53 protein-coding genes and 1 pseudogene (1 of these 54 running past the window's edge) are annotated in these 56966 nt (G+C 66.1%); 27 read left to right on the top strand and 27 right to left on the bottom strand.

Going from position 1 to position 56966, the window contains the following annotated elements; all coding sequences use genetic code 11:
- On the bottom strand, positions 1-395 hold the 5' portion of the coding sequence (locus tag ACWDTI_RS24925) for a hypothetical protein (protein ID WP_449740814.1). Its footprint begins 262 nt before the window's first position; 395 of the gene's 657 nt are visible here — the first part of the coding sequence; it begins with the start codon at positions 393-395; the stop codon falls past the left edge of the window.
- Between the two features lie 42 nt (positions 396-437).
- On the opposite strand from ACWDTI_RS24925, the gene ACWDTI_RS24920 reads away from it, so the two are divergent.
- On the top strand, positions 438-1397 hold the full coding sequence (locus ACWDTI_RS24920; protein ID WP_449740813.1) for a glycerophosphodiester phosphodiesterase: 960 nt from the start codon (positions 438-440) through the stop codon (positions 1395-1397).
- Positions 1398-1418: 21 nt separating this feature from the next.
- On the opposite strand, the gene purL is transcribed toward ACWDTI_RS24920, so the two are convergent.
- Positions 1419-3707, bottom strand: coding sequence for a phosphoribosylformylglycinamidine synthase subunit PurL (gene purL / locus ACWDTI_RS24915; protein WP_449740812.1), 2289 nt, complete (start codon positions 3705-3707; stop codon positions 1419-1421).
- A gap of 112 nt (positions 3708-3819) precedes the next feature.
- Here purL and ACWDTI_RS24910 point away from each other — a divergent pair, with 112 nt between their 5' ends.
- A complete protein-coding gene (locus tag ACWDTI_RS24910; protein ID WP_449740836.1) occupies positions 3820-3933 on the top strand; it encodes a type IV toxin-antitoxin system AbiEi family antitoxin domain-containing protein in 114 nt (37 codons plus the stop codon).
- A gap of 18 nt (positions 3934-3951) precedes the next feature.
- Entirely contained in the window at positions 3952-4815 is an 864-nt protein-coding gene (locus tag ACWDTI_RS24905) for an endonuclease domain-containing protein (RefSeq protein ID WP_449740811.1), read from the top strand.
- Here the strand turns inward: ACWDTI_RS24905 and ACWDTI_RS24900 are convergent.
- The 3 genes from ACWDTI_RS24900 to cysD are packed head-to-tail and all read right to left on the bottom strand — an operon-like array spanning position 4740 to position 8303.
- Positions 4740-5501: a 3'(2'),5'-bisphosphate nucleotidase CysQ gene (locus ACWDTI_RS24900; protein ID WP_449740835.1), complete on the bottom strand. Its 762-nt coding sequence runs from the start codon at positions 5499-5501 to the stop codon at positions 4740-4742. The genes ACWDTI_RS24905 and ACWDTI_RS24900 overlap by 76 nt on opposite strands.
- A 25-nt stretch (positions 5502-5526) precedes the next feature.
- The gene (gene cysC, locus ACWDTI_RS24895) at positions 5527-7365 is read right to left on the bottom strand and encodes an adenylyl-sulfate kinase (protein WP_449740810.1); all 1839 of its coding nucleotides are present in this window, start codon (positions 7363-7365) and stop codon (positions 5527-5529) included.
- A complete protein-coding gene (gene cysD / locus ACWDTI_RS24890) occupies positions 7365-8303 on the bottom strand; it encodes a sulfate adenylyltransferase subunit CysD (protein ID WP_449740809.1) in 939 nt (312 codons plus the stop codon). The genes cysC and cysD overlap by 1 nt, the downstream gene beginning before the upstream one ends.
- 125 nt (positions 8304-8428) lie before the next feature.
- Between cysD and ACWDTI_RS24885 the strand changes: the two genes are divergently transcribed.
- From ACWDTI_RS24885 to ACWDTI_RS24860, 6 genes are all read left to right on the top strand, one after another.
- Positions 8429-9292, top strand: coding sequence for a helix-turn-helix domain-containing protein (locus tag ACWDTI_RS24885; protein WP_449740808.1), 864 nt, complete (start codon positions 8429-8431; stop codon positions 9290-9292).
- A gap of 170 nt (positions 9293-9462) precedes the next feature.
- Positions 9463-9954, top strand: coding sequence for a hypothetical protein (locus ACWDTI_RS24880; RefSeq protein ID WP_449740807.1), 492 nt, complete (start codon positions 9463-9465; stop codon positions 9952-9954).
- A 71-nt stretch (positions 9955-10025) separates the two neighbouring features.
- Positions 10026-10979 (top strand): enoyl-CoA hydratase, encoded by a 954-nt coding sequence (locus ACWDTI_RS24875; protein ID WP_449740806.1) that lies wholly within the window; start codon positions 10026-10028, stop codon positions 10977-10979.
- 1 nt (position 10980) lies between these two features.
- Positions 10981-12147 (top strand): acyl-CoA dehydrogenase family protein, encoded by a 1167-nt coding sequence (locus ACWDTI_RS24870; protein WP_449740805.1) that lies wholly within the window; start codon positions 10981-10983, stop codon positions 12145-12147.
- A gap of 4 nt (positions 12148-12151) precedes the next feature.
- Complete coding sequence (locus ACWDTI_RS24865; protein WP_449740804.1) at positions 12152-13117, top strand: acyl-CoA dehydrogenase family protein; 966 nt, start codon at positions 12152-12154, stop codon at positions 13115-13117.
- Positions 13118-13125: 8 nt separating this feature from the next.
- The gene (locus tag ACWDTI_RS24860; protein ID WP_449740834.1) at positions 13126-14223 is read left to right on the top strand and encodes an acyl-CoA dehydrogenase family protein; all 1098 of its coding nucleotides are present in this window, start codon (positions 13126-13128) and stop codon (positions 14221-14223) included.
- Positions 14224-14435: 212 nt separating this feature from the next.
- Here the strand turns inward: ACWDTI_RS24860 and ACWDTI_RS24855 are convergent, their stop codons facing one another.
- Entirely contained in the window at positions 14436-15056 is a 621-nt protein-coding gene (locus ACWDTI_RS24855) for a TMEM175 family protein (protein ID WP_449740803.1), read from the bottom strand.
- A 70-nt stretch (positions 15057-15126) separates the two neighbouring features.
- Here ACWDTI_RS24855 and ACWDTI_RS24850 point away from each other — a divergent pair, with 70 nt between their 5' ends.
- Positions 15127-16605, top strand: a complete 1479-nt coding sequence (locus tag ACWDTI_RS24850) for a wax ester/triacylglycerol synthase domain-containing protein (RefSeq protein WP_449740802.1) — start codon at positions 15127-15129, stop codon at positions 16603-16605.
- Here the strand turns inward: ACWDTI_RS24850 and ACWDTI_RS24845 are convergent.
- From ACWDTI_RS24845 to hsaA, 6 genes are all read right to left on the bottom strand, one after another.
- A complete protein-coding gene (locus tag ACWDTI_RS24845) occupies positions 16560-17705 on the bottom strand; it encodes a sulfotransferase family protein (protein ID WP_449740801.1) in 1146 nt (381 codons plus the stop codon). The genes ACWDTI_RS24850 and ACWDTI_RS24845 overlap by 46 nt on opposite strands.
- Positions 17698-18480, bottom strand: a complete 783-nt coding sequence (locus ACWDTI_RS24840) for an SDR family oxidoreductase (protein ID WP_449740800.1) — start codon at positions 18478-18480, stop codon at positions 17698-17700. Before ACWDTI_RS24840 ends, ACWDTI_RS24845 begins: the two co-directional genes overlap by 8 nt.
- Entirely contained in the window at positions 18477-19688 is a 1212-nt protein-coding gene (locus ACWDTI_RS24835) for a hypothetical protein (RefSeq protein WP_449740799.1), read from the bottom strand. The genes ACWDTI_RS24840 and ACWDTI_RS24835 overlap by 4 nt, the downstream gene beginning before the upstream one ends.
- A 70-nt stretch (positions 19689-19758) precedes the next feature.
- Positions 19759-20331, bottom strand: coding sequence for a 3-hydroxy-9,10-secoandrosta-1,3,5(10)-triene-9,17-dione monooxygenase reductase subunit (gene hsaB / locus ACWDTI_RS24830; RefSeq protein ID WP_449740798.1), 573 nt, complete (start codon positions 20329-20331; stop codon positions 19759-19761).
- Between the two features lies 1 nt (position 20332).
- Entirely contained in the window at positions 20333-21244 is a 912-nt protein-coding gene (hsaC, locus tag ACWDTI_RS24825) for an iron-dependent extradiol dioxygenase HsaC (protein ID WP_449740797.1), read from the bottom strand.
- A gap of 51 nt (positions 21245-21295) precedes the next feature.
- Complete coding sequence (gene hsaA / locus ACWDTI_RS24820; protein WP_449740796.1) at positions 21296-22513, bottom strand: 3-hydroxy-9,10-secoandrosta-1,3,5(10)-triene-9,17-dione monooxygenase oxygenase subunit; 1218 nt, start codon at positions 22511-22513, stop codon at positions 21296-21298.
- 236 nt (positions 22514-22749) lie between these two features.
- Here hsaA and ACWDTI_RS24815 point away from each other — a divergent pair, with 236 nt between their 5' ends.
- The 3 genes from ACWDTI_RS24815 (at position 22750) to ACWDTI_RS24805 (ending at position 25061) form a co-directional block, all read left to right on the top strand.
- On the top strand, positions 22750-23964 hold the full coding sequence (locus ACWDTI_RS24815) for a Rieske 2Fe-2S domain-containing protein (RefSeq protein ID WP_449740795.1): 1215 nt from the start codon (positions 22750-22752) through the stop codon (positions 23962-23964).
- A 5-nt stretch (positions 23965-23969) separates the two neighbouring features.
- Positions 23970-24428 (top strand): hypothetical protein, encoded by a 459-nt coding sequence (locus ACWDTI_RS24810; RefSeq protein ID WP_449740794.1) that lies wholly within the window; start codon positions 23970-23972, stop codon positions 24426-24428.
- 93 nt (positions 24429-24521) lie between these two features.
- Positions 24522-25061, top strand: a complete 540-nt coding sequence (locus tag ACWDTI_RS24805; protein WP_449740793.1) for a C40 family peptidase — start codon at positions 24522-24524, stop codon at positions 25059-25061.
- A 162-nt stretch (positions 25062-25223) separates the two neighbouring features.
- On the opposite strand, the gene ACWDTI_RS24800 is transcribed toward ACWDTI_RS24805, so the two are convergent.
- A complete protein-coding gene (locus ACWDTI_RS24800; protein ID WP_449740792.1) occupies positions 25224-25733 on the bottom strand; it encodes a hypothetical protein in 510 nt (169 codons plus the stop codon).
- On the bottom strand, positions 25730-26341 hold the full coding sequence (locus ACWDTI_RS24795) for a TIGR03086 family metal-binding protein (protein WP_449740791.1): 612 nt from the start codon (positions 26339-26341) through the stop codon (positions 25730-25732). Before ACWDTI_RS24795 ends, ACWDTI_RS24800 begins: the two co-directional genes overlap by 4 nt.
- A gap of 369 nt (positions 26342-26710) precedes the next feature.
- Here ACWDTI_RS24795 and ACWDTI_RS24790 point away from each other — a divergent pair, with 369 nt between their 5' ends.
- Positions 26711-27505, top strand: a complete 795-nt coding sequence (locus ACWDTI_RS24790; RefSeq protein ID WP_449740790.1) for a VOC family protein — start codon at positions 26711-26713, stop codon at positions 27503-27505.
- 123 nt (positions 27506-27628) lie between these two features.
- On the opposite strand, the gene ACWDTI_RS24785 is transcribed toward ACWDTI_RS24790, so the two are convergent.
- Positions 27629-27997, bottom strand: a complete 369-nt coding sequence (locus ACWDTI_RS24785) for a hypothetical protein (RefSeq protein ID WP_449740789.1) — start codon at positions 27995-27997, stop codon at positions 27629-27631.
- 199 nt (positions 27998-28196) lie between these two features.
- Between ACWDTI_RS24785 and ACWDTI_RS24780 the strand changes: the two genes are divergently transcribed.
- The gene (locus ACWDTI_RS24780) at positions 28197-30533 is read left to right on the top strand and encodes a transketolase-like TK C-terminal-containing protein (protein ID WP_449740788.1); all 2337 of its coding nucleotides are present in this window, start codon (positions 28197-28199) and stop codon (positions 30531-30533) included.
- 24 nt (positions 30534-30557) lie between these two features.
- Here the strand turns inward: ACWDTI_RS24780 and ACWDTI_RS24775 are convergent, their stop codons facing one another.
- Positions 30558-32162: a PucR family transcriptional regulator gene (locus ACWDTI_RS24775; protein ID WP_449740787.1), complete on the bottom strand. Its 1605-nt coding sequence runs from the start codon at positions 32160-32162 to the stop codon at positions 30558-30560.
- Positions 32163-32313: 151 nt separating this feature from the next.
- Here ACWDTI_RS24775 and ACWDTI_RS24770 point away from each other — a divergent pair, with 151 nt between their 5' ends.
- From ACWDTI_RS24770 to ACWDTI_RS24760, 3 genes are all read left to right on the top strand, one after another.
- Positions 32314-33837, top strand: a complete 1524-nt coding sequence (locus ACWDTI_RS24770) for a CoA-acylating methylmalonate-semialdehyde dehydrogenase (protein ID WP_449740786.1) — start codon at positions 32314-32316, stop codon at positions 33835-33837.
- A 327-nt stretch (positions 33838-34164) separates the two neighbouring features.
- A complete protein-coding gene (locus ACWDTI_RS24765; protein ID WP_449740785.1) occupies positions 34165-35535 on the top strand; it encodes an aminotransferase class III-fold pyridoxal phosphate-dependent enzyme in 1371 nt (456 codons plus the stop codon).
- 79 nt (positions 35536-35614) lie between these two features.
- Positions 35615-38881 (top strand): NAD-glutamate dehydrogenase domain-containing protein, encoded by a 3267-nt coding sequence (locus tag ACWDTI_RS24760; protein ID WP_449740784.1) that lies wholly within the window; start codon positions 35615-35617, stop codon positions 38879-38881.
- Between the two features lie 3 nt (positions 38882-38884).
- Here the strand turns inward: ACWDTI_RS24760 and ACWDTI_RS24755 are convergent, their stop codons facing one another.
- Positions 38885-39814, bottom strand: a complete 930-nt coding sequence (locus ACWDTI_RS24755) for a LysR family transcriptional regulator (RefSeq protein WP_449740783.1) — start codon at positions 39812-39814, stop codon at positions 38885-38887.
- A 90-nt stretch (positions 39815-39904) separates the two neighbouring features.
- Here ACWDTI_RS24755 and ACWDTI_RS24750 point away from each other — a divergent pair, with 90 nt between their 5' ends.
- Entirely contained in the window at positions 39905-40819 is a 915-nt protein-coding gene (locus ACWDTI_RS24750; RefSeq protein ID WP_449740782.1) for an EamA family transporter, read from the top strand.
- Between the two features lie 139 nt (positions 40820-40958).
- Here ACWDTI_RS24750 and dmpG read toward each other — a convergent pair whose 3' ends face one another.
- The 4 genes from dmpG to ACWDTI_RS24730 all read right to left on the bottom strand — a co-directional run bounded on the left by dmpG (position 40959) and on the right by ACWDTI_RS24730 (position 45199).
- Positions 40959-42026 (bottom strand): 4-hydroxy-2-oxovalerate aldolase, encoded by a 1068-nt coding sequence (dmpG, locus tag ACWDTI_RS24745; RefSeq protein ID WP_449740781.1) that lies wholly within the window; start codon positions 42024-42026, stop codon positions 40959-40961.
- On the bottom strand, positions 42023-42928 hold the full coding sequence (locus ACWDTI_RS24740) for an acetaldehyde dehydrogenase (acetylating) (protein ID WP_449740780.1): 906 nt from the start codon (positions 42926-42928) through the stop codon (positions 42023-42025). Before ACWDTI_RS24740 ends, dmpG begins: the two co-directional genes overlap by 4 nt.
- Positions 42929-43184: 256 nt before the next feature.
- Positions 43185-43973 (bottom strand): 2-keto-4-pentenoate hydratase, encoded by a 789-nt coding sequence (locus ACWDTI_RS24735; protein ID WP_449740779.1) that lies wholly within the window; start codon positions 43971-43973, stop codon positions 43185-43187.
- A 158-nt stretch (positions 43974-44131) separates the two neighbouring features.
- Entirely contained in the window at positions 44132-45199 is a 1068-nt protein-coding gene (locus ACWDTI_RS24730) for an enoyl-CoA hydratase/isomerase family protein (protein WP_449740778.1), read from the bottom strand.
- A gap of 43 nt (positions 45200-45242) precedes the next feature.
- Between ACWDTI_RS24730 and ACWDTI_RS24725 the strand changes: the two genes are divergently transcribed.
- From ACWDTI_RS24725 to ACWDTI_RS24715, 3 genes are all read left to right on the top strand, one after another.
- On the top strand, positions 45243-46439 hold the full coding sequence (locus ACWDTI_RS24725) for a CoA transferase (RefSeq protein WP_449740777.1): 1197 nt from the start codon (positions 45243-45245) through the stop codon (positions 46437-46439).
- Positions 46436-47827, top strand: coding sequence for an amidohydrolase family protein (locus ACWDTI_RS24720; RefSeq protein ID WP_449740776.1), 1392 nt, complete (start codon positions 46436-46438; stop codon positions 47825-47827). Before ACWDTI_RS24725 ends, ACWDTI_RS24720 begins: the two co-directional genes overlap by 4 nt.
- A 109-nt stretch (positions 47828-47936) precedes the next feature.
- The gene (locus tag ACWDTI_RS24715) at positions 47937-48182 is read left to right on the top strand and encodes a hypothetical protein (protein ID WP_449740775.1); all 246 of its coding nucleotides are present in this window, start codon (positions 47937-47939) and stop codon (positions 48180-48182) included.
- A 168-nt stretch (positions 48183-48350) separates the two neighbouring features.
- Here ACWDTI_RS24715 and ACWDTI_RS24710 read toward each other — a convergent pair whose 3' ends face one another.
- From ACWDTI_RS24710 to ACWDTI_RS24695, 4 genes are all read right to left on the bottom strand, one after another.
- Positions 48351-48548 (bottom strand): type II toxin-antitoxin system VapB family antitoxin, encoded by a 198-nt coding sequence (locus ACWDTI_RS24710; RefSeq protein ID WP_449740774.1) that lies wholly within the window; start codon positions 48546-48548, stop codon positions 48351-48353.
- A 106-nt stretch (positions 48549-48654) separates the two neighbouring features.
- Entirely contained in the window at positions 48655-49047 is a 393-nt protein-coding gene (locus ACWDTI_RS24705) for a type II toxin-antitoxin system VapC family toxin (RefSeq protein ID WP_449740773.1), read from the bottom strand.
- Complete coding sequence (locus tag ACWDTI_RS24700) at positions 49044-49289, bottom strand: antitoxin (protein ID WP_449740772.1); 246 nt, start codon at positions 49287-49289, stop codon at positions 49044-49046. Before ACWDTI_RS24700 ends, ACWDTI_RS24705 begins: the two co-directional genes overlap by 4 nt.
- Positions 49290-49620: 331 nt before the next feature.
- Positions 49621-50514, bottom strand: coding sequence for a helix-turn-helix transcriptional regulator (locus ACWDTI_RS24695; protein WP_449740771.1), 894 nt, complete (start codon positions 50512-50514; stop codon positions 49621-49623).
- Positions 50515-50616: 102 nt separating this feature from the next.
- Here ACWDTI_RS24695 and ACWDTI_RS24690 point away from each other — a divergent pair, with 102 nt between their 5' ends.
- From ACWDTI_RS24690 to ACWDTI_RS24670, 5 genes are all read left to right on the top strand, one after another.
- Entirely contained in the window at positions 50617-52107 is a 1491-nt protein-coding gene (locus ACWDTI_RS24690) for an MFS transporter (protein ID WP_449740770.1), read from the top strand.
- Between the two features lie 30 nt (positions 52108-52137).
- Positions 52138-53172, top strand: coding sequence for a zinc-binding dehydrogenase (locus ACWDTI_RS24685; protein ID WP_449740769.1), 1035 nt, complete (start codon positions 52138-52140; stop codon positions 53170-53172).
- Between the two features lie 118 nt (positions 53173-53290).
- Positions 53291-54316 (top strand): aldo/keto reductase, encoded by a 1026-nt coding sequence (locus tag ACWDTI_RS24680; RefSeq protein WP_449740768.1) that lies wholly within the window; start codon positions 53291-53293, stop codon positions 54314-54316.
- 40 nt (positions 54317-54356) lie between these two features.
- Positions 54357-55214 carry an LLM class F420-dependent oxidoreductase gene (locus ACWDTI_RS24675; RefSeq protein ID WP_449740767.1) on the top strand — a complete coding sequence of 286 codons (858 nt, stop codon included), beginning with the start codon at positions 54357-54359 and terminating at the stop codon, positions 55212-55214.
- 46 nt (positions 55215-55260) lie between these two features.
- Complete coding sequence (locus ACWDTI_RS24670; protein WP_449740766.1) at positions 55261-55632, top strand: DUF2255 family protein; 372 nt, start codon at positions 55261-55263, stop codon at positions 55630-55632.
- 42 nt (positions 55633-55674) lie between these two features.
- On the opposite strand, the pseudogene ACWDTI_RS24665 reads toward ACWDTI_RS24670, so the two are convergent.
- A pseudogene (locus ACWDTI_RS24665) lies at positions 55675-55934 on the bottom strand (HigA family addiction module antitoxin).
- A 156-nt stretch (positions 55935-56090) separates the two neighbouring features.
- Positions 56091-56867, bottom strand: coding sequence for a GntR family transcriptional regulator (locus ACWDTI_RS24660; RefSeq protein WP_449740765.1), 777 nt, complete (start codon positions 56865-56867; stop codon positions 56091-56093).
- Positions 56868-56966: the final 99 nt, after the last annotated feature.

Raw genomic sequence — 56966 nt, 5'->3', positions numbered from 1 at the left:
ATGCGGTACTGCGCGGTGGGAATGCTCAGCAGTAGCGTCGTCGCGCCGACCGCGATCACCACCCAGACCAGGGGCGAGCCGAAGTCCACGTCGACACCCGCGTCGATCAGAGTCGACGGCAACATGCCGAGCGACCACGCGAAGGCCGCTGCCACAGCGGTCGCCCCGACCCACCGGCCGACGGGCACCGCGACGTCGGTGCCGTGCAGCGCCTCGGCCTGGCCGAGTCCCAGTAGCGCTCCCTCGCCGGCGCCGAAGATCGCGACGAACACCCACGTCATCCACGGCATGAATTCCAGAGCCGAGGCGATGGCCATGCCGAGGACCGGTATGCCGAACCCGACCGCCTCGGCAACCGTCACCATCCCGACCCAGCGCACCATCGAGTAGCGCATCGGACACCTCCACGTCACCGGGCCCGCGTAACCTCACCCGCGATGCCGCACGAACCCGCACCCATGTCGTCGTCCTCCACGCTGCCACCCGTGGCCGTTCGTCACGAGGGCCACAAGACCCTCATCAAGTGGCATCGAGCGCGCCGGCGCGCCGGCGATCCACCGTTCACCGCGTCGCGCATCGTCGAAGGGATGCGGGCCGGCGCGAGCGTGGAGATCGATCTGAACATCCACGGCGATCGCGGATTCGCCGTGCTGCACGACCGCGTGATCGACCACGCCACCACCGGTTCCGGCGAGATCTCACAGCTGGGCGCCGATCAACTGCGTTCGCTGTTCCTGCGGGCCGACGACGGGTCGGTCCTCGATGAGCGGGTTCTGTTGCTCGACGACCTCTCAGCCCTGCTCGACGCGGCGGGGATCCACCCGCAGTCGTTGCTGCAGTTGGATTTCAAAGAGACCGCCCACGAACTGGACCCGGCAGCGATCACGCTGTTCGCCGAGGCCGTTGCCCCGATCGCGCGTCACACCATCCTGTCATGCGGCGACGCCGAGGCGGTACGTCTGCTCACCACACCGGTGCCCGGTATCCGGATCGGCTACGACCCGTGTCACGGCGGAGCGGTCGATCGGGTGCTGCGGTCCGGCGATTTCGACCACTTCGTCGAGCGGGCCATCGGGGCATCACCAAATGCCGAGATGGTCTACCTTGAGCGCCGGTTGATCCTCGAGGCGGATCGACGCGGGTTCGACATGGTCGGCGCCTTCCACCTGCACGGCCGCACCATCGACGCGTACACGGTCTACACCGCCGACGAACCGTCGCTGCGCGAGGTGGGCCGGCTTCTGGAACTGCGCGTCGACCAGATCACCACCGACGATCCCGAAGCGCTCGTCGCCGCGTTCGCATCCGGTGGTTGCGCAGCGACGACGAACGAGTCCTATCCGGTGGTTGAGCAGCGACGAGGAACGAGGAGCGTGTCGAAACCACCAACCCAATGACCAGGGAGGTTCGACTCCTTCTCAGCCGAACAGCCCCGGCAGCGTCCCCTCGTGGACCGCACGCACCTCGTCGAGGGTGACCTCGAACTGATCCTGCACACTCACCGACTCACTGCCCTGGTCGACCACGCCGATCCGCGCCCACGGCATGCCGCGCGCATCGAGCATGGAGACGAACCGGGACTCCTCGGTCCGCGGCACCGCGACCAGCGCCCGTCCACTCGACTCGGAGAACAGCCACACGAACGGATCCGCATCCTCGGGAAGCAGTATGCGACAACCGGTTTCACCTGCCAATGCCGATTCGACGACGGCCTGCCACAGTCCGCCCTCGGACAGGTCGTGGGCCGCCGAGACGAGGCCGTCCCGCGATGCGGCGACCATGATCTCGCCGAGCAGCCGCTCCCGTTCGAGGTCGACGCGCGGCGGCACGCCACCGAGATGATCGTGGGTGACCTGCGCCCAGATCGATCCGTCGAACTCGTCGAGGGTGGCGCCGACCAGGATCAGGGTCTCGCCGGGTTCGGTGCCGAAGCCCGTCGGCGTGCGACGGCGTACGTCGTCGATCACGCCGAGGACCCCCACCACCGGTGTCGGCAGGATGGCCGTCGATCCGGTCTGGTTGTAGAAGCTGACGTTGCCGCCGGTCACCGGGATGCCCAGCTGTGCGCATCCGTCGGCGAGGCCGCGCACGGCCTGCTGGAACTGCCACATCACCGCGGGGTCTTCCGGTGATCCGAAGTTGAGGCAGTTGGTGACGGCCTTCGGGGTCGCCCCGGACACCGCGACGTTGCGGTAGGCCTCGGCGAGGGCGAGCTGCGCACCCCGGTATGGGTCGAGGAAGGTGTAGCGGCCCGACGCGTCGGTCGCCAGCGCAATGCCGCGACCGGATTCCTCGTCGATGCGGACCATGCCGGAGTCGGCGTGCTCGGCGAGCACGGTGTTGCCGCGCACGTAGCGGTCGTACTGCTCGGTGATGAACTTGCGACTGCACAGTGCGGGCGAGGCGATCATGGTCAGCGCCGTCTCGCGCAGTTGCTCGGACGTCGCCGGCCGAGCCAGCGGCGCGCTGGTCGACTCGATGACCCCGTCCTGCCATTCGGGCCGGGCGACCGGACGTTCGTAGACCGGCCCGTCATGTGCGACGGTCCGCGGCGGGACGTCGACGACGGTCTCGCCGTGCCACGTGATCACCAGATGGTCACCGTCGGTGACCTCACCGATCACCGTGGCCAGGACATCCCACTTCTTGCACACCGCGAGGAACGCGTCGACGTTGTCGGGGGTGACCACCGCGCACATGCGTTCCTGCGATTCGCTGGAGAGCACCTCGGCCGCGGTCATCCCGACCGCCCGCATCGGCACCTTCTCCAGGTCGATGTGCATGCCGCCGTCACCGGCCGCCGCCAGCTCCGAGGTCGCGCAGGAGAGCCCGGCTCCGCCGAGATCCTGGATGCCGACGACGAGGCCGGCGTGATAGAGCTCCAGGCAGCACTCGATGAGCACCTTCTCGGTGAACGGGTCACCGACCTGCACGCTCGGCAACTTCTTCCGGCTGGGGCCGCTGTTCTCCCCGTCGTCGTCAAAGGTCTCCGACGCGAGCACCGAGACACCACCGATGCCGTCGAGGCCGGTGCGGGCGCCGAACAGGATGATCTTGTTGCCGGCCCCCGACGCGAACGCCAGGTGCAGGTCCTCGGTGCGCAGCACCCCGGCGCATAGCGCGTTGACCAGCGGATTTCCCGCGTAGCTGGCGTCGAATACCGTCTCGCCACCGACGTTGGGCAGGCCGAGCGAGTTGCCGTAGCCGCCCACGCCGCGCACCACACCGTCGAGCACACGACGGGTGTCGGGTGCGTCGGCCGGTCCGAACCGCAGCTGATCCATCACCGCGATCGGGCGGGCGCCCATCGCCATGATGTCGCGGACGATGCCGCCGACGCCGGTCGCCGCACCCTGGTACGGCTCGACGTAACTGGGGTGGTTGTGCGATTCGACCTTGAACGTGACCGCCCAGCCGTCACCGATGTCGACCACTCCGGCGTTCTCGCCGATACCGGCCAGCATGCTCGCCCGCATCTCCTCGGTGGTCGTCTCACCGAAGTACCGCAGGTGCACCTTCGACGACTTGTAGCTGCAGTGCTCGGACCACATCACCGAGTACATGGCGAGTTCCGCATCGGTAGGACGACGGCCCAGGATCTCGCGGATCCGGGCGTACTCGTCGTCCTTGAGACCGAGCTCGCGGAAGGGTTGGGGTTGATCGGGGCTGCCGGCTGCTGCTGAAACGGTATCCACCTGCGCACTCACTCTCGACAGTGTAGTGGGGCGTGATCTGGTTGTGCGGTTGCCCGGATTCCGGGTAACAGCGCAACGCGATCTCGAAGGGAAACCGATACTCGGTCCGGTGCGTCAAATCCTTATGACGCTTCGAGAAGTGATCATCCGAAACGACGGGGTCGTCACCGCGGCGCAGGCCCTCGCCTGTGGTCTCAGCAGGTCCGCCATCGATCGTCGTGTCGCATCCGGCGAGTGACTTCGCGTGGCGCGTGGGGTGTTTCTGATCTCCACGTATCTGCGTTCGCCGACGGCGATGGCACGTATCGCGGTCCATTCCGTAGGCCGTGAAGCCGTGCTCGGTGGCGTCGCCGCCGCGTGGTGGCACGATCTCCTGCCGACTCCACCACGCAGGCACCTCGTCATGGCCGCCGCACGCGGACGGCACACCGGAAAGTCGTCGACGACGGTGGTCCGACATCGCACACTCGACGTGATCGACATCGTCGAGCATCGCCAATTGAAGGTCACCGCAAAGCCTCTCACGGTTCTCGATGCGAGTACCCAGGTCGGCATCAGCGTGATCGACTCCGCACTCCTGACCCGAGCAGTCACCCTCGACACGTTGTCGGCCGCCCACCAGCGCTACCCGAAGCGTCACGGAGCACCGCAGGTGGCGCGCTATCTCACGCTTCTCGGCAACGGTGCGCGGTCGGAGGCCGAGCGACTCGCCGTGACAATCTTCCGGAATGCGGGCCTGACGGGATGGATCGCCAATCATCCAGCGTGCGGCTACGTCATCGACTTCGCCTTCGTCGCGCAGATGGTCGCTGTCGAGATCGACGGCTTCGCGCACCATCGCGACGCCGCGGCCTTTCAGCACGATCGAACGCGCCGCAATGGGCTCATCGCGGCGGGTTGGACCATCCTCAACTTCACCTGGTCAGACCTGATCGATCGCCCCGACCAAGTGATCTCCATCGTTTGCGCCGAACTCCGACGACGCGCCTGCCGATCGGGTTGCTGCGTTACCCGGATACCGGGCAACAGTGCAACGTCATCGCCTCAGACGTACCGAGAGGTCACCCCGATCACCGCGTCGCGCAACTCCGGCCGGCAGATCACCAGATCCGGCATGTAGGTGTCGTCGCGGTTGTAGACGAGCGCCGAGCCGTCGATGCGTCCGCACCACAGGCCCTTCGACTGCGCCACGGCGACCGGCGCCGCGGAGTCCCACTCGTACTGTCCACCGGCGTGCACGTAGGCGTCGGCCTCACCCCGGACCACGGCCATGGCCTTGGCGCCGGCCGATCCCATCTGCAGCACCTCGCCCCCGATGGCGTCGGCGACGGCCTGCGAAAACTGTGGCGGCCGTGAGGCACTGACCACCACCCGCGGGACATCGGATTTCGGTGTCGCGGCCAACCCGTCGACCGGCGTCACCGCCGCGGCGTCGTCCACATAGGTGATGCCGAGCGCCGGCAGCGCCACCGCACCGGCGATCAACCCGTCATCGGCAGACCACAAGGCCACGTGCACAGCCCAATCCGCGTGTCCCTCGGTGCCGTACTCGCGGGTGCCGTCGACCGGATCGACGATCCAGACTCGTGCCGCCGCCAACCGCGACTTGTCGTCGGCGGACTCCTCGGACAGCACAGCATCGTTCGGCCGAAGCTCGGCAAGTCGCGCCAGGATCAGGTCGTTGGAGCGCAGATCCCCCGCCTTGCCGAGTTCCTTACCCACCAGCCCGCTGGTGGCGCGCACATCGAGTAGCAATTCCCCTGCGGCGGTGGCCAGTTCCCCGGCCAGCGCCCGGTCGGCGGCCACGCTGTCGTCAGACACGCAACTTCTCCTAGAGTCCCAGGTTGCGGATGACCGACTCGGCCACCTCGATCGGCGATCCATCCGACGGCGACACCACGATCTCAGCGTCGCTCGGTGGCTCGTACGGCGAGTCTATGCCGGTGAATTGACTGATCTCTCCTCGGCGCGCCTTGGCGTACAGCCCCTTGGGGTCGCGCTCCTCACAGAGCTCCAGCGGTGTGTCGAGATAGATCTCGTAGAACGGAAGGCCTTGCTCCTCATGGATTTCCCGCGCGCGTTGCCGCTCGGAGGCGAACGGGCTGATCAGCGACACGATCGCGACGGCCCCGGCGTCGGCGAACAGCGCCGCCACCTCGCTGGTGCGCCGGATGTTCTCGCGTCGGTCGTCGTCGCCGAAGCCGAGGTCGCTGTTGAGTCCGTGGCGCAGGTTGTCGCCGTCCATCAGGTACGCCGGCCGCCCCTCGGCAACGAGTCGACGCTCGAGCTCGGTGGCCAGCGACGACTTCCCGGAGCCGGACAGGCCGGTCAACCAGACGGTCGCTCCTCGGTGGGTGCGTTGCTCGCGGCTGACCTTGGTGGTCTGCCAGACGACGTGGCTGTCGTTGCTCACCGGCGCGGTGATCATGCCGGCACCGACCGTCTTGTTGGTGGCCTCGTCGATCAGGATGAAACTGCCGGTCTCCCGGTTCTTTCGGTACGCGTCGAACATCAACGCCGACTGGGTGTGCAGGGACACCCGGGCGATCTCGTTGAGCGCCAACGTCGTCGCGTCTTCGTCTCGATGCAGGGTGTTGATGTCCAGGCGATAGTTGAGCCCGCTCACCTGGACACGGGAAGCCCTTGTCCCGCACATGATCTGGTAGCGATTGCCGACACGGAGCTCGGTGTCGTCGGAGAACCAGCACACCATGGCGTCGATGTCCCGGGCGACGAACGGCCGGTTGTTGGGGCGGGCGAACATGTCACCACGGACGATGTCGATCTCGTCGGAGAGTTCGATGGACACGGCCATCGACGCGAACGCCTCGTCGACCTTGGTTCCGCCCGGCCCCCAGATCTCGGCGATGGTTGTGCTGAATCCGCCTGGCAAGACGACGATCTCGTCTCCACGCGAGAACACGCCACCCGCGACGGTGCCGGCGTAGGCGCGATGGTCGTAGCCGTCACTTCGCTGCGGCCGGATGACATACTGCACCGGCATCCGCGCGTCGATGAGGTTGCGGTCCGACGCGATGTACACGTTCTCGAGATGGCTCAACAGCGGACGGCCCTCGTACCACGGCATCGCGGCGGATTGGTCGACGACGTTGTCGCCCTGCAACGCCGACAACGGGATGAAGGTGAGGTCGGTGACGTTGAGTTTGGCGGCGAACGCCACGAAGTCGTCGCAGATCTCGTCGAACCGCTCCTGCGACCAGTCGACCAGATCCATCTTGTTGACACAGATCGTGAGGTGCGGGATACCGAGCAGCGACGACAGGAACGCATGTCGCCGAGTCTGTTCCAGCACACCCTTACGGGCGTCGATGAGGACGATGGCCAGGTCGGCGGTCGACGCGCCGGTGACCATGTTGCGGGTGTACTGCACGTGACCCGGGGTGTCGGCGATGATGAACTTCCGCTTGGGCGTCGAGAAGTACCGGTAGGCAACGTCGATCGTGATGCCCTGCTCCCGCTCGGCGCGGAGACCATCGGTGAGCAGCGCGAGATTGGCGTACTCGTCGCCACGTTCGGCGCTGGTCCGTTCGATCGCCTCGAGCTGGTCGGTGAAGATCGATTTCGAGTCGTACAGCAGACGACCGATGAGCGTCGACTTGCCGTCGTCGACGGACCCCGCGGTGGCCAGGCGCAGCAGTTCGGTAGGCATCAGAAGTAGCCCTCCTTCTTGCGATCTTCCATGCCGGCCTCGGAGATCCGGTCATCGGCGCGGGTGGCGCCGCGCTCGGTCACCCGGGTGACCTCGATCTCCTCGATCACCTTCTCGATCGTGTCGGCGTCGCTGCGGACGCATCCCGTGCAGGTCGCGTCGCCGACGGTCCGGAACCGGACGCGCTCGGTATGCGACTCTTCGTCCGGAAATGTCTGCAAGAAGCGGGTTTTCGCGAGCAGCATGCCGTCTCGGGGCACCACCTCGCGATCGTGCGCGTAGTAGATCGGCGGCAACTCGATGTTCTCGGCGCCGATGTACTGCCAGATGTCGAGTTCGGTCCAGTTGCTCAGTGGGAACACCCGGATGTGCTCGCCTTTGTGATGGCGGCCGTTGTAGAGGTGCCACAGCTCCGGCCGTTGAGCTCGCGGGTCCCACGCGCCGAATTCGTCGCGGAAACTGAACACCCGCTCCTTGGCGCGGGCTTTCTCTTCGTCGCGGCGGGCGCCACCGAAGACCGCATCGAAGCGATTCTCCGTGATGCCGCGCAGCAAAGCGGTGGTCTGCAAACGATTTCGGCTGGCACCCGGGCCGCTGTCCTCCACCACGCGCCCGGCGTCGATATCGTCCTGAACCGAACTGACCACCAACCGCACACCGGTCTCCGCGACGACCCGGTCCCGATAATCGATGACCTCGTCGAAGTTGTGGCCGGTGTCGACATGCATGAGCGGGAAGGGCACGGGCGCCGGCCAGAAAGCCTTTCGTGCCAGATGGAACATCACCACCGAGTCCTTGCCGCCGGAGAACAGCAGCACCGGACGCTCGAAGGTCGCCCCCACCTCACGGATGATGTGTACCGACTCGGCTTCGAGAGCCGCAAGGTGGGTCAGCTCGTAGCCGTGCGGCGCTCGCGCGCGTGTCGTCGTGCTGGCCACCGTGACGACCTCCTTGACATGTCGACTATTCGACACTCAGTATCGGTTATGTGACACGAACCGTAGGTGACTCCGCGGACGGCCGTCAACCTGCGGCACGACCGGCGTCGCCTCCGACGGCGCGTGTGATCAGCATTATCGAACTTCTGAGCCGCTCGGGCGCGACCAATGACCACGACGCGCCGAACCTCGCCGAGATCGTGCGGGCCACGGGCCTGTCCCGGGCGACGGCCCACGCCATCATGAGCGAACTCGTCGAGCACGGCTGGGCGATCCGCGACCCCGCCGGCGGCACCTTCTCCATCGGACCCGCATTCGTGACGCTCGCCCGCACCACCCTCGACTCCGACCACCTCACCCGGTGGGTGCGCCCGGCCATCCACGATCTCGCCGCCCGGATCGGTTGGCCGGTCTTCGTCGCCCGTCGCACCACCCCCGACACCATCACCGTGACCGATCATGCCGGACTCGTCGACGGCACGGCCTGGTTCACCATCGGGCAGACCCTGCACCTGCGGCCGCCGATCTGCCGCGAGTTCGTCGCCGACGCGCCGGCCGACGAGCGCGCCGCGTGGATCGCGGCAGCACCCGCCGCGGTGCGGACCCGCCTTGATCTCGTGCTCACCACGATCGCCGAGCGCGGCTATTCCATCGAGCGCCGGGCCGACGAACACCTGGCACTGCTCGACGCACTCCCGTCACTGTCCACCGCATCCGACCAGCTCCGGTCGCGGGTCGGCGACATACTCGCCGAGTTGACCCGCATCGACTACCTGCCCGACGAACTCGCCGGCGACATCGATGCCGTCACCGTCGGCGCGCCCGTCGCCGATCGGCACGGCCGGGTCGTCGCCTCAATCGTGTCCTGCCCCATGACAACCCTGCCCGCCGACGACCTCCGAGCCCTGGGCGCCGCGACCCGCGCGGCCGCCGATCGCGTGTCGAGCGCACTCACGCCCGCCGTCGGTCAAACCGACGACGACGGATAGCAACCCCTGCGCAGCGCCAGCGAAGCACCCTTCCGCCGGTTGAGCCGATGCGGAGCGCCAGCGGAGCACCCTTCCGCCGGTTGAGCCGATGCGGAGCACCAGTCGGCTGACATCGGATCACCGGTGGGTGATCCTGATGGACACGCGCCACCGATGAACTGGAGATCCCCATGCACGGCCACCACTCGATTCGCCGACACCTCTACGGCCTGACGGCCGCCGCCGCGATCGTCGCCGGCACGCTCGCCGGGGCGACCGCGGGGTCAGCCGGGGCCGCACCAACCGGCGACCGCGTCTACCCGCTCAGCTCCTGTTTCGGGCTGAGCCCGAACATCGTCGATACCCCGTACAACCCGACCCGCGCCCTCGTGTCGCAGTACGACGGCAACACCTACATCGCCACCGAATACAGCAGCCTGTGGCTGGGCGTCGGCTACTCCTCGTCGGCGCGACTCGACTGGCACAACCTCCGCACCGGCAAACGCGGCAGCATCGTGTCCAACACCCGCACCCAGCCGCCGTACAGCGGCATCCACTACTTCGTCGCGCCCACTCGGCGGCTCGGACCGGGGCCGGTCCGGATCACGCTCAGCACGGTCAACCGCAACGCACTGTGGTCCATCCCCGCCCAGACGTGCAGCGGGACGATCACCGTTCCCTGATCGGGGCATACCGTCCGATCACCGGGACGCCCCGACTACCAACCAAGCACTTGCTAGGTTACCCTCGTGGCATGAGCGCTGCCGTCATTCCGCCCCCACTCGGTGTCGACGACCTCGGTCCCGACTCGACGCCGGTCGCCTACGAGACCGGCGGACCCGACGACGCCGTTGCGTACGTGACGCTGAACCGGCCCGAGTACCGCAACGCACAGAACTCGGTCATGACCTACTCACTCGACGCCGCATTCCGCAAGGCGGTTGACGACGCGTCGGTCAAGGTGATCGTGCTGCGGGCCAACGGCAAGCACTTCTCGGCCGGTCACGACATCGGCACGCCCGAACGCGACTTCGACACGTACTACGACAACACCGCGGCCCTGCACTGGGATCACACCGACAAGACCGGGGCCGATCAGCGCCTGGCCCGGGAGATCGAGGTCTATCTCGGGATGTGCCGGCGCTGGCGCGATATGCCCAAACCGCTGATCGCCCAGGTGCACGGCGCCTGCATCGCCGGCGGGCTGATGCTCGCGTGGATCTGCGACTTCATCGTCGCCTCCGACGACGCGTTCTTCTCCGATCCGGTGGCGCGCATGGGAATCCCCGGTGTCGAGTATTTCGCCCACGCCTTCGTGCTCGGTCCGCGCCGCGCCAAGGAGATCCTGTTCACCGGTGAACGCTTCACCGCCGCACAGGCCGCCGACTGGGGCATGGTCAATCACGTTGTGCCACGCGAGGATCTGGCCGCCAAGGTCGACGAGATGGCCGCCAAGATGGTCGAGATGCCGATGCAGGGTCTGTTCCTGTCGAAGAAGGCGGTCAACATCTGCGAAGACCAGATGGGGCTACGCAATTCGATGGACTCGGTGTTCGGCTGGCATCACTACGCGCACTCGGCGAACGCCGAAGCGTCCGGCGGTGATTCGTTGGGCGGCATGGATGCGAAGTCGATGAGGGCCTCCGCCGCCGGCAGCGGGGCGAGTGGGCCGAATGCTGCCGCCGCCGCGGCGAACGGAAAAGCCTGAGATGGACCTGTTGTTCGACGCGGCCGCCGAGGCCTTCCGCGACGAGGTCCGGACGTGGCTGGCCGATCATGTTCCGGCCGAGCCACTTCCGTCGATGGACACCGCCGAGGGCTTCGAGGCACACCGGGAGTGGGAACACACCATGGCCGCCGATCGGATGTCGGTGGTCAGTTGGCCGAAGGAGTTCGGCGGTCGCGACGTGCCGCTGCTGCACTGGGTGATCTTCGAAGAAGAGTACTACCGCTCCGGCGCTCCCGGCCGCGTCAGCCAGAACGGTATCTTCCTCCTGGCACCAACACTTTTCGAACATGCGCATCCCGACCAGCTCGCCCGCATCATGCCGCGGATGGCGCGCGCCGACGACATCTGGGGCCAGGCGTGGAGCGAGCCGGAGGCCGGCAGCGACCTCGCGTCGTTGCGCTCCACCGCAACCCGCACCGCCGGCGGCTGGCTGCTCAACGGGCAGAAGACCTGGAGTTCGCGATCGAGCTTCGCGGACTGGGGTTTCGGGCTGTTCCGATCGGACCGCGACGCCCAACGCCACAAGGGCATCACCTACTTCATGTTCGACCTGCGCAGTCCCGGCGTCACCGTGCGTCCCATCGCGCAACTCGACGGTGAAGCCGGCTTCGCCGAACTGTTCCTGGAGAACGTCTTCGTCCCGGACGACCCTGCCAACCCCGGTGAGTCCGGGGTGATCGGCGAGGTCAACAACGGATGGAAGGTCGCGATGAGCACGGCCGCCAACGAGCGCGGCCTCTCCCTGCGGTCCCCGGGCAGGTTCCTTGCCACCACGGATCGGCTGGTCGACCTGTGGAAACGCAACCGGGACACCGTTCCATCGACCGCGAATGCCGATGCGCGCGTGGCGGATGCGTGGATCGGGTCCCGAGCGTACGAGCTGTCGACGTACCAGACCGTGAGCCGACTGTCCGCCGGTGGACAACTGGGCATGGAGTCGTCGATCAACAAGGTCTTCTGGTCGCAGTGGGACATCGCCGCACACGAGACCGCACTCGATCTGCAGGGCAACGACGCCGAACTCGACGACGCGTGGCTCGACGGTTACCTATTCTCGTTGTCCGGACCGATCTACGCCGGCACCAACGAGATTCAACGCAACGTGATCGCGGAGCGGCTCCTCGGCCTACCGCGCGGGGACCGGTGACACGATGGAATTCCTTCTCTCCGACATCCACAACGACCTTGCGGCCACCGTCGATGCCCAGCTGACCAAGGCCGACATCCCGTCTCGCGCTCGCGCGTGGGCTGCGGGTGACCGCGCAGCGGTGACGGAAGTCTTTGCCGCGCTAGCCGATACGGGCGTGAACGGACTGCTGGTGGACGAGTCGTCGGGTGGCAGTTCGGCGGGCGCAACGGAACTGGTCGTCGCGATGGAACAGATCGGCCGGCACGCGCTGCCCGGGCCGGTCGTCGAGAGCATCGCGGTGCTGCCGGTGCTGTTCCGATCCGCGGGGATCATCGGAGAACGGATCAGCGCGCTGGCCGAAGGCGCCTTCGCCACGTGCGCGATCCCGCCGCTCGCCCCACTGGCGCCGGTCGCCGACATCGCCTATGTCGTGTACGACGGCGTCCTGTGGACCGCCACCGCCGGTGAGCCCGTCGCCACGGTGGACGCGACCCGTACCGTCAGTGGACTCGTGCCGGTCACCGAACTCGCGAGCAACGTCGACTCGCGCGACGCCGAAGACATCGGAACCCTGGCCACCGCAGCACAATTGCTCGGCCTGGCCGATGCCATGCTGAGCATGGCGGCCGATTATGCGCAGGCGCGCAAACAGTTCGGCCGCGCCATCGGGTCGTTCCAGGCCGTCAAGCATCACCTCGCCGACGTCGCGATCGCTGTCGAGATGGCCCGGCCTCTTGTGCAGGCGGCCGCCCTCGGTGTCGACGGTCTGGTTCCGGAGGATACCGATGTCCGTCGGGATATCGCCGCCGCCAAGGTCGCGGCCGGCGACGCCGCCCATCTGGCGTCGCGTCGTGCGCTCCAGGTGCTCGGCGCCATCGGCTACACCGCCGAGCACGATCTGTCCCTGTACCTGACCAAGACTCGCGCACTGCTGACGGCGTGGGGTACGCCTGCCGTTCTCCGGCAGCGAATTCTGGAGTCACTGTGACCAGCGATGTGGTGACCGGCCCGACCCTGATCTCGACGGAGGATCGAGAAGCACTGGCCGAGGCGATCCGTGATCTGGTGCGCCGCAAGGCCGATTCGGCCGCCGCACGCAGCGCGATGGGGCAGACACCCCGGATCGACCGCAGCCTGTGGACGACGCTGTGCACCGAGATCGGTGTCGCCGCGCTGCCGATCCCCGAGGAACTCGGCGGCGCCGGGGCGACGTTCGCCGAAACCGCAGCGGTACTCGAGGAACTCGGTTCCTCGGTCAGCCCGGTCCCGGTCTTCGCCACCGCACTCGCGACCGCGGCCTTGCTCATCGCCGACGACGCGACCGCACGACAACTGTTGCCCGACATCGCCTCCGGTGAGCGAATCGCCACCGTGTGCTGGGCCGGGCCCACCGGCTGGGATCGACCGGGTGTCCACGCCGACGCCGGTCTCCTCACCGGCGAGGCGCATTACGTCGTCGACGGCGAATCCGCCGACCTCCTCGTGGTCCTGGCCGCGAGCGGCGACGGCATCACCCTGCATGTCGTCGACGCCGACGCCGACGGCGTCTCGGTCGTCCCGTTGCCGGTCATGGATCCGGGCCGACCGATGGCCCGCATCGACTTCGACGAAGCTCCCGCGGTAACCATCGCATCGGGCGCCGACCTTCCGCACCGGTTACGGTCCTTCGCCTGGGCTCTCCTCGCCGCCGAACAGGTCGGCGGTGCCGCCGCGGCACTCGACCTCACCGTCGAGTACACCAAGTCGCGCAAGCAGTTCGGCCGGATCATCGGGTCATTCCAGGCGCTCAAGCATCGGATGGCCGACATGTACACCTTGGTGGAGACGTCCCGGTCCATCGCCCGCGCGGCCATCACGGCGCTCGTCGCCGATGCGCCCGATGCCGACGAACTCGCCGCGGCCGCACACGTCTACTGCTCGGAGTCGTTCGCCACCGTCGCCGGTGAGGCCATCCAGTTGCACGGCGGGATCGGCATCACCGCCGAACACGACATCCAGTTGTATTTCAAACGCGCCCACGGTAGTTCGCAACTGTTCGGGCAGCCGCACGAGGTGGTGGCCGAGTTGGCCGGCCGAACGCGGCTTCCTCGCTGACCGAGTCCGACTCCCCGCGCCGAGTCCCTCCCCGCGCCGAGTCCGACTCCCCGCGCCGAGTCCGACTCCCCGCACCGAGTCCGACTCCCCGCGCCGAGTCCGACTCCCCGCTGATCGAGTAAGGCACCGAGCGCAGCGAGGCGCCGCATCGAGATCAATTGCCGCACAGAGGCCACCTCCATTCGACGACAGGTGGTCTCCACGTCGCCGCATCACCTCCTCAGCCGTGCGATCACCCACTCCACCGGACCCGAAAGGAACAACAGGAACAGCGGCCAACTCCCCGACGCCGGGACCGCAATCGCCACGATCAGCGCGGCGACCACCGTCACCGCGGTCCCGGTTCCGTGCCCACGCCGAATCCACGCTTCCACGTCGGGGCCGGCCTCGAGCAGTTCACGATGCCGCGAAGCCCACCAGCCCATCGCCAGCAGCGTCAGGATGGACACGGCGAGAACCGCGATGTACAGCACGCTGGCCCGCTCGATCCGATCCTGGTCGATCAGCGCGGTGGCGAAGGGCAGGATCACGATGGTCAGCAACCAGACGAAGTTGAGGTTCAACAACACTTTGTCGTACGTGCGGAGGTACTCGCCGACCCGGTGATGATCCCGCCACAGCACCCAGATGACGATGAAGCTGATCAGGAAGCTCAGGATCGCCGACCAGTTGTCGCCGAGGACCTGCCACACCGTGGTCTCCTCGTGCCATTCGGTCGCGATCTCGGTCAGCGGTAGGACCAGCAGCGTCAACGCGATCGCGACGACCGCGTCGGAGAACGCCATCAGCCGACGGAATCCCTCGGCGGAACGCCGGCCCTGATCCTGTGCCATGGTCGAACAGTAGCGCCTCAGTCACTGCGAAACCCGATCACCGGAACCCGACGTGCGCGACAATGACTGCATGGTCGACGATCCACGGATGGGCTCGTTCGATGCGGTCCTGTTCGGCATCGAGGGCGATCCACTGCTGCGTTCTGTCATCACATTCGTGGTCCTCCTCGATCGTGAACCCGATCGCGACACCGTGCGTGACCGGGTCGACCGGATGTCGCGCATGTACCCGAAGCTGCGGCAGCGAGCGGACGGAAACCCGCTCTCGATCGTTCCGCCACGGTGGGAAACGGACCCGAATTTCGACTTCGACTACCACATCAGGTGGCGGCGGCTCCCCAGTCGCCAGAACGGCATGGACGGTGTCCTCGAGTATGCGGAACGCATGGGCGAGCAGGACTTCGACCGCTCGCGGCCGTTGTGGGAGGTCGCCATCCTGACCGACATCGACGTCCACCCCGACGAGGACGGGCCGACAAGCCGCGCCGCCTTCATCATGAAGATCCACCACGCGATCACCGACGGCCTGGGCGGAATGGAGATGGCCACGGTGCTCTTCGATCTGGCGCCCGAACCCGCGGACCCCGGCCCCATGCCGAAGGCTCCGAGACCGCATCCCGCAACCGTGATCGACCGGATTCGCCAGGCCACGCGTTTCGAGGTACGCCAAGTCGTCGGCGAGGTGACCACGGCCGGGGGTTACGCCGTCGTCGCGGCCAAAGACCTGGCCACCGCTCCCGTCGCCTCCGTCACCGCGGCCGGGGCGTTCACCGTCTCGGCCGCCCGCATGCTCGCGCCACAGGGTCCCCCACTGTCGAAGCTGATGACCGGGCGATCCCTGGCGGTCTCGTTCACCACGACCATGGTCTCGCTCGCTGCTCTTCGCGACGCGGCCACCGCCCTCGACGCGACGATCAACGACGTCTTCGTCTCCGCACTGGTCGGCGGGTTACGCGCATATCACCTCGCGCACGGTCACGACCTCTCCGGACTGCGGGTGAACATGCCGGTGAGTGTGCGCGACGACACCGACGTGCCGGACGTGAATCGATGGGTTCCCGCACGGTTCGTCATCCCGGCCGACGTCGATGATCCAATCGACCGGATACGCGAACTGCGGCCGGTTTTGGTACGCGCACAGCATGATCCGGCGTTGCAGATGTGGAACGCCATCTACCGGTTGATGAACGTGCTGCCCGGCCCGGTGACCACCAGCGTCACCGGGGTGCTGATGAAGGGCGTCGATTTCGCCGCGACAAACGTGCCCGGCCCTCCCGTCGATGTCTATCTGGCGGGCGCGAGGGTCACCATGATGGTCCCGTTCGCCCCCAAAGCCGGTGCCGCGATCAACATAGCGTTGATGTCTTATGCCGGGCAGGTGTTCATCGGGATCAACTCTGATCGGGCCGCCGTGACCGACCCGCATCAACTGACGGCGTGTATCGACGAGGCCATCCGTGCGGTGACATCGATTCGGGCCGGGGGCTCACGTGGGCGCGACGGTCAGCGCTCGAATGCCTCCGCCACCATCGCCTCCGACAATCCATAGTCGGCCAACGCGTAACGGTGCTGCGGTTTCCGTGCACCGCTGCGGCTTTCGGCATCGAGAGCTTCCATGGCGGCCCGCGCCGATGGCGACACCTGCTCGCCCAACGCCGCATATACCCGGTCGACGGTGCCGAACGGGTCGGAGCGCAGATCGTCGAAATCGATGTCGAGGAATTGATCGGAATCGTATCTGCGGCGGGCGGTTTCGAACTCACGCAGCCCCCGCGACCACAGCTCCAGCTGGGTCTCGCCGATCTTGTCACCGACGAACGTGTTCGACCATCCCGGCGTCGCCGCCTCGGCGAGACTGCACATCGACGCGATGATCGTCTCCGGCGGCCGGTGCGTCTGGATGACCAGGGCATCCGGATAGACAGCCATCAGCGCGTCGAGCGCGAACATATGACTCGGATTCTTCAGCACCCAACGTTTTTCGGGATCGTTCATGCCGATCAGTTGGAGATTGCGGCGATGCCGCCGATAGGCAGGAGTCCAGTCCTGTTGCGCCAGCCATCGTGAATACGTCGGCAGATAGGCCAATGACTCATAGGAGATCGACATCACGTTCTGCCGCAACAACTGCCAGCACTCCTCGACCTCCCCCGCCTCGAGGTAGTGCAGCCCCATGAACTCAGGATTGTCGACGTGGTGTTTCTCCAGTCCGGCGTTGATCTGTTGGTACACCGGATTCGACGCCCAGCCCTCACGCGGCGGACGGGGCTGCGGGAACTCCGCCAGCCACATCTCGAGGCCCTGATGACCCGGGTCGGCCGACAGCAGACGATGCAGCGCGGTCGTGCCCGTCCGGGGCAAACCGGTCACGAAGATCGGGCGAGTGATACGTACATCGGCGTACGACGGATGAGCCGCCCACGACGCCTCCGACAACAGACGGGCCACCAGCGCACCCTTGAGGAAGAACCGGAACATCTTGCTGCCCAGTTCGGTCAGATCCGCATCGTTTCGATACGACTCCAGCAGTACCTCCAGCGCCTCCCGGTACTCGCCGACGTCACCGAAATCGTCGAGACCGGTGGCGCGGACGGCTGATTCGTGCAGATCGTCGACGGTTCCGACATCGACTCGTGCCGCACTAGTCATGGTATTCACCGCAATTCACGTCCAGGGTGTGCCCGGTGATGGCGCTGGCCATCGACGAGGCGAGGAACACAACCGCCTCGGCGATCTCGTCGGGTTCGGGCAGCCGCTTGAGGTCGGATCGACTGGCGGTCTGCTCGTACACCTGTTCCGGTGTGATGCCGTACTTCTTGGCCACCTCGCCGAAGTACCACTTCAACTGGTCATCCCAGATGTAGCCGGGTGCAACGGTGTTGATCCGAATCCCTTTGTCGCCCAATTCCGTCGCCAGAGTCTGCGACATCGCGAGCATCGCCGACTTCGCCAACTTGTAGCTGCCGTAACGAGGTTCGGAGTGCCGGATGACCATCGAGTTGATGTTCACGATCGCACCGCCGGCCTCCGCGAGCGGATCGGTGAAGGCCTTGATGACCCGCAAGGTACCCAGCACGGTGAGGTCGAGGCTGGCGGTGATCTGGTCGAAGTCGGTGCGCGCCAGCGGTTTCATCGACGGCAGCGCGAACGCGTTGTTCACCAGGACGTCGGCGCGACCGTACTCGCCGATCGTGGCGGCCACCAGTGCATCGACCGCGTCGTCGTCGGTGATGTCGGTGGCGACCACCAAAGAGCTACCCCCGGACGAGTCGATCTCGGCGGCAACCTCTTTGAGCCGTGACTCGGTGCGTGCGGCGAGCACCACCCGGGCGCCGGCCGCGGCCGCACGCACGCAGATCGATCGGCCCAGACCGGGTCCGACACCCGACACCACGACGACCTTGTCGCGCAGCAGGTCCGTCATCCCAACATCCTCTCCGCGCAAGCCCGCTGCCGGGCCGCGATCCGATCCGCCCAGCCCGATTCGCCGATCCGATTCTGTTCCAGGAACGGCAGATGCTCGGCGACGTCGTCGATGTCGATCACCTGTGCGGTCGGCCCGCTCTCCGGCGTGATCGGGTGATCGATGCGCTGCCAACGGAATTGCAGGATTCCCCGGGTGCGGCCGGTCGTCTCGATCCAGTTGGCGATGCCGGGGTTGCGTCGCGAAACCACCATCCTGATCATGCCGTCCGGATCGACCTGGGCCTGGGCCGAGTTCAGGCTGGTCTGGTGGTTGACGTAGTCCAGCGAGATGTACCACATGCTGCCGAGTTGGAAACCCTGGTAGGGTGCAGCGGATTTCGGGACGGTGATGAGCATCGCCTCGTCGTCGGCGAGACGGAAATGTCCGACGGAGGAGTACTGGGTGGAGAGCCCGCCCGGGGTCAGCCGCGGCGGTGTGAAGGTGTTCACCGGTTCGTCGAGGTAGAACCACTTGGGGAAGTTGAACCAGGTGTGGATGCGGCCGGTCAGCATCTTGCCGGCGGTCGCGTATCGACGCACGACGCGCGCCAGGTCGGGTTCGTCGGGCGCGGTGCCGACGGTGTCGACTCGCTCGATGGAGATGCGACCCTTCCGCTCCGACCAATCGCTGTAGACCTCGCGCACGGCCAGCATCGACGCACCCTCACCGAGGACGAAGTAGCCGTCGCCCGGATGATCGATGGGCGGTCCGAAGGTGATCGCGAAGTCCCCGTTGTCATCGATCGGAATCCGGCGATCGTCGAACGCATCGTCGCCGCCGGGCACCACCGACGGCGTGTAGTCGCCGCGCAGCACCTGGAAGCTGAGATCGACTGTGCTGCCCCGATGTCCACGTACGAGGTAGGTTCCGGTCTCCTCCACGTCGGCGTGGTAGTAGAGGGTGTCCGGGTTGTCGAGGCCCATCTTGGTCGACGGACCGGTAGAGGTGATGAAGTTGGGGTGCGAGGTGGACCGCGCCCGCACGAGTTGCAGGATCGCCGCGATACTGCCCGCGAGATAGTCGTACCCCTCGGCCAGGTCCTGCTCGGACTCGACGAATTCAGCGGAGGCGATGAGCTTTTCGGCCTCCGCGATGGCCGCGGCCAGCGGCGCGGTGACGTCGATGGGCCGTTCGACATCGATCACTGACGGTGCTTCCGTACTCATCGAACTCCTCCGTCGATCGAGTGGCGCCGACCCAACCCACCGCCGCCGCACCCCAGCCCGCGAATCGAGATCACAGCCACGTATCCCCTCCGGTCCACGTCAAGAAGTTCTCCAATTCGGCCTGTGCAGGGGTGACCCGCGGGTGCTCAGTCGACAGGTAGCCGCCGCGATAGAACAGCAATGGCTTGTCCTGCAGCACATCTCCGAGAGTGACGGCGCGCCCGATGACGATGTGATGATCGCCGCCGTCCGTGACGCGTTCGATGTCGCATTCCACCCACGTGAGCGCATGGCGGATCACCGGGAGCCCGGCGGGCGACGGGTCCCAGACGATGCCGGCGAACTTGTCGTCGCCGGGTGCGCCGAAGGCGGCGCTCACATCCTGTTGCCGGTTGGACAGGATGTTGACGCAGAACTTTCCGGTCTGCTCGATGACCTTCCAGCTGCGCGATGTCTTCATGGGGCAGAACAGGACCAGCGGCGGATCGAGTGACAGCGCCGCAAACGATTGACACGCAAAGCCGATGGGTGCCCCGCCCTCGTCGAGAGTGGTGATCACGGTGACGCCAGTGCAGAACTGGCCCATGGCCGTGCGGAATTGCCGGGAGTCGAAGTCTGCCGAACCGTACGGGGTTCGTGTCATGTCAGTTCTTGAAGCCGACGGTGAAGTCATGTCCCCAGAGGCTGACCGCGGTGCTCTCCCGTGCGATCCAGTCGCCGTCGTCGACTTGCCTACCTTCACAACCGAATTCGATGTCGAACCCGCCCGGCGTCTTCATGTAGAAGGAGAGCATCAAGTCATTCACGTGCCGGCCCAGTGTCGCCGACATCTTCACCTTCTTGCGCAGCGCGCGGTCGAGGCACAGACCGACGTCGTCGGAGTTCTCCACCTCGAGCATCAGGTGCACGATGCCGGTGCTGTTCGGGATCGGCAGGAACGCCAGCGAATGATGCCGTGGGTTGCAGCCGAGGAACCGCAACCAGGCCGGCTCCTCGCCCTCTTCGCGACCGACCGCCTGCGGCGGCAACCGCATCGAGTCACGAAGCTTGAAACCCAACACATCCCGGTAGAAGGCCAAGGCCGCCTGATCGTCGTCGCACGTGAGGACGACGTGCCCGAGCCCCTGCTCCTCGGTGACAAACCTGTGCCCGTACGGGCTGACGACGCGCCGGTGTTCGAGCGCCACCCCATGGAAGGCCTCGATGGTGTTGCCGGCCGGATCGGTGAAGACGATCAGTTCGACGACCCGACGGTCGGCGAGTTCCTCGTCCTTACCCTCCCGGAAGACCACCCCGGCCGCCGACAGACGGTCGCGGACCTCCTGCAGCGCTTCGGCATTCGCGCATTCCCAGCCCGACGACCCAAGCCGGTCGCGGTCGGAGGGGACGATCACCAGGCGGGCCGGGAAGTCGTCCATCCGTAGGTAGAGCGCACCCTCCACGGTGCCCTTGCCCTCCACCATGCCGAGCACCTTGAGCCCGTACTCGCGCCAGGCGTCGATGTCGGTGGCCTCGACCCGCATGTAGCCCAACGACCGAATCGGACTGTCACTCATGGTGTTCTCCTTGATCCTCTTCCCGCCCACCGGACGCGCCGACAACCTCACTCACACCATCGTGTCACCGATCGGAATCCCGAACTCGCCGTTGCCGAATGCCACGTACGCGCGTTCGGGGTCGTTGGCGGCATGCACGCGTCCGGCGTGTGCATCCCGCCAGAACCGTTGGATCGGTGTGCCGTTCTCCAACGCGTGTGCACCCGAGTTCTCGAAGAGGCGGTCGATGGCCGAGATCGCCCGGCCGGTGGCCCGGACCTGATCGCGCCGGGCGGCCAGGCGCAGTTCCATCGGGATCTCCTCGCCGGCGAGGATCAGGTCGTACTCGGCCTGCAGGTTGCCCGAGAGCTGCCGCCACGCGGCGTCGATGTCGCTGGCCGCCTCGGCGATCCGCACCTTGGCGAATGGATCGTCCTTGGCCTTCTCGCCCGCGTACGCCGCGCGCACGCGCTTGCCCTGGTGCTCGACATGCGCCTGGTACGCGCCGTAGGCCATGCCCACGATCGGCGACGAGATGGTACTCGGGTGGATGGTGCCCCACGGCATCTTGTAGACCGGAGCGGTGTTCTGGGCGAGACCCGGGCTCTGCCCCATGCTCATGGTGCGCATGGAGAGCATGCGATGGCGCGGGACGAAGACATCCTTGACCTCGATGGTGTTGGAGCCGGTGCCGCGCAGACCGACGACGTTCCACACGTCCTTGATGGTGTAATCCTCGCGTGGGATGAGGAAGCTGACGAAGTCGACCGGCCTGCCGTCCTTGATCACCGGGCCGCCCACGAACACCCAGTCGGCGATGTCGCAGCCCGACGACCACGCCCACGCGCCGTTGACCTTGTAGCCGCCGTCGACGACCTCGCCCATCCCCATCGGTGCGTACGACGACGAGATCCGTACCGCGGTGTCGGCACCCCAGACGTCCTCCTGCGCCTGCTGGTCGAACAGGGCGAGGTGCCAGTTGTGGATGCCGATGATGCCCGAGACCCATCCGGTGGAACCGCACGCGCTCGCGATCCGTCGTACCGCCTCGTAGAACGTCACCGGATCGACCTGATAGCCACCCCACTGCTCGGGCTGCATCAGCTTGAAGAAGCCGGCACCCTCGAGACTCGACACCGTCTCGTCGGGGATGCGGCGAAGGTCTTCGGTCTGCTGTGCGCGTTGCTCGATCTCCGGGAGGAGTGCGTTGATCTTCTCCAGAACCTGCTCGGCCGCTTCATTCCGCAGCGCTCCACCTGCTGCGCTTCCGGCGCCGGATTGTGCTGGCATATCGCCCGCTCCTACTCGTCTCTCGGCCGCAGGTGCGACCGACTCATTCCCGTCGTTCTTGAGATTAGAACACGTTCTCATCTATGTCGAGCACAGGGCCTTTGGGCCCCTTTCCAGCCCCGATCCCACTTGCCGATACCGATCCGCCCGCCATTTTTGTAACATGTTCTAGTATTGGATCGAGGCGATTCGGACCGATGCACGAGTCCGAGCGAGACACACGACGAGGAGTGCGGATGACCACCACACCCCAGAGCGCGGGCAGCATGCCGCGCGACGACGACATCGACGTACGAGAGATCGACACGGGTGCGGTGCCCACACGGTTCGCTCGCGGATGGCATTGCATCGGTCTGGTCGACGAGTTCACCGACGGCAAACCCCACTCGGTGCAGATCTTCGGCACCAAGCTCGTCGTCTGGGCCTCCGGCGACGGCGACGACGTCGAGATCAACGTGCTCGACGCCTTCTGCCGCCACATGGGTGCGGACCTCTCGCAGGGATCGGTGAAGGACGGCAATGTCGCCTGCCCGTTCCACGGCTGGCGATGGAAAGGCAACGGCCGGTGCGCCGGGGTGCCCTACGCGAAGCGCAATCCCAAGCTGGCCAAGACCCGCGCGTGGCCGACGATGACCCGCAACGGCCAGGTGTTCGTCTACAACGACCCGGAGGGCAATCCGCCACCGGACGACTGCATCATTCCCGAACTCGCCGAGGTCGGCTCCGACGAGTGGACCCCGTGGACCTGGAATCGCATCGTCATCGAGGGTTCCAATTGCCGCGAGATCATCGACAACGTCGTCGACATGGCGCATTTCTACTACGTGCACTTCGCGCTGCCCGACTACTTCAAGAACGTCTTCGAGGGCGAGATCGCCGCGCAATACATGAACTCCCACGGCCGGCCCGATGTCACGCTGGGCACCAACTACGGTGACAGCCGACTGGAATCCATTGCGGCGTACTACGGTCCGTCCTACATGCTGAACCCGATGGTCCAGTACTACGGTGACTTCGCCGTCGAGACCATACTGACCAACTGCCACTACCCGATCGACGCGAACAGCTTCGTCCTGATGTACGGCGTGATGGCCAAGGTGCCGGAGGGACTGTCCTCGGAGCAGGCCGCGAAGATGGCGAAGAAGATCACCGCCGGCGTCGAGGTGGGTTTCCTGCAGGACGTGGAGATCTGGAAACACAAGACCCGCATCGACAATCCGCTCCTTGTCGAGGAGGACGGACCCGTCTATCAGCTCCGCCGCTGGTACGAACAGTTCTACGTGGATACCGCCGATGTCACCGAGGAGATGACACAGCGGTTCGAGTACGAGATCGACACGGCGAAGGCCCTCGAGAGCTGGGGTGTGGAGATCGAGGAGAACCTGCGCATCCAGGAGGAAGCCAAGGTGAACGAGGCGCAGAGCGGGTCGTCGGAGAAGGCAGAGGTCTGAGGTCGATGACCCGGGCGGTGGATCGTGCCGAGTCCGCGGACGAGCCGCGACCTCGTACGCGGGACACCGCCCACGGTCCGGGTCACGGATGGGCGAAGGCCCCCGATTTCCACGACGATCCGACGCGCCTGGCAGCAGTCCACGCGGCCACTCGGCGGGATCGCGAGCACTACCTGCGCAGCGGTCTGACCGAGATCGAGTGCCGGACGTGTCACGCCTGCGTTCTGGTGAAGAAGACCAGCCCGTTCCAGACGAGCGTGCAGTGGAACGACGCAGCACGCGAACGATGCACCGGCCTCGAGTACGAACAGCTGCGGGCCGGCGGCGTCGACGGCAGTGGCCCGCTGTTGCCGGGCGCGATGATGCCGACCTGCCCACGGTTGTCGGCGAGCATCGACCACGGGGTGGCCGAGGGGATCATCCCGTCCGAATCGCACGAGAGCGATCCCGACGGCTACTGGTGACCGTCTGGTTCACTGGGATCACATCTCTCTCACCAGCACCAATCTCGCCAGGAACGCCAGACAGATCGTGCCACTTGCGTCACTCTGATGCTCATGGTGAGAATCCGACGCCGCGCGGCCGGTCTGCTGTGTGCCGCGAGCATCGCCATCACGGCACCCCTGTTGTCCGCGCCGCCGGCAATCGCCGACGTCGGGTCGTCCGCGCCCTCGGGGTCCTCCGACGGTAACGGGTCGACTGGATCGTCCGGGTCGGCCGACCTCTATATGCCTGTTTCCACGATCGCCGGGCTCCAGGCGCTGGCCGCGGCGTCCACACAGTCGGGCAAACCCTACAAGTGGGGCGGCACCGGCCCGAACTCCTGGGATTGTTCGGGCCTGGTGCAGTGGGCGTTCGGGACGGCGGGCATTCGCCTGCCGCGGGTGAGCCAGCAGCAGGCCAAGGTCGGGCACGCCATCCCGTTCTGGGCACTCGCGCCCGGCGACATCATGATCTTCTGGCCCGACGCCAGTCACGTCGGCATCTACGCCGGCTTCGGTCAGGTGTTCAACGCTTTCGGTCCCAACGGGGTGCCGATCGGACTGACCCCGCTCAATCAGATGCCACCGCTGAAGACGATTCGCCGGATCGGCTGAGCCCCGGGGTACGAGACGCCCGCCACCACCCACTGAGGTGCGAGGCGACGGCCGCGCCACCGACGCGCACGGAGGTGCGTGGCGCCGGCCGCGCCACCGACGCGCACCGAGGTGCGTGGCGCCGGCCGAGCCACGAAGGCCACCCGCGCACCCGACACCACATCACTCGCGCGTCAGCACCGCACCAACCATCATCGCGATCAGCACCACACCGACGATCAGGCTCCCCACGAGCCCATAACCCGGCGACATCGACGGAAGATCGTCACCAAGCGCCTCGGTGACCCGGTCGTCGAAGAGGTGGCCGGCGACGTTGCTCAGCACGATCGCGGTCCAAACCACTGCACACAGCGCGGCGACGGCGACACACCCGACGGCCCAACCGAACACCGCTCGCCGCCACCACCCGCCCACCGCCGCTACGAAGACGACGGTCCCGACAAGGAGCGTGACGAGACCCGGCCGGTCGGTGTGCGCCTCCAAGAACGCGACGTCCTCGGGTCGAGCACCGGGCACCGACACGCGGCCCAGTCCGGTGATCGATGGCCGCACGCCCTCATCCGAGGTGCCCCAGGGCACCAACGCGAAGGCCACTGTGAGCAGTCCGCCGACGAGAGTGGCCGGCCAGAGATACCGCGAGAGTCGTGCGGAGAGTTCGCCCGTCGCGGTCATTCCTCCAGACTGCCATGCGGCCAGAACGGATCGCGGCCGGTGAGGCCCGCCAATCGGTCGACGAGCCGGGCGTCGGATGGGATGTCGACGACGGGGCCGAACATGCCTTCGCGCTCGCTTTGCGGCTGCGGCGGGTAATGAAAGTCGAAGACGATCTGCAGGATGTCGTCGGGCACGGTGTACTCGGTGCCCAACGAGCGAGCGACGTCCCAACCGTGCAACACGAGTTCGGAGAGCGCCACCGTCCCCAGGATCTGTGCGGGCCCGTCAATGCCGCCGACCTGGGTCACCCCCTCCCACGCGGACGGATCGCGCCAGTTCGTGGCCAGCTCACGCAGATGCCCGGGCAATGTTTCGCGCCAGTCCGCCGTGAGCACCGAGGCCGCGGGATCGGGCGGCGAAGAGGTCAACGGCCCCAATTCTTTTCGCCCGGCCGCTGCGAACGCGCGAGTGAGCATGTCGACATGCCCGAGCATGGCACCCACGTCCAGGTCGGTACAGGGCGTGGGTCTGCCGAGCATGTCGTCGGTGATTCCCGCGCTCAGCGTCGACATCTCGTCGACCGCCGCGGCAATGGCCCCGGCGTGGGTTGTGCTCGTGGTCTCCATCGGATCCTCCTCTGCATGGCTGTACTGTGACCGACTCTGCTAGCCGCGCGAACTCATCGCGACGTACCCATCCCCCGTCCAGACCACGACCCCACCGCTCCCCCGAGAGCCGACGACCCACCTCCCCACGAGCCCACCGCTCCCCGAGAACCCACGCTCCACCGCTCCCCGAGCAAGCGACGAGCGCCCTCGATGTGCTCGCTTACTCAGGACCCGCGCAGCGAGCCCTTCGACAAGCTCAGGAACCACCCGACGCGTGTCGAAGAGTCGCGAACAGCGAATGCGCCATTCCGCCATCTCACCGATGACTTTCCGCCACGCTGATAGTCAGCAGTGGTGACCACCTGAACATCCGTGAGAGGAACAACCGTGAGTGACTACTCCGCGCCGGTGGGCGCACCGATCTGGTTCGACCTGATGAGCAGCAATCCGGACAAGGCCGCCGAGTTCTACGGGTCGCTGTTCGGCTGGGAGGCAGAGGACCCCAATCCCGACTTCGGTGGCTACCGGAACTTCGTGAAGAACGGACACCGGGTCGCGGGCATGGGACCGGTGATGGATCCGAGTGGACCGTCGGATGTGTGGTCGGTGTATCTGCACACCGAGGATCCGGACGCGACGGTGAAGTCCGTGGAAGCGGCCGGCGGCAGCATCATGGTGCCGCCGATGGACATCGGCGAGATGGGCACGATGATGGTCGCCGTCGACACCGCGGGCGCGGTCATCGGCTTCTGGAAGCCGAACACCCATGTCGGGTTCGTGGAGTGGGGCACCCACGGCACCCCGTACTGGTTCGAGTGCCAGAGCAAGGACTACGCCAAGTCGCTCGAGTTCTACAAAGCCGTCATCGGCGCGCGCATCGACGAGGTCGGCACCGGCGGTGATCCCGACGCCGTCGGACCCGACGCCTACGGCCAGATCTTCATCGGCGAGAACTCCTATTCGGGAATCATGGACGCCGCCAAGCTCTTTCCGCCCGAGGTGCCGTCGTTCTGGCAGGTGTATGTCACCGTCGACGACGTCGCCGCGACGGTCAAGCAGGCCGAGGAGTTGGGCGGCAAGGTCCTCATGGCCGGCGAGGAGACGCCGTACGGCACCCTTGCCGCGCTCACCGACCCGTTCGGTGCGGTGTTCTCACTGGGTCATCCGCCGGCCGGGATGTGAACGTTCGACACGCCAGGACATGAGGCACACCTGTGGGGCGATCACGCGTGCACAGTGCACGCGAGTGGTGCCGTGAGGTGTGGCCCGTGTCATCGACACCCTGAACTGCCACGCGACCACGGGTTACATTCGATCGTTCACGCGCCGTCGGTCAGCTCGGGCGGCGTCCACCCAGGCCACTCCGGCTCGTCGATCAATCGCCCATGTGCGAACTTGGCGACCACGCGGTAAGGACGAGCCGCGCTGCTGTTGTCGTACACGACCGCCTGATGATCGACGGTCGGCGATCTGTCGACTCCGCTCGGCAACGGCCAGTTCCGCTACGTCGTACGCGTGTTCTGCCGCCGAACCCGGCCATCGCTCCGCAGCGATCATGTCGGCGTTGACGAACCACGTTGCCATCGTGATCGTCTGGGGCCGCCCACGTTCATCGGCGAACAGGATGCGCAGATCCGCCTGCTCGGCCGCAGATTCCATGGGCAAAATGCTCATGATTCGATACACACGTTGACCAGTCCGCTTCGTCGAGACCACACTCAACCATGTTCTGCACACACTCAGGACACGACGGCTGGTCGCGATCCGGCCACCCACCACACACGTCCGGCGACCATCCGCCACCGCCGGCCATGCGCGAGCAGCAGATTCCTTCCGCGCCGAATGACCGATCCTCATCGTCAGGAGTAGTCCGATGACCACCGTTTCTCCCCCACCGGCCGGCGCCGAGGACACCCCGGCCGATACGGATGCCGTCCTGGAGCAGATCACGCGCCGTGTGCTCTGGACGTCGACGGCCATCGTGCACCATGCAAACCGGGTGCGGCCCAACCCCTCCGGGCTGAAGGTCGGCGGCCACCAGGCGTCATGCGCGTCGATGGTGACGATCATGACCGAGCTGTGGTTCTCGCAGTTGCGTGCCGGCGACCGCGTCTCGGTGAAGCCCCACGCGTCACCGGTCCTGCACGCGATCAATCATCTGCTCGGCACCCTCGACACCGAAAAGCTCACGCAGCTCAGGGAATTCGGTGGACTGCAGAGCTACCCGAGCCGCACCAAGGATCCCGACCCGGTCGACTACAGCACCGGCTCGGTCGGTATCGGCGCAACCGCGCCGATTTGGGGAGCCGTCGCCCGGCGCTACGTCAACACCGCCTTCGGCAGCGGCGGCTCGGGGCGTCAGTACTCGCTGGTCGGCGATGCCGAACTCGACGAGGGCGCCATCTGGGAAGCGGTCCTGGACAGCTCCGTGCCCGAACTCGGCGAGATCGTGTGGATCGTCGACCTCAACCGCCAGTCGCTGGACCGGGTCGTCCCGAACATCGCGGCCGGGCGCATCGAGTCGATGTTTGCCGCAGCAGGGTGGCAGGTGATCACCGTCAAGTGGGGCCGACTCCTGCAGGACCTGTTCGCCCGCCCCGGCGGCAACGCGCTCCGCGCACGCATCACCGAGATGCCCAACGCGGAGTACCAACGGCTGCTTCGCTGTTCGGCCGACGAGGTCCGCACCCGGCTGCCCGGCGACGGAGCAGGGCGCGACGAAATCGCATCGGTCATCAGCGATCTCGACGACGAGTCGCTGATCGCCGCGATCCACAACCTCGGCGGTCATGACCTCAGCGCTCTGCGCGCCGCGTTCGAGCAGATCGACGTCACCCGCCCGACAGTCATTCTCGCCTACACCATCAAGGGCTACGGCCTGCCGACGCAGGGGCATCCACAGAACCACTCCTCACTGCTGACGGTCGACCAGTTCACTGCCCTCGCCCAGCAGTTGGGTGAGGACGCGGACCACCCCTGGCGCCGGTTCGACCCGCATTCCGCCGCCGGGCGCGTGTGTACCGAGGTCGCGAAACGCCTGGAACGCGAACCGATTCCCGCTCCCCCAGCCCTGTCGGTGCCGACCGACACCGGGCGCACCCCGACATCGGTCACCACCACGCAGGCAGCGTTGGGACGGACGTTGCTCGACCTGACCCGCCAGGCACCCGAGGTCGCCCGACGCGTCATCACCGTCAGTCCGGACGTGACGTCATCGACCAACCTGGCGGGCTGGCTGAACAAGGTGGGCGTCTGGTCGCCCACCGAACGCCGCGACTGGTTCGACGACGACAGCGCCACCGTGATGCATTGGCGCGAACGACCCACCGGGCAGCACATGGAACTCGGGATCGCGGAGACCAATCTGGTCGGGCTCATCGGCGAACTCGGCGCCACCTGGAGCCGTTGGGGCCAGCCACTGTTCCCGATCGGCGTGCTCTACGACCCGTTCGTCGAGCGGGCGCTGGAGCCGTGGTCGTACGGCATCTACGCGGGCGGACAGTCGATCCTCGTCGGCACCCCTGCCGGCGTCACGCTGGCCCCGGAAGGTGGTGCGCACCAATCGATCAAGACGCCGTCGATCGGGCTCGAGCAGCCCGGGTGCGTCAGCTACGAGCCGGCGTTCGCCGTCGACGTCGAGTGGACGCTGCTGGATTGCATCGCGCACATGGGCAAGCCCGGCGGGCGGTCGGCCTACCTGCGGTTGTCCACGCGGCCCGTCGAGCAATCCCTGGCCGCCGTCCCGACCGATCCGGCTGCGCGGGAACGACGTCGGCAGCATGTCATCGCCGGCGGATATGTGTTGCGGCGGGCGCAGCACCCGCGGGCCACCATCGTGGCGGTCGGCGCCATGGTCACCGAGGCCGTGCACGCGGCAGAACGTCTGGGGCAGATCGGAATCGACGCCGACGTGGTGGTTGTCACCAGTCCCGGCCTGCTGTTCGAGGCGCTGCAGGCCCGCAACGGGCAGGGTGATGCGGCGTCGTGGATCCTCGATCAGATCTTCCCCGCCGACCGCGCTGTCCCGATGGTCAGTGTCCTCGACGGCCACCCGCACACGCTGTCGTTCCTCGCGACCATCAATCGCGTTCGATCAAAGGCGTTGGGCGTGAGCACCTTCGGGCAGTCGGGTTCACTCGAGGACGTCTACCGCCATCACGGTATCGACGACGACCACATCATCCGGGCGGTGCTGGATTTGATGGGGTGAGACACCCTGGCTGTCCGACCCCCGTCAGTCCCGTGCCTGGCGCCCATCGAGAACCAACAGCGCGACATGCAACGATGTCATCGACTCCCCATCGGCGAGATCGACGCCGAGGATCTCCTCGATGCGTGCCAGTTTGGCGTACAGCGACGGGCGACTCATGTGCAATCGGCCGGCAAGTGCGGACTTGTTTCCGGCAAGCTGTAGGTAACCACGGAGTATGTCGGTCAGATTCCCCCCGTGTTCGATGTCGTCGAGCAGGAGGGCGCGCAGTTCGGACTCGGCGAACCGGGTGACACGCGGGTCGTCACGCATGAGAGAGAGCAAGCCGCGGATCCGGATGTCCGAGACGCGAAAGGCGACTCGGTCCGCCGGCGGCATCGCAGCCGCGACGTCGGCGACATGCGACGCGCCCGGCAAGGCCTGAATCGCCGGGATCAATTGGCGGGCCACAGTTCCGACGCCGAGGACCGCACCGCTGTCGCCCGTCGTGCGTTCGATGTCGCGACGAAATGCCCTGGCCAGAACCTCGAGGACCTGGTCACGAGATCGTGCTCGACTCGTGTTGAGTGCGAGGATGATTCGCACTTCGCCGTCGTCGCGGACCGAGGAGATGCCGGTGTGGCCCGCCGCGCCGACCGCGCGCACCACGACGTCGAGCAATTGTGTGGTGTGACGCTGCGCGCCGACGGGATCGGCCTGGATGGTCCAACCCGGAATCCGCAGGGACACCGGGACATACTCCGTCGCCGAGCGTAAGCCGAGCGCGGAGGCCCGCGCGACGACCTCGTCCTCCTGTCGGAGTCGTTCGGTGAGGACGTCGTCGATGAGACCGGAGTGTGCCTGACGTTCGAGATCCAGGCGACCACGTTCGGCCATTCGATGCATGACCAACGCCTGCGCTGCGCGCTCGAGGACCATCGTCGTGCGCGTCCCGTCGGCAGGCGGGTCAAGCGCGATGAGCCGCGCCCAGTGGTCATCGGCCTGGCCGACCGGAACGACGGCCCAACTCTCGCGGTGCGCGTCGTTCGCCGACGACTGCAGTCTCGACCGCCGCTCCCAGTCGCGCAGCATGACCGACGGTTGTGCGCCCGCGGTGGCGACGGCCTGGTGGGTGAGGTTCTCCAACACCACCGGCGTGCCGAGAAGGTCGACGACACTGTTCGTGATCTCGGTCGGCGCCGCGCGGCGGATCGTCAACTCGGTGAATACCTCATGGGTTTTCCTGGCGAACTCGACCTCGTCGTACTGCTCTGCGACGAGTGACCGGTGTACCTCCTCGGTGACCTCGACGAATCTGATCACCCGCCGCAGCACCACCAGCGCCAGACCCACCTCTCGGGCAACCGCCGCGATCTGCGTCAACCGCTCCGGCTCGGCATCGGCCACTTCGGCCACCACCGCCACCGCGCCGGCCTGCGCCATTCCGGACAGATACGCCTTCGGCGATCTGCGCAGTGCCTCGCCAGTGGTCAGGACGAGCTCACCGCCCCGCAGCAGGCTCGACAGATCTGCGACATCGCTGACGTGGACCCACCGGACTTCGTGATCGAACCCCTGATCGCAAAGGGTCTCCGGCTCTCCCGCCTGGATCACCGGCAGGCCGATGATCTGGGCGACAGTCAGCGACATGAGACAAAGTGTACCGATGGAAGACGATGTCGTTACACATCGTAGGTGCTCGGTGGACGCCCGCGCGGTGAGAATTGGGTCATCGCGGCAACGGCGCCGCTGCACATCCGCATCCGGATCGACGATCCAGACCATGACCCGAGGAGTTCTCATGACCCAGACCATCCAGCATTGGTGCGACGGCAAGCTGTTCGCCGGCGATTCGTCGAACACCGCCCCGGTGACCAACCCGGCCACCGGCGCTGTGACCGGCCAGGTCGCGTTGGCCTCGGTCGCCGACGCCCGCACGGTCATCGACTCCGCGGCCGACACGTTTGCCGAGTGGCGCGACACCTCGCTGGCCAAGCGCACCGCCGTCCTGTTCAAGTTCCGTGAGTTGCTCAACGAGCGCAAGGGTGAGCTTGCCGCGATCATCACCAGCGAGCACGGGAAGGTCCTCTCCGATGCTCTCGGCGAGATCTCCCGCGGCCAGGAGGTCGTCGAGTTCGCCTGCGGCATCCCGCACCTGCTGAAGGGTGGCTACACCGAGAACGCCTCGACCAACATCGACGTGCATTCGGTGTCCCAGCCGCTGGGTCCCGTCGGCATCATCAGCCCGTTCAACTTCCCCGCCATGGTCCCGATGTGGTTCTTCCCGGTCGCCATCGCCGCCGGCAACACCGTGGTTGTCAAGCCTTCGGAGAAAGACCCCAGCGCGTCGATCTGGCTGGCCGAACTGTGGAAGGAAGCCGGTCTGCCCGACGGCGTCTTCAACGTCCTGCAGGGCGACAAGGTCGCCGTCGACGAGTTGCTGACCAACCCGAAGATCAAGGCCATCAGCTTCGTCGGGTCCACCCCCATCGCCCAGTACGTGTATTCGACCGGCACCGCCGCCGGCAAGCGTGTGCAGGCGCTCGGTGGCGCCAAGAACCACGCCATCATCCTGCCCGACGCCGACCTGGATCTGGCTGCCGACGCCATGGTCAACGCCGGCTTCGGCTCGGCCGGTGAGCGTTGCATGGCCATCTCGGTCGCGGTCGCGGTCGGTGACATCGCCGACGAACTCGTCGCTAAGATCGCCGAACGTGCCACCACCATCAAGACCGGCGACGGCACCCGCAACACCGACATGGGTCCTCTGGTCACCAAGGCGCACCGCGACAAGGTCGCCTCCTACGTCGACGCCGGCGAAAAGGCCGGAGCCACCGTCGTTCTCGACGGTCGAAATGTGCAGGTCGATGGCGGGGCCGGGGCGAGCGAAGCGACGGGGGATTACACCGACGGATTCTGGCTGGGCCCGACCCTGTTCGACAATGTCACCACCGACATGACCATCTACACCGACGAGATCTTCGGCCCAGTGCTCAGCGTGGTCCGCGTCGACTCGTATGACGAAGCCCTGGAACTGATCAACTCGAACCAGTACGGCAACGGCACCGCCATCTTCACCAACGACGGTGGCGCGGCACGGCGTTTCCAGAACGAGGTCGAGGTCGGCATGGTCGGCATCAACGTGCCGATCCCGGTCCCGATGGCCTACTACAGCTTCGGCGGCTGGAAGGCATCGCTGTTCGGCGACTCGCATGCCCACGGCACCGAAGGCATCCACTTCTTCACCCGCACCAAGGCGATCACCACCCGCTGGCTCGACCCCAGCCATGGCGGACTGAACCTGGGTTTCCCGCAGAACGCCTGAGCCCCTGAGACAACGCCTCCCCCGCTGATCGAGCAGGCAACCTCGGGCCGCCGCGGGCGGCCGGCGTGGGCTTGGGAAGCGTCATCCTTCCGCTGGTCGAGTAAGGCACCGAGCGCAGCGAGGCGCCGCATCGAGACCGCTCGGACAGGTGATCTCGATGCGCGGGCTCGCAAGCTCGCTCGCTTACTCGATCAGCGACAGTGGGGCGACTCTTCTAATCAGCGAGGAGCTTGTGGCCCTTCGACGCGCTCGCAAGCTCGGAGCCTTACTCGATCAGCGGGTAGGCGACCCCCCGACACTCACCATCTCCAAGGAACGAACACCATCATGACCATCGAAGCCACCATCCCCGTCGCACCGGACCTGGATCTCGCTGCGGCGCAACGGGCCTACGAGCTCGACCGCAAGCATGTCTTCCACTCGTGGTCGGCGCAGGCGAAGATCAACCCGATGACCATCACCGCCACCGACGGCTGTTACGTCTGGGACGGTGAGGGCAACCGCCTGCTCGACTTCTCCTCGCAACTGGTGAACACCAACATCGGGCACCAACACCCCAAGGTGATCGAGGCCATCGCCGAGCAGGCCGCGAAGCTGTGCACCATTGCGCCGCAACACGTCAACGACGCACGCTCGGAAGCAGCCCGGCTCATCGCCGAACGCACCCCGGGTGACCTGAACAAGATCTTCTTCACGAACGGTGGTGCCGACGCCAACGAGCATGCCGTGCGGATGGCCCGCCTGCACACCGGCCGCCGAAAGGTGCTCTCGCGCTACCGCTCCTACCACGGTGGCACCGACCTCGCGATCAACCTGACCGGCGACCCGCGTCGCTGGCCCAACGACAACGGCGACTCGGGCGTCGTCCACTTCTTCGGCCCGTTCCTCTACCGGTCACGCTTCCATGCCACCACCGAGGCCGAGGAATGCGCCCGCGCCCTCGAGCACCTCGACGAGCTGATCCGGATGGAAGGTCCGAACCAGATCGCCGCGATCATCCTCGAATCCATCCCCGGTACCGCCGGCATCATGATCCCGCCGCCCGGATATCTCAAGGGCGTCCGGGAGATCTGCGACCGCTACGGCATCGTGTTCATCGCCGACGAGGTGATGGCCGGTTTCGGCCGCTCCGGCAAGTGGTTCGCGATCGAGCACGCCGAAGGCGTTGTCCCGGATCTGCTGACCTTCGCCAAGGGTGTCAATTCCGGATATGTGCCCCTCGGTGGTGTGGCCATCAACAACGCGATCTCCGCCACCTTCGACGAGCGTCCCTACCCCGGTGGTCTCACCTACTCCGGTCATCCGCTGGCCACCGCGGCCGCCGTGGCCACCATCAACGCCATGGCGGATGAGCAGATCGTCGAGAACGCCGAGCGGATCGGCCGAGAGATCCTCGGCCCCGGTCTCGCTGAACTCGCCGCACGCCACCCCAGTGTCGGCGAGGTCCGCGGTGCGGGCGTCTTCTGGGCGATCGAACTCGTCGCCGACCGCACCACCCGCGAGCCGCTGGCGCCGTACGGCGGAACCAGCGACGCGATGAACGCCGTTCTCGCCGAGTGCAAGTCACGTGGTCTGCTGCCGTTCGCCAACTTCAACCGCATCCACGTGGTGCCGCCGTGCATCGTCACCGACGAGCAGGCCCGCGAGGGCCTGGCGATCATCGACGCGGCCCTCGACGTCGCCGACGCCGCGCTCTGACCCCAACCACTGCGGGGTGCGTCGAGTCATCGACGCACCCCGCAGTCATCTGCATTCCGCCCAACTCACGGAGTCTCCGTTGCCCACATCCGTTCTCCCCCAGGCCGAAAAGCTCGTCGCGCTGCCCGGCGGGTACGTCGTCGAGCCGGCCGCCGACATCACCCCCGTCGACACCCGCTTCCTCGACGAACTCGTCGAAGGTCGCGTCGAGATCGAGGTGCTCGAGCTGGCGACGACGCGCGACGAGTTCGGCCTGCGCGTCTACGTCGGAGGCGGCGAACTCGCGCTGGGCGACATCCTTCCGGTCGTGCACAGCTTCGGACTCGACGTCCTCGACGAGCACCCCCTGGCGCTGCGCCGTGCCGACGGATTACGTTGCCTCGTCTACGATTTCCGGTTGCGCCCGTCGGGCCGCCTGCAACGTCATCTCGAGTCCGGGCCCGCCGACGACGTGTGGCGGTCGCGTTTCGTCGCTGCTTTCCATGCCGCACGTGAAGCGCGTCTCGAACTCGACGACCTCAACGCTCTGGTCATCGTCTGCGGCATGCACTGGCACGAAGTAGTCCTGCTCCGGGCCTACGTTCATTACCTGCGGCAGATCAACTTTGGACATACGAGCGGCCGGATCGCCGGTGCTCTGATCGATCATCCGGTCATCACCGAAACTCTTTTCGCCATCTTCGAGGCACGGTTCTCCCCCGCCGCGCCTCCGACACCCGACACCGACATCGACGCACTCCTGCATGACGTCGACGACCTCGATGCCGATCGGATTCTCCGCACGATCAACGGACTCATCGACGCGACGACCCGCACCTCGTACTACCGCAATGCCGATCACGGCTACGTGGCGCTCAAGCTTGCGCCGCGGCGGATCGCCCACATCCCGCAGCCGGCACCGCTGATCGAAACCTTCGTCTACTCGAACACTTTCGAGGGAACACATCTGCGGTTCGCGCTGGTCGCCCGCGGTGGGCTGCGCTGGTCGGATCGAGAGGATTTCCGCACCGAGATCCTCGGGCTGGTCAAGGCGCAAGCGGTGAAGAACGCGGTGATCATACCGGCCGGCGCCAAGGGTGGTTTCGTCGTAAAGCCTGCCGCCGCCATCGTCTACGGCGGCGACGCGGGTGTGGCGTGCTATCGGTCGTTCATCGCCGCGCTGCTCGACATCACCGACAACGTGGGTGGCGACGGACAGATTGCCCGACCAACCGACGTACGTCCGCATGACGACGCCGACCCCTATCTCGTCGTCGCTGCCGACAAGGGCACCGCGAGATTCTCCGATAGCGCCAATGATGTCGCGGCGCAATATGATTTCTGGCTGGGTGACGCATTCGCCTCGGGTGGTTCCCGCGGTTACGACCACAAGGCGATGGGCATCACCGCCCGTGGCGCGTGGGAGAGCGTGCGCCGTCACTTCGCCGAGCTCGGCGTGGACGTCGATGTCGACCCGATCAGCGTCGCCGGGATCGGCGACATGAGCGGCGACGTGTTCGGCAACGGCATGCTGTCGAGCCCCGCCATCCGTCTCGTCGCGGCCTTCGACCATCGCCACATCTTTGTCGATCCCGATCCCGATGCTGCGCAAGGTTTCGCCGAGCGCACGCGAATGTTCGCACTGGAACGGTCCTCCTGGGCCGACTACGACGAAGCAGCGATCAGCGCGGGCGGCGGCGTCTGGCGGCGTGATGCCAAATCGATCCCGGTGAGCGCCCCGATGGCGCGGGCACTGGGTCTGGCGAGTCGCGCAGCACTGACCCCTGACGAACTGATCGCACGAATCCTCACCGCCCCCGTCGATCTGCTCTGGAACGGCGGAATCGGTACCTATATCAAGGCATCCGACGAGTCGCACGTTCAGGTCGGCGACAAGACCAACGACCGCATACGCGTCGACGCAACCGAGGTCCGGGCACGGGTGATCGGCGAGGGCGGCAACCTCGGTCTGACCGCGGGCGGGCGAATCGAATTCGCGCTCGCCGGTGGACGCGTCAACACCGACGCCATCGACAACTCCGCCGGCGTCGACTGCTCCGATCACGAGGTGAACATCAAGATCCTGCTGGGGTCGCTGGTTCGGGACCGCGAGATCAGCAGCACCGAACGCGATGTTCTCTTGGTCGACATGACCGATGCGGTCGCCGATTCTGTGCTGGCCGATAACATCTCGCAGAATCGACTGCTCGGCGTCGCACGTCATACTGCCGCGACGCGCCTCGACACCCACGTGCGACTCATCGAGACCCTCGAGACCGAATACGGACTTGATCGCCGCCTGGAAACGTTGCCCGACAACGACGAGATCGCCCGACGGCGCCACAATCAGGCAGGTCTGACCTCGCCGGAACTCGCGACCCTCGCCGCCCACGTCAAGCTCGCCTACAAGGCGCAGATCGAGCAAAGCTCGCTGCCCGATTCATCGGCGATGGAATCCGAACTGCACCAGTACTTTCCGGCGGTTGTCCGGGATCGCTTCGCGACTGCGGCGCAGCAGCATCGGCTGCGGCGGGAGATCATCACCAACGAGTTGGTCAACGAGATGGTCGACAACGCCGGCATCACCTACGCGTTGCGCCTGGGCGAGGAAACCGGGGCCGACGTCGTCGATGCGACCAAGGCATACAAGATCGCCGTCGAGGTCTTCGACCTGACCGGCCTGTGGCGCGCCATCCGTGACGAGCGACTCGATCCCGCGATCGAGTACGACCTGATCGTCGAATCGCGGCGACTCGTCGACCGCGCCGCCCGATGGTTCCTCACCCACCGTCCCCAACCGTTGGCCGTCGGCGCAGAGATCGCCCGATTCGCCACCGCCGTAAAGTCATTGACACCGCTCGTCGGCGCTGTGCTGCGCGGCTCCGAGGCGGCCGCAGCCAACCACGCCGCGCAGGTATGGCAGGACCGCGGCGTGCCGGCGACGCTCGCGACGCAGGTGAGCGAACTCCTGTACTGGTACTCCGCCCTCGACATCATCGACGTCGCAGAGCAGACCGGCTGCGCACCAGCCGACGTCGCCGAGGTCTACTTCACGCTCTCCGAACGACTCTCGGTCGACGAGTTCCTCCTCGCGATCTCCGCACTGCCGAAGAACTCGCGGTGGCCTACGATGGCCCGTCTGAGTTTGCGGGACGACCTCTACGGCGCGCTGCGGGCCATCACCCGAACCGTGGTCACCGCCGGCGCGGGCGAGTTGGCTGCGGCGACAGCGATCGCCGAGTGGGAACAAGACCACGCAGCACGTCTCTCCCGGGTGCGGCCGATCCTGAACGGCCTGCGTGACTGCGACCTCGACATCACCACCCTGGCCGTGGCCGTCCGACAACTGCGTGGCCTCGTCCGATAAGCGTCACTCCCGCATCGTCCCCGCCGGGGACTGGGCCGGACGGTCGGCGACGACCTGTGCCATGGCATCGCGCAGCGCCCGCACCGCGGGATGTCCGGCGCGGCCCGCGCGGACGGCGGTGTAGAGCGTGCGATGCGGGTCGCCGGGCAGTCGGGCGAGTTGGGTGCCATGCAAATGGTCGGCGGCGATGAGGCCCGGGATGAAGGCGACTGCATGGCCGGTCCGCACCAGGTGCGCATGCAGCAGGGGATCCGGGCCCTCGTAGCGGACCTGGGGTTCGAAGCCCGCGGCCCGGCAGACCGCGCGAGCCCAATCGCCGCTGGCCGTGCCGGGCGGGTCCAGCGCCCATGGCGCCGAATCGAGCTCGGCCAGTCGGTGCGGCGGACCGCTCATGGGACCTCGCGACGGAACAGCGAGCAGCAGCGGGTCGGTGACCAGGTCGCTTCGATCGGTCCCGTCACGGACCGGGTCGGGGAAACCGGGGAACTCCTCACCGAGGATCACATCGAACTGAGCCGACAACAGTCCACTGAAGGCTGGCTCAACCTCACGCATGGTGATCTCGAGCTGCAGGGCCGGATGGGTCTGCGCCAAGAGTGTGACCACCGAGGGCGCGATCTCCACGACGACGGTGAGGATCGAGGCCAGGCGCAGGGTGCCGCGCACCGCAGGTTGCGCGGCCGCGAGTTCGGCTTCGGCCTGCTCGAGTTGCGCGAGCACGATCTCGGTGTGCGCGACGAGCGTGCGTGCCTCGTCGGTTAGCCGGACTCCACGTCCGATGTGTTCGAGGAGTGTCACACCGGTCTCGCGCTCGAGCATCGAAAGCTGCTGAGAGATCGCCGACGGCGTGTACGAGAGTGCCTGTGCCACCTGCGCCAGCGTCCCCCGCAGATGGAGTTCACGCAGAATGCGCAGGCGCGTGACGTTGAGCATCGACCCACCTCCGATTGATTAGTTGAACTGAACATACATGGGAAGAAACATTCACTGGACTGATGACTCACGTTCTCGGATCCTGAATGGATGATCGTGACCTCACAGGACAGTCGCGGGTCCGGCACCGGCGCGCTGCTGGTGCTGGGCTCCTGCTTGTCCCTGCAATTCGGTGCCGCGCTGGCGATCCGACTGTTCCCGTCGCTCGGAGTGTGGGGGGTGACGACTTTGCGCCTCGGGATGGCAGCGGCCATTCTGATGGCCGCGAGCCGGCCCGACGTCGTTCGATGGAGTCGCTCGCAATGGCAATCAGTGGCCGTCTTCGGGATCATCATGGTCGGCATGAACGGGTCGTTCTACCTTGCCATCGAACGTATTCCGCTCAGCGCGGCCGTGGCCATCGAGTTCGTCGGGCCGCTGCTGTTGTCGGCGGTGCTGTCACGACGGGCGATCGATCTCGCCTGGGTGTTGCTGGCGATGCTCGGAATCGGGTTGCTCGGTATCGAAAGTGTCACGCAGACAGAGTCATTGGACCCGCTGGGGGTGCTGTTCGCGGTGATCGCCGGAGCGTTCTGGGCCCTCTACATCGTGTCGAGCGCCCACGTCGGGCAACGCGTGCCCGGCACCGGTGGCCTCGCCATCGCCCTGGCGATCGCCACCGTCGTCGTCGCACCACTCGGGATGTCCGGGGTCACCGTCGCAGTCGACCATCCGGCCCTGCTGTTGCCCGCCCTCGGCGTCGCGCTGCTGTGCTCGGCCATCCCCTACACCCTGGAACTCGCGGCGCTACGCCGACTTCCCCGCAGCGTCTTCGGCATCCTGCTCAGCCTCGAACCGATCATCGCGGTCCTCTCCGGCTGGCTGTTCCTCGGTCAGACAGCCGGCCCGGTGCGCCTGACGGCGATCGCGTTGGTCATCGCGGCCAGCATCGGGACGATCGTGACTGCACCGGCAGGGGTCCAGGACAACCGAACCACGAGGTCAGCGCAGTCTGCACCGGTCTGACGACAGCGCGCACAGCGAGCTCGATGATCAGGCCGATGCAGGACGAACGAAACGCCCAGGTCCCCACCATGTTCCCAGTTTGCATCGTGGGAGCATGGTTGGAACCTGGGCGTCGATGATCATCCGTCGGTCGGCGCTCTCACACCCCCGCGTTTGCGTCCTGCTTCTTCTTCAACTCCAGTGCGATGTCGATGAGCTGATCTTCCTGCCCACCAACGAGTTTCCGATTCCCGGCTTCGATCAGGATGTCCGCCGCCGACACACCGTAGCGTTCGGCGTGGCCTTCGGCGTGCTTGAGGAAACTCGAGTAGCAACCCGCGTAGCCCATCATCATCGACGGCCGGTCCACCAGACATTCCGACGGCATGACCGGACGCACCACATCCTGTGCGGCGTCGGCGATCTTCATGAAGTCGACGCCGGTGGTGATGCCCAGCTTGTCGCAGACGCCGACGAACGCCTCGGTGGGCGTATTGCCCGCGCCGGCACCGAAACGGCGGATCGACCCGTCGATCTGCTGGGCGCCCGCGCGGATCGCATTGATCGAATTGGCAACGGCGATATCGAGATTCTCGTGACCGTGGAAGCCGACCATGGCGTCGTCGCCGAGTTCGGCGACCAACGCCTGCACGCGCACGGTCACGTCCTCGAGCACCAACGCACCCGCCGAATCCACCACGTACACACACTGACACCCGGCATCGGCCATGATCCGCGCCTGCTCGGCGAGCTTTTCCGGCGGCTGCGAATGACTCATCATCAGGAAGCCGACCGTCTCGAGCCCCAGATCGCGGGCCAGCCCGAAGTGCTGGATGGAGACGTCGGCCTCGGTGCAGTGCGTCGCGATGCGACAGATCTGCCCGCCGTTGTCCTGTGCCGCACGGATGTCGTCTTTGGTGCCGAGTCCGGGCAGCATCAGGAACGCGATTTTGGCGCGCTTCGCAGTTTCGGCAGCAGCCTTGATCAGTTGCTGCTCCGGCGTTTTGGAGAACCCGTAGTTGAACGACGACCCGCCCAGACCATCACCGTGGGTGACCTCGATGACGGGCACCCCGGCGCCGTCGAGAGCACCGACGATCGCCCGCACGTCCTCCTCCGTGAACTGGTGACGCTTGTGGTGCGAACCGTCGCGCAACGACGAGTCGGTGATCCGGATATCCAACGCGTCCGAGTACTTTCGGGCATTTGCCATCAGATCACTGGTCATGCCGACACTCCCAACTTCTGCTTGGCGATCTCCTCGCCGACCTTGGTGGCCGCCGCGGTCATGATGTCCAGATTCCCGGCATACGGTGGCAGGAAATCGCCGGCACCCTCGACCTCCACGAAGATCGACACCCGCGCGTACCCACCATTGATCACACTCGGCGGATCGAACTGCGGATCCTGCAGCAACCGATACCCCGGCACATACTGCTGGATCTCCTTCTCCCGCTTGCGGATCGACTCGGCGATCGCATCGGTGTCCGCATCGTCGGGGATCGCGCAGAAGATGGTGTCGCGCATGATCATCGGCGGATCGGCCGGATTCAGTATGATGATCGCCTTGCCGCGAGCCGCGCCGCCGATCGTCTCGATCCCCTTCGACGTCGTCCGCGTGAACTCGTCGATATTCGCGCGCGTGCCGGGACCGGCCGACACCGACGCGACCGACGCGACGATCTCCGCGTACGGCACCGGCACCACCGAGCTCACCGCATGCACCATCGGGATGGTCGCCTGCCCACCACAGGTGATCATGTTGGTGTTCGGCGCATCCAGATGCTCGCGCAGATTCGCCGGCGGCACCACGGCCGGCCCGACGGCCGCCGGAGTCAGATCCACGGCGGTGATCCCGGCGGCCTCGTAGCGCGGCGCATACTCGCGATGCACATACGCCGAGGTCGCCTCGAAGATGAGATCCGGTTTGTCCGACGACCCCAGCAGTTCGTCGGCTCCCCCGCTCATGGTGATCAGCCCACGATCGGCGGCCCGCTTCATGCCCTCGGAATCGGCGTCGATCCCCACCATCCACCGGGGCTCGATCACCTCAGAACGTTCCAGCTTGTACATCAGATCGGTGCCGATATTGCCCGACCCGATGATCGCTGCGGTCAGCTTGGCTGCCACGTGCGCCTCCTAGTTATTGGTTCTCTCAAAGTTGCCCCGCCCGCTGAGCTGCTTACGCCGGCTGAGCTTGTCGAAGCCCCCCGGCTGCGGCTGAGCTCGTCGAAGCCCCGCCTCCCGCCGGCTGAGCCTGTCGAAGCCCCGCCTCCCGCCGGCTGAGCCTGTCGAAGCCCCGCCTCCCGCCGGCTGAGCCTGTCGAAGCCCCGCCTCCCGCCGGGCTGAGCCTGTCGAAGCCCCCGCCCGCTGAGCCGTCGAAGTGCTAGACGAAGTCAAGCGTCACGCTGCCCAGGCCCACGAACTCGGCCACGAAATGATCCCCCGCCTCGATATCGAAGGCCCGGGTCGCGGTGCCCGGCAGGATAAGATCCCCCTTACGCAGACGAACCCCGAAGCTGTCCACCTTGTTCGCCAGCCAGGACACGGCATTCAACGGATGACCCAGCACCGCAGACGAATTCCCCTTCGCCACGACCTCACCGTTACGGTGCAGCACCGCATCGATGTCACCGGTGTCGATCTCGCTGATCGGAACCCGCTGCTCACCGAGGATCCATCCGCACGACGACGCGTTGTCGGCGATGGTGTCGCACAGGGTGATCTTCCAATCCTTGATCCGTGAGTCGATCAACTCGATCGACGGCACCACCCACTCGACCGCGTCGATGACGTCCTCGTTGGTGCAGCCCTCCCCCGGCAGGTCCTTGCCCAGGATGAACCCGACCTCCACCTCGACCCGCGGATAGCACAGCGCCGACCGGTCGATGGGTGTGCTCTCGAAGTACTGCATCACGTCGAGCAGATGCCCGTAGTCGGGCTCGTCGACGTTCATCATCTTCTGCATCGCCTCGGATGCCAGGCCCACTTTGTGGCCGGCCACCTTTGCGCCCGCATCCAAACGCTTACGGATGTTGATCAACTGGATCTCATAGGCATCGACGACATCGAGCTCCGGATACGTGTCGGTCGGCCGGTCAATTGCCAGCGCGGTCTGCTCCGCGGTCCACAGATCGGCCGCGATCTGCTCACGTAGTGCCTGGTCAACCGCCATAGCGCCTCCAGCCTCGGAATAGGAACGTGTTCTAGTTTAGGGCATGGCCGGTGTTTTGGACATGGCGGCGCCGCCCTGATTCTTCCGGTGAGCGTAGAGGCGCGTCGTCGACGTTTCGAGAGCAGTTCCCACCCAGCGGCACAATGAGGTTCCCGGTCTCACTGAGGCGAGATCTCGTCCACCAGCCCCCACCCCAACGCCTTCTGCGCGTTCAGCGGAACGCCGGTGACAAACAGATGCAGCGCACGCCACCGGCCGATGCGTCGCGGAACGCTCACGGTGCCACCGGCACCGGGGATTAACCCCATCGACACCTCGGGCAGCCGGATCACCGTATCCGGCGCGGCGACCACCCGAGCCGCGAACGCGGGGATCTCGATGCCCGCACCGACGGAGTGACCGTGTAGCCGTACCTCCATCCGATCGGCGAGCCGCCCCATCAGTCGTGCCGCTCCGCCGCGGGTGCGGATGAAGTGCGCGGTGACCGAGTCGGGCATGCGTCCGAATTCGTCGAGATCGCCTCCCGCACAGAATGATGGACCGGCACCGTCGAGCACAACCCGTCGAATCGAGTTGTCCAGCATCGGGACCCGCAGGGCGTCGACCAACGCATCACGGATCTCGGCGCTGTAGGCGTTGCGTCGTGTGGGGCGGTTCAACGTGATTCGCAGGGTGTCGTCGTCGCGCGTGATGAGCACGGGTTCGTCGGGAAACTCTCGGACACGCGACACTCCCGACGTCGCCCGGCGTTCCTCGAGCCAGCGCCGGTACTCATCACCGCCCTGCAGGGTGGAGTAGCCGAAGGATTCGACGTCGACCCCAGCCGGGATCGACAGCGACTCCGACGCACGAACCACCTGTGCAGCAACCAGAGTCGCTTGCGGCAGACGATCGGCCACACCGGCGAAGTCATCGACCGCCGCGTCGACGTCGGCGACCCCGACAAGACTGCGATGCGCCGGTGAATCGTCGGCGACATACGTGAGATCCAGAACCTCGGTCAACGGGTGCAGCGCTGCGGTGACCGGCCGACGCGACCGACCGACAAGAACCCGGTCCAGATATGCGACCCGATCGGTCGCCCGCTGCACCGACCCGGGACCGGCGTCGTCGAGATCCACGATCACCACCGGCTCGACCAGCTCGGCGCCCGGACCGAGCAGCGGCGACACCGCCGGGCTCTCGGCAAGCTCCGCGACGGTAATGACCGGGTACGACGTCGTCATCTGATCATCCTGTCAAACGATCCGCGGTCGGTAGGATCAGATCGTGCCGAAGGTTTCCCCCGGCAACCGCATCCGGGATTGGGCCGAGAGCGGTGTCGTCCCGCTCACCGGGCGCCCCGGCGGGCCACCGGTCGTACCCCAAGGTCACGCGGCGACCACCGCCCGCCGGCTGTCGGCATGGATTGCCGAGGCCAGCAACGGAACCGTGGCCCTCGACGGCGCCCAACTACTGGCCGAGCGAGCCGCATTCACCGGGCATCGGCGATCCGGTGATCGGTCGGTAGGCGGATCGTGCCGGCTGCTGCCCACCGCGGATGGATGGGCGGCGGTGTCGTGTGCCCGTCCCGACGATCCGTCGTTGCTGGGCGCCATGATCGAGTCGGAGGTCGACGACGATCCGTGGCCGGCCGTCGCCGCGTGGCTCGCCCGGCATCCCGGGGCAGATCTCACCGAACGCGCCGAATTGCTCGGTGTCGCAGCGGGGGTGGTCGGTGAGGCTGCAAACGAATGGACCCGGACCCCTGCCCTCGACGGCCGGCGACCTCGCTCGATGACCGGGTTGGTGGTCGTCGACTTCAGTGCACTGTGGGCGGGACCGCTGTGCGCCCACCTCCTCGGCCTGGCCGGCGCCCGGGTGATCAAGGTCGAAACACCCACCCGCCCCGACGGCGCCCGCCGCGGCAACCCCGACTTCTATCGGCTGCTGCACGCCGGACACGAATCCGTGGTGCTCGACCCGACCCTGGCCGACGACCAACACGCTCTGGCGGCACTGGTATCAACGGCAGACATCGTCATCGAAGCATCCCGGCCCCGCGCGCTACGCGGATTCGGCTTGGATACAGACGAATTCGTCGCGGCAGGCGCGACCTGGGTGTCGATCACCGCACGCGGACGGGACTCGCAGCGCATCGGATTCGGCGACGACGTCGCCGCCTGCGCCGGACTGGTGGCTACCGACCAGTCCGGCCCTATGTTCGTCGGCGACGCCATCGCCGATCCTCTCACCGGACTGACGGCAGCAGCGTTGGCGATGTCGGACACCAACGACACCGGCGTGCTCTGGGATGTGTCGATGGCCGCCGTCGTCGCCGAGACACTCGCCGGCGACGACTCCCGCAGCGGCACCATCATGGATATCCGTCTCACCCCACCCACCCCGCGAACGGCCCATGGCACGGCCCCCGATTCCGGATATGACACCGATACGGTGCTGCGTGAGTTGGGTATTCGACGATGACCGATCTTCTGCTGCGGAATGTCGAGGAGTCCGGTGTCCTCTGCGATGTCGCGATCGCAGAAGGTCGGATCGCCGAGATCGCCGAGAGCATCGCTGCGCGCGACCACGACGTGATCGACGGAAATGGCGGCGCCCTGCTCCCCGGACTGCACGACCATCACCTGCACCTCCATGCGACCGCAGCCGCGATGGCGTCGGTGCAGTGCGGGCCACCCGCGGTGACCTCGGTCGACGACTTGGCGAGTGCTTTGCGAAATGCGCAGGGCCACGACTGGATTCGCGGGGTCGGCTACGTCGAGACGGTCGCCGGCCTCCTGGACTCCGCCGCCCTGGATCGCCTCGAGTCCACCCGTTCGGTCCGTATCCAACACCGCAGCGGCGCCGTGTGGTTCCTCAACTCCGCGGCCGCGGCAGCCGTCGGACTCGCACACGCGGACCATCCGGGCGTCGAACGCGACGACCGCGGTCACCCCTCCGGCAGGGTGTGGCGTGCGGACGCGTGGCTGCGAGAACGGCTGCCGGACAACGGTCCGCCGTCGCTCGACATGGTTACCGCGGAACTGACGCGATTCGGGATCACCGGCGTCACCGACGCCACCCCGGACCTCGCTCCCGACACCCAGGCCGCCCTCGTCGCGGCACACCGATCCGGAGAGCTGCCCCAACGTCTGCACCTGCTCGGGGTCTCGGTCGGCCAGGAGATCAACGACGCGACGATCACCACCGGCCCCTACAAGATCGTCATCGCCGATTCGGATCTGCCACAACTCGATTCATTGGTCGACACGATCCGCCGCGCCCACGCCCACGGCCGTCCCGTCGCCGTGCATTGCGTCAGCCGGGTGGCGCTGGTCTTGCTGCTGGCGGCGTTCGACGACGCCGGCACCATCGCCGGTGACCGGATCGAGCACGGGGCGGTGATCCCCGACGAGCTCATCGCCGAGCTCGCGCACCGCCACCTGATGGTCGTGACGCAACCCGGATTCATCGCCGACCGCGGCGACGACTACCTCGATCGTGTCGATGCCGAGGACCTCCCCCACCTGTACCGGTGCCGGTCTCTCCTGGAACACTCTGTGCCGCTTGCCCTGTCGAGCGATGCACCCTACGGACCCCTCGACCCATGGGCGGTCATCGCGGCCGCGGTCACCCGACGAACCGCTAGCGGCATCACGCTCGGGCCACACGAATCCGTGTCCCCGCCGACCGCCTTGGACAGGTACCTGGCCCCGCTCGACGATCCCGGGGGTAAGCCGCGGCGGGTCGTCGTCGGGGCACCCGCGGATCTCGTGCTGCTCGATCGGCCGCTCCGCACCGCCCTGTCTTCGTCGAATGCAACAAACGTACGCTGCACGATCATTCGAGGACACGTGCGCTTCTCTCGCTGAGAACCCTTACCTAGATCGATCCACCCCAACACGCACTCGACGACATCGCGCCTCGTTGAACTCACCGGAATCCTGCACCTCTGCGTAAACGTACGAATACGATGTAGGTATGCCGAAGACGGTGCAGATTCGTGACCTCGACGACGAGGTGTATGCAGGCCTGGTACGGCGGGCCAGCGAAGACGGAATCACCGTGCCCGAGTTGCTGCGACGAGAGGCCGCCAGGATAGCGGCGCGTCCATCGATCGCAGAGTGGTTGCGGCGCACCGGACGTCGGCCGTCGCAGATCGAAACCGCGGACGTGCTGGCCGATCTCGACCAGTGGCGGGGCGAGTGGCCTGATCCTCGTCGTTGATACGTCATGCCTATTTGAGATTGTGACCGATTCTCCGAGAGCAGCCCAGATCGCCCCTTACACCACCCTGTGTAAGCCTTCAGCGGATTGATCGCCGCGAACTCGCTAACGAACATCCACACCGCCACCGGCAACGGCGCTGCCCGCGTGCTGCTTATTCAACCAGGATCATTCGGACGACGATCGGCGACGCGGAGCCGCAGCGGCCGTCGGGTCGGTGCCACCGAGCGCAGCAAGGCGACGCGCACTTTCGATGCGTATCAACGCCTGCAATCCCGCGCGAATCAGCGTCGCCCGTTCGTGTATCCCGGTCAGCTCGGCCGCCTTTGCCGGCAGATCGTCTTCAAGGGTGACCGTGGTACGCATGCCGCATCTCCAATCGCATCAATCTATGCCTTCAATGATGTCGACTGTCCACTGTTCTCGCCACCAGAGCCGCGCTGGTCGTGATCCGGTCGGCTCCCGGCACCGATCACGACAGTCGTTCGAGGTCGACGAATCGATCAAATCCACGGTCAAACGTCAGAATGCGAGTAATACCGTTGGCGCGCATGGTCGCAACATGCAGTGCATCGCGAGCGCCGACTCCGTCTAGAACGAGTCTCTTGGCGGCATCTACGTCCTCGCGACCGATGGCGAAAACCTCATCGACGAGTTCATCAAGCGTGAGGCACGCCGGTTCGATGGCGTTGAGCCGGTCGATCGCCGAGTATCGGTGCAAGACCTCCTGATAGACCTCCGCGTCCGTCACCAAACGGACGTCGTTCAGAATCAATTCGTCCAAGATGTTGCGCGCACGCTCCCGATGCGGATGTGGCGTCCCGACGAGGTACATCGGGATATTGGCGTCTACAAACACACTCATGCCAGATAGCCGCGCTCGGTCTCTTCCAGGATCTGCTCGATATCGCCAGACGGAAACTCGTGAGTGAGCGCATTGCGGATCGCCGCCAGCTTGCGGGCCTGCTTTTGCCTGGGCTGCTCAGCCCTGGCAGTACGGAGGACCGCTCGCACCCATTGCGAAACCGTCTCGCCCTGACGCTCAGCGAACTCCTCGATTTCCGCATACTCAGCGTCGTCCATGACGACTTGAAGTCTCTTACTCATGTCGTGAGTATAACTTACTCACGACGTCGCGGCGATGCGATATCTGCTGCTTGCATCGCTACTTGCGAGCCCGGACGTAATCGAGACCGAGATCGATGTGCACATGGTCTCGGTCTCGATTATGTCCGGGCTCGCAAGCTCGCTCGGACTACTCGACCCGACGGATGCGGACCCTCGCAAGCTCGGGGCCTTACTCGACCACCGGAAGACCGGACTCTTCCCGTCGCACGTTTGGCCGCCACCGGTGGCCCGGGTCACTGATCCCATAGGCCCGGTGCCGACGATCGGCGACGCGGAGCCGCCGCGGCCGTCGGGTCGGTGCCACCGATACCTACCGGATCAACTTCGCCAATTCCCCCATATCCTCCGCGGTCGCCGCCCAGCTCGCCAGCAACTTCAATCCGTCAGCGGCCGGTGTGCCGGCCGCGGCGGTGTACGCCAACATCGTCAACTCCGGATGCGCGGGGAATTCCATTGCCTCGTAATCGAGTTCGAGCGTACCGACCGCAGGATGGTGCAGCTTCTTCTTCCCGGTCCGATGGAACCGGACGTCGTGCGCCGCCCACCTCGTCCGGAATTCGGCACTCTGCGTGGATAATTCACCGATGAGTTCTTGAAGCTTCTTGTCGTAGGGGTTGCGGCCGGCCTCGGAACGTAGCATCGCGGCGATGTCGTCGGCGCTGCGCTCCCAATCCACGAAGAAGTCCTTGGACGCCGGGTCGAGGTAGACGAATCGGGCGGTGTTCGGGCATCGTGTGGGGTCACTGGCCAGCAATGGCGCGTAGAGCGCGCGGGCCATGGTGTTGGCGGCGAGCATGTCGTGCCGGGCATTGCGCACCCACGCCGGCGAATCGGTGATGGCGTCGAGCAGCTGCTGCACGCCGGGGGTGATCCCGGTGCTCCGCGTGCGAGGGCGGACTGGCCCGTGTTGGGCGGCGCGCGCCAGGTCATACAGATGGGCCCGTTCGGCCTCGTCGAGCTGCAGTGCCGAGGCGACGCCGTCGAGCACGGCGTCGGACGCGCCGGAGAGGTTGCCACGCTCCATCCGGACGTAATAGTCGATGCTCACCCCGGCCAGGAGTGCCACTTCTTCCCTGCGCAGCCCGGCAACTCGCCGTTTGGCTCCACCATAGGCCGGCAGGCCCGCCTGCTCGGGGGTGATGCGCGCACGCCGCGACGTCAGAAACTCCCTGACCTCGCCTCGCTGATCGCCTGGTGTGCTCATGACGTCCACGGTAGGCCGCGACCGGCGGCGGTGGGAGGGACTGGCGTTACCCGGAACGTCCGGGACTCCCACGCACGTGGACCAGCGAGTGAACTTGTCATCATGCAGAACAGCCCCACCGTCGTCGATCGACGAATCGGTCGCCACACGACCGCGATCCTGGCGGTCATCATGATCAGCTACTTCATGATCCTGCTCGACAATTCGATCATCTTCACCGCGCTCCCCAGCATTGAGTCGGCCATGCACCTGTCGGCCACGGGGCTCGCGTGGGTGCAGGACGCCTACACGCTGGTCTTCGGCGGTTTGCTGCTCCTGGGCGCGCGGGCCGGTGACCTTCTCGGGCGGCGACGTGTCTTCGTGACCGGACTGGCTGTGTTCGCGCTGGCCTCACTGCTGGTCGGGTTGTCTCCTGCCGGCTGGTGGCTGATTGCGGCCCGCGCGCTGCAGGGTGTCGGGGCCGCGATCGTCGCCCCGTCATCGCTGGCGTTGCTGACCGCCAACTTCCCCGAAGGACGCGAGCGTGCCAAGGCCGTCGCGCTGTACGGCGCCACCGCCGGCATCGGCGCCAGCCTGGGGCTGGTCATCGGGGGCGCGCTGGCCGACTGGGTGTCCTGGCGTGCCGGGTTCTTCCTCAATGTGCCGATCGGGATCGCGATGATCGTGCTGGCCCCCCGGTATCTGGGCGAGACACCGCGCCAGCGTGGACAATTCGATCTCGTTGGGGCGATCACCGCTACGGTGGGCGTCGGGTCGTTGGTGTTCGGCATCATCGGTTCGGCGACCGCCGGCTGGACCAACCCCGTGACGATCGGCGCATTGGTCCTCGGCGGCCTTGTGTTGGGGGTGCTCGTCGCCACCGAAGGTCGTACTGCTGAACCGATCATGCCGCTGCGACTGTTCGCCAGCCGTATCCGCACCGGCGCCTACCTCGGTCGACTCCTTTACATGGGCGCGATGATCGGATTCTTCTACTTCACCACGCAGTATCTGCAAGAGGTCCTCGGTTTCAACGCACTGCAGGCAGGTGTCGCCTTCCTTCCCATGACCGTCGTCAATTTCGTTGTCGCCATGGCAATCCCGAGGGTCACCGCCCGATGGGGTCAGGCGCTGCCGCTGACGGTCGGCGTGGCGGTCACGCTCACCGGGATGGCGTGGCTGTCCATGATCACCCCGACGAGTTCCTACCTGACCGCCGTCGCCGCACCGATGTTGCTTGTCGGAATCGGGCAGGGACTGGCATTTGCGCCGCTGACCTCCGCCGGCATCACCGGTGTCCCAGCCGCCGATGCCGGCGCAGCCTCCGGACTGGTCAACACCTTTCATCAACTCGGCATGGCACTCGGCCTCGGTATCCTGGTCACCGCCTCCGCCCACGCCAGCGCCGGTGACGCATCATCCGCGGTTGCGCTCACCAACCAGGTGGGCACCGCGCTGGCCACCGGGTCGGTCCTGCTCGCACTCAGCCTGGCCGTCGCCGCAGCGATCATCCTGCCGGCCGAACGCCGGGCCCGGCGCACCGCCACCGCGTCTGACGTACGGACCACCGGCGACATCGTGCCCGCCACGCACGACGCATGCCCCACACGATGACACCACCGAACACCCAGTAAGGAGAACCCCATGAAAGCCACCATGATCTACGGCGCCAGCGACATCCGAGTCGAGAACATCCCCGACGCCGCGATCAAGAACCCCACCGACGCCGTGGTCCGCGTGGTCCGCAGTTGTATCCGCGGCAGCGACCTGTGGCCATACGGCTCGAAGTCGGCCGACAGCTCACCGAACACGATCGGACACGAATTCCTCGGTGTCGTCGAAGAAGTCGGCGCAGGCGTGACCGGCCTGAAGAAGGGCGATCTCGTCGTCAGCCCGTTCACTTGGTCGGACAACACCTGCGACTTCTGTGGGGAGGGCCTGCACACCTCGTGTCGGCACGGCGGGTCGTGGAACGCCGGAGACGTCGGGGGGTGTCAGGCCGAAGCAGTTCGCGTGCCGCAGACAGACGGCACACTGGTGAAACTGCCGGTGGCCGAGGACTCTTCATTACTCGCATCGCTGCTGACCCTGTCCGACGTCTACTGCACCGGCCACCACTGCGCGGTCAGCGCGGGAGTGACTGCGGGACAATCGGTCACAGTGATCGGCGACGGCGCCGTCGGACTGTCGGCGGTGTTGGCCGCCAAACAGCTTGGTGCCGAACAGATCATCCTGATGGGCCACCACAAGACCCGCACCGACCTCGGCCGCGAGTTCGGCGCCACCGACGTCGTCGCGGAACGGGGTGACGAGGGTGTCGAACGTGTCCGCGAACTCACCGGCGGCGACGGCACCCACGCCGTCCTCGAGTGCGTGGGCCTCGCCCCGGCCGTCGACACCGCGTTCGGCGTTGTCCGTGACGGCGGAGTGGTCAGCCGCGTCGGCGCTCCGCAATACACCGATGTACAAGCGGGTTTCGGGGTGTTCATGCGCAACATCTCCTTCACCGGCGGTGTCGCACCCGCCCGCGCCTACATCGAGGACCTCATGCCGGCCATCCTGGAGGGAAAGGTCGAGCCCGGAAAGGTCTTCGACCGCACACTCGCGCTCGACGACATCGCCGACGGATATCGGGCAATGGCCGATCGGGAAGCACTGAAGGTCTTGATCACCACATGATGGTCGGCGCGAACATGCCTGCAGCCGTCCGACCAAGACAGGTAATGACAGTCCCTCCCCGACAAGGCTGAACGAGCCTAACGTCGGACAGAGCTGATCCAACAACGGAAGGTGACCAATGCAGTACCGCCCACTCGGCCGTACCGGCGTCAAGGTGAGCCCCCTGTGTCTCGGGGCAATGATGTTCGGCCCCTGGGGAAACGACGACAAACAGGATGCCATGCGGATAATCCACGCCGCGCTGGACGCCGGAATCAACTTCGTCGACACTGCCGACATCTACTCTGCGGGAGCATCGGAGGAGATCGTCGGCGAGGCGCTGCGCGGTCGACGTGACGACGTCTTTCTGGCGACGAAGTTCTTCATGCCGATGGGCGACGCCCCGAACCGCGGCGGCAGCTCACGACGCTGGATCATGACGGCGGTCGAGGACTCCCTGCGCCGGCTCGGCACCGACCACATCGACCTCTACCAGGTGCATCGGCCCAGCCCCGATACCGACATCGAGGAAACCCTTGGCGCCCTCACCGATCTCGTCCGTCAGGGCAAGGTCCGTTACGTCGGTTCGTCGTCGTTCTCCGGCTCCCAAATTGTGGAGGCACAATGGGCGTCCAAGGACAACGGCTACGCACGGTTCGTCACCGAGCAGCCGCCGTACTCGATTCTGGTGCGCGGCATCGAAGAAGACGTCTTGCCCGCCGTTGGGCGCCACGGCATGGGAACGCTCACCTACAGTCCGCTCTCGGGCGGTTGGTTGTCGGGACGGTGGCGCAAGGACGCGGCCTCGGCACCCACATCGAGTGCTCGACCGAGCGCACGATTCGACATGTCGTCGCCGGAGAACCAACGCAAACTCGACATCGTCGAGGAGCTCGCGGTGCTCGCCGAGAACACCGGAATCACGCTGATCGAACTCGCGATCGCGTTCGCGATCAACCATCCCCACGTGACCGCCGCGATCGTCGGACCACGAACCATGGAGCAGTTGGAGTCGTACCTACCGGCCGCCGACATCACCCTCTCCGCGGATGTCCTGGACCGCATCGATGAGCTCGTCGCACCCGGCGTCACGGTCAATCCCGACGACAACAGCTACGGAACACACGAGCTCACACCGAAGGCCAGGCGCCGCAACGGTTTCTGACGGCCGACGGCGGACACGGCATCGACACCAAGGAGGAACCATGGAACTGGCTTTGCACATCGCCGATTTCACCTGGGCGGGCGGGCCCCCACACCTCGGGAGGGCACTGGCCAAACATGTGCGCGACGCGGAGGCCATCGGGGTACGCCGAATCAGCGTGATGGATCATTTCTGGCAGATCCGCGGGGTCGGTCCGGCGGAGAACGAGATGCTCGAGGCCTACAGTGCACTCGGGTACATTGTCGCCCACACCGATCACGCGTTGCTCCACGCACTGGTCACCGGGGTGACGTATCGCGAACCAGCGCTGCTGGCAAAGGCGGTCACGACGCTCAATGTGCTCTCCGGGGGACGGGTCGGCCTCGGTATCGGAGCGGCATGGAACGACGAGGAGTCCGAGGGCCTGGGCTTCGCCTTTCCGCCGACTGCCGAACGGTTCGAGCGGCTCGAGGAAACGGTACAGATCTGCCGACAGATGTGGTCGGGCTCCGAGGAACCGTTCGAGGGCAAGCACTATCGGCTCGGACGGACCCTCAACTCACCACAATCCCTCAGCGAGCCGCACCCGTACCTGATGATCGGCGGTTCGGGGGAAAAGAAAACGCTGCGCCTTGTCGCCCAATATGCCGACGCCTGCAACATCTTCGGCGGACCGGACGCCGCACACAAGCTCGATGTGCTGCGCGGGCATTGCGATACCGTTGGCCGCGACTACGACGAGATCGACAAGACGACCATCTTCAACATCAACCCGAGCAGCACGGTCGACGACATCGTCACCACCGCCAACGAGATGGCCGCCCTCGGCTTCAGCTCCGCGTACATCTTCGCCACCGGCATCACCGAACCCGAACGGATCATCGAACTGTTCGCCGGCGCGATGCCGCGACTCGACTGAGTTGCCGGCGGTCCGAGACCGATCATCTACTCACAGAGGAACGACCATGAGCCAGTGGGCAGCTGACGACGCGGCCGCGATCACCGACCCCCAAGAGGTACACCTGAGCACCCGTCGCCGCGACGGCACGCTTCGATCACCACGCATCATCTGGATCGTCCCCGTCGGCGACCGAGTGTTCATCCGGTCCACCAACGGCCGTGGCGCGGACTGGTTCCGATGGGCGATCGCCACGGGCACGGGCCAGATCGATGCGCGCGGCACAGCTTTCGACGTCACCTTCACCGAAGTCTCCGACGACGTGCTCAGCGCCGTCGACGCGGCCTACCGCACCAAGTACGGCAACTACGCCTCGATCGTCGACCATCTCGAAGAAGCAGGACCCCGATCGGCAACGCTGGAGGTCACGCCCGGCTGATTGCCCAAGTCGCTCAGGTCGCCACCCCGCGGAGCACCGTGCTCACACCGCCTTCAGCGGAATGATCGCCGCGATCTGCGTAGCGACCCGATCGTCGGCGAGATCCAAGTCGTAGTGGTTCTGCAGGTTCAGCCAGAACTGTGCCGACGTCCCGAAGTACCGCCCGAGTCGCAGCGCCGTGTCGGCGCTGATTGCGCGCTTGCCGTGCACGATCTCATTGATGCGGCGCGGGGCACACCAATCGACACGGCTAGCTTGTGCTGAGTAACGTCGAAACCCTCGATGAAGTCCTCCAAGAGCATCTCACCGGGTGAATCGGTTCGATCTTGTCAGTGGTAGTCAACGATCCCAACCTCCTCTGGCCGGGCGGCGGTCCACACGAAGTAGACCCGCCGCTGGCCGTTTTGATCCCACTTGGCGACCGCTGCATCTGACACATCCTCAGCCAAGTACCGATCTCACCGCCGCACCACCGTCGTATCGTACGTGTATCGGTCCGGCCGAAACACGTGTTCCCCGACCTCGACGACCCGGCCGTCGTCGTCAATTGCCATGCGGCGCAGACATAGCAGTGGCGAAGACGGAGGTAGGTCAAGGAGCGCAGCCTCGGATTCGTCGGCGACCCTTGCACTGATCTTCTCGCGGGCCAGACTGATGTGGATTCCCTTGGCCCGCAACGCGGCATAGAGGCCGCCCTGCTCGAGGTCGTCGAACGACGGGCAGATCTGCGCCGGGAGCCAGTTGATCATGAGGCTGTGCGGTTCCCGGGAGGCGATTCGGAGCCGTTTGATCCGAACCACCTCGACATCGGCCGACACGGCGAGTTCGGTCTTCACTTCCGGATCAGCGCACGTCAGGTCGTACTCAAGAACCCTTGTGCTCGGATGTTTTCCGGCCGCTTCGAGGAGGTCGAACACACTCGTGATCTGAGTGGAGCGTCGAATCGGGTGGTGCACCACCTGAGTCCCGACACCACGCCGTCGGATCACCACACCGCGATCGACGAGTTCAGCCATGGCATGGCGGATCGTGATGCGCGAGATGTTGAGGCGGCGCGAGAGGAGTAGTTCGTTTTCGAGGCGCTCCCCTGGCGCGAGATCGCCTCTCAGGATCGCCTTTTCGAAGGCCAGAGCCAGCTGGTGGTAGATCGGGATGGGTACCGACCGATCGATGTCCAGCTCGATCGGCGTGGTGGAGTCGTCCACGGCGTCGTCGGCTCTGGCCAGCACGGTCATCGAATCAGGCTCGGTCGCTGCGGAGTTCGTGGCTCAGGGTGTCGAGTTCGTCGCCGCCGGCCATTTGTTGGGTGAGTTCTTCGAGGTCGATCTCGTCGT

This window comes from Gordonia sp. NPDC003424 (assembly GCF_053588655.1).
This window is presented reverse-complemented; position numbering and strand designations above follow the sequence as displayed.

Bases quoted from the DNA above. Each gene is read 5' to 3' on its own strand.
- ACWDTI_RS24715 (WP_449740775.1), top strand. From the start codon at position 47,937: ATGCCGAAGACGGTGCAGATTCGTGACCTCGACGACGAGGTGTATGCA.
- ACWDTI_RS24660 (WP_449740765.1), bottom strand. From the start codon at position 56,867: ATGACCGTGCTGGCCAGAGCCGACGACGCCGTGGACGACTCCACCACG.
- ACWDTI_RS24920 (WP_449740813.1), top strand. From the start codon at position 438: ATGCCGCACGAACCCGCACCCATGTCGTCGTCCTCCACGCTGCCACCC.
- ACWDTI_RS24815 (WP_449740795.1), top strand. From the start codon at position 22,750: ATGACCACCACACCCCAGAGCGCGGGCAGCATGCCGCGCGACGACGAC.
- ACWDTI_RS24785 (WP_449740789.1), bottom strand. From the start codon at position 27,997: ATGAGCATTTTGCCCATGGAATCTGCGGCCGAGCAGGCGGATCTGCGC.
- ACWDTI_RS24775 (WP_449740787.1), bottom strand. From the start codon at position 32,162: ATGTCGCTGACTGTCGCCCAGATCATCGGCCTGCCGGTGATCCAGGCG.
- ACWDTI_RS24880 (WP_449740807.1), top strand. From the start codon at position 9,463: ATGCACGGCCACCACTCGATTCGCCGACACCTCTACGGCCTGACGGCC.
- ACWDTI_RS24730 (WP_449740778.1), bottom strand. From the start codon at position 45,199: ATGACGACGTCGTACCCGGTCATTACCGTCGCGGAGCTTGCCGAGAGC.
- ACWDTI_RS24835 (WP_449740799.1), bottom strand. From the start codon at position 19,688: ATGAGTACGGAAGCACCGTCAGTGATCGATGTCGAACGGCCCATCGAC.
- ACWDTI_RS24720 (WP_449740776.1), top strand. From the start codon at position 46,436: ATGACCGATCTTCTGCTGCGGAATGTCGAGGAGTCCGGTGTCCTCTGC.
- ACWDTI_RS24770 (WP_449740786.1), top strand. From the start codon at position 32,314: ATGACCCAGACCATCCAGCATTGGTGCGACGGCAAGCTGTTCGCCGGC.
- ACWDTI_RS24755 (WP_449740783.1), bottom strand. From the start codon at position 39,814: ATGCTCAACGTCACGCGCCTGCGCATTCTGCGTGAACTCCATCTGCGG.
- ACWDTI_RS24680 (WP_449740768.1), top strand. From the start codon at position 53,291: ATGCAGTACCGCCCACTCGGCCGTACCGGCGTCAAGGTGAGCCCCCTG.
- ACWDTI_RS24735 (WP_449740779.1), bottom strand. From the start codon at position 43,973: ATGGCGGTTGACCAGGCACTACGTGAGCAGATCGCGGCCGATCTGTGG.
- ACWDTI_RS24800 (WP_449740792.1), bottom strand. From the start codon at position 25,733: ATGACCGCGACGGGCGAACTCTCCGCACGACTCTCGCGGTATCTCTGG.
- ACWDTI_RS24700 (WP_449740772.1), bottom strand. From the start codon at position 49,289: ATGAGTAAGAGACTTCAAGTCGTCATGGACGACGCTGAGTATGCGGAA.
- ACWDTI_RS24910 (WP_449740836.1), top strand. From the start codon at position 3,820: ATGACGCTTCGAGAAGTGATCATCCGAAACGACGGGGTCGTCACCGCG.
- ACWDTI_RS24765 (WP_449740785.1), top strand. From the start codon at position 34,165: ATGACCATCGAAGCCACCATCCCCGTCGCACCGGACCTGGATCTCGCT.
- ACWDTI_RS24870 (WP_449740805.1), top strand. From the start codon at position 10,981: ATGGACCTGTTGTTCGACGCGGCCGCCGAGGCCTTCCGCGACGAGGTC.
- ACWDTI_RS24850 (WP_449740802.1), top strand. From the start codon at position 15,127: ATGGTCGACGATCCACGGATGGGCTCGTTCGATGCGGTCCTGTTCGGC.
- dmpG (WP_449740781.1), bottom strand. From the start codon at position 42,026: ATGACCAGTGATCTGATGGCAAATGCCCGAAAGTACTCGGACGCGTTG.
- ACWDTI_RS24710 (WP_449740774.1), bottom strand. From the start codon at position 48,548: ATGCGTACCACGGTCACCCTTGAAGACGATCTGCCGGCAAAGGCGGCC.
- ACWDTI_RS24840 (WP_449740800.1), bottom strand. From the start codon at position 18,480: ATGACGGACCTGCTGCGCGACAAGGTCGTCGTGGTGTCGGGTGTCGGA.
- ACWDTI_RS24750 (WP_449740782.1), top strand. From the start codon at position 39,905: ATGATCGTGACCTCACAGGACAGTCGCGGGTCCGGCACCGGCGCGCTG.
- cysC (WP_449740810.1), bottom strand. From the start codon at position 7,365: ATGCCTACCGAACTGCTGCGCCTGGCCACCGCGGGGTCCGTCGACGAC.
- ACWDTI_RS24810 (WP_449740794.1), top strand. From the start codon at position 23,970: ATGACCCGGGCGGTGGATCGTGCCGAGTCCGCGGACGAGCCGCGACCT.
- ACWDTI_RS24690 (WP_449740770.1), top strand. From the start codon at position 50,617: ATGCAGAACAGCCCCACCGTCGTCGATCGACGAATCGGTCGCCACACG.
- ACWDTI_RS24705 (WP_449740773.1), bottom strand. From the start codon at position 49,047: ATGAGTGTGTTTGTAGACGCCAATATCCCGATGTACCTCGTCGGGACG.
- ACWDTI_RS24805 (WP_449740793.1), top strand. From the start codon at position 24,522: ATGGTGAGAATCCGACGCCGCGCGGCCGGTCTGCTGTGTGCCGCGAGC.
- hsaA (WP_449740796.1), bottom strand. From the start codon at position 22,513: ATGCCAGCACAATCCGGCGCCGGAAGCGCAGCAGGTGGAGCGCTGCGG.
- hsaC (WP_449740797.1), bottom strand. From the start codon at position 21,244: ATGAGTGACAGTCCGATTCGGTCGTTGGGCTACATGCGGGTCGAGGCC.
- ACWDTI_RS24795 (WP_449740791.1), bottom strand. From the start codon at position 26,341: ATGGAGACCACGAGCACAACCCACGCCGGGGCCATTGCCGCGGCGGTC.
- ACWDTI_RS24780 (WP_449740788.1), top strand. From the start codon at position 28,197: ATGACCACCGTTTCTCCCCCACCGGCCGGCGCCGAGGACACCCCGGCC.
- ACWDTI_RS24865 (WP_449740804.1), top strand. From the start codon at position 12,152: ATGGAATTCCTTCTCTCCGACATCCACAACGACCTTGCGGCCACCGTC.
- ACWDTI_RS24685 (WP_449740769.1), top strand. From the start codon at position 52,138: ATGAAAGCCACCATGATCTACGGCGCCAGCGACATCCGAGTCGAGAAC.
- ACWDTI_RS24855 (WP_449740803.1), bottom strand. From the start codon at position 15,056: ATGGCACAGGATCAGGGCCGGCGTTCCGCCGAGGGATTCCGTCGGCTG.
- ACWDTI_RS24675 (WP_449740767.1), top strand. From the start codon at position 54,357: ATGGAACTGGCTTTGCACATCGCCGATTTCACCTGGGCGGGCGGGCCC.
- ACWDTI_RS24695 (WP_449740771.1), bottom strand. From the start codon at position 50,514: ATGAGCACACCAGGCGATCAGCGAGGCGAGGTCAGGGAGTTTCTGACG.
- ACWDTI_RS24875 (WP_449740806.1), top strand. From the start codon at position 10,026: ATGAGCGCTGCCGTCATTCCGCCCCCACTCGGTGTCGACGACCTCGGT.
- ACWDTI_RS24670 (WP_449740766.1), top strand. From the start codon at position 55,261: ATGAGCCAGTGGGCAGCTGACGACGCGGCCGCGATCACCGACCCCCAA.
- ACWDTI_RS24845 (WP_449740801.1), bottom strand. From the start codon at position 17,705: ATGACTAGTGCGGCACGAGTCGATGTCGGAACCGTCGACGATCTGCAC.
- hsaB (WP_449740798.1), bottom strand. From the start codon at position 20,331: ATGACACGAACCCCGTACGGTTCGGCAGACTTCGACTCCCGGCAATTC.